Below are 57,213 nucleotides of genomic sequence, written 5' to 3'. Positions count from 1 at the left end.
TTATGTGGCGGCCATCCGCTGCTCCCAGCTCGGCCTCAAAACGGCCCTCATCGAGAAGTACGACACCCTGGGCGGCACTTGCCTCAACGTGGGCTGCATCCCCAGCAAGGCCCTGCTCGACTCCACGGAGCACTTCCACAATGCCGGCCACACCTTCAAGGAGCACGGCATTGAGCTGAGCGACTTGCAGATTAACATGAACCAGCTCATCGACCGTAAAAACGGAGTAGTGAAGGCCAACACTGACGGCATTCAGTTCCTGATGAAGAAGAACAAAATCGACGTCATCAAAGGTGTGGGTTCGTTCGTGGATAAGAATCACATCAAGATTACCCCCACCGCGGGCGGGGAGGAGCAGCAAATCGAGACGAAAAACGTTATCATTGCTACCGGCTCCAAGCCTACGGTGCTACCCTTCATTCAGCAGGATAAGCAGCGTATCATCACTAGCACCGAGGCCCTGAACATCCGGGAAGTGCCCAAGCACATGATTGTGATTGGGGGCGGCGTCATCGGACTGGAAATGGCGTCGGTGTACGCCCGCCTCGGCGCGAAAGTATCGGTGGTGGAGTTCATGGACTCCCTCATCCCGACCATGGACCGTGCCCTCGGCAAAGAGCTGAAGCGCATCCTGGGCAAAATTGGCATCGAGTTCTTCCTGAGCCACAAGGTAACCGGCGCTACCCGCGAGGGCGATGCCGTAACGGTAACCGCTACCAACCCGAAAGGCGAGGAAGTGAAGTTTGAAGGCGACTACTGCCTGGTGGCTGTGGGCCGCGTGCCCTACACCGCGGGCCTGAACCTGGAAGCCGCTGGCGTAGAAATGGAAGAGCGCGGCCGCATTAAGGTTGATGAGCACCTGCAAACCAACGTGCCCGGCATTTATGCCATCGGCGACGTGGTGCGGGGCGCTATGCTGGCCCACAAGGCCGAGGAAGAAGGCGTGTTTGTGGCCGAAACCATTGTCGGCCAGAAGCCGCACATCAACTACCTGCTGATTCCGGGGGTAGTGTACACCTGGCCGGAAGTGGCTGGCGTGGGCTACACCGAAGAGCAGCTGAAGGAGCAGGGTAAGGCCTACAAAACTGGCAACTTCCCCTTCCGCGCCTCGGGCCGCGCCCGCGCCTCCATGGACCTCGACGGCTTCGTAAAAGTGCTGGCCGACAAGGAAACCGACGAAATCCTGGGGGTGCACATGATTGGCCCCCGCATCGCCGACCTCATTGCCGAAGCCGTAACGGCCATGGAGTTCCGCGCCTCGGCCGAGGACGTGGCCCGCATGAGCCACGCCCACCCTACCTACGCCGAAGCCATGAAGGAAGCCTGCCTCGCCGCTACTGAGAACCGCGCCATTCACATGTAATCTTTGCGCTTGCGGTGTTAAAGCCAAAAGCGGCGGAAGCTACCCAGCTTCCGCCGCTTTTTTGTAGCTTCAACCCATGACCAAGCAGGATCATGTCAACTATTGGAAAGAAACAGCTGAGCAGGACTGGTCGTCGGCGCAGGCGTTGCTAATGGCGGGGAATTACCTGAATAGTCTGTTTTTCGCTCATCTAGTTATCGAGAAATTGAGCAAAGCACTTTGGGTACAAGAGAATGTCAGTGACCATCCCCCGCGAATTCATAATATCGCCCGCATTCTGGACGCTACCTCTGTGGTGCTACGTCCTGATGAGGAAGTCTTAGTCACTGAGCTAAACATTTTCCAAATGGAAGGGCGCTATCCTGACTACGCCCGAACCGTATATCAACGTGCTACCAAGGTCTTCGCGACTGAGCTATTGCTCGAAACTGAAAATTTCCGCCAATGTTTACTCAGCAAGCTGCTTTAGAACAAGTTCGTGCCTTCGCCGAGGAACTGCGAAAGATGAACATTCCACTCCGGCAGGTTATTTTGTTTGGCTCCTACGCCCGGAACGAACAGCGAGAAGAATCGGATATTGACGTGGCCCTAATAGCCGATGACTTTACCGGTGCGGCCTTCATTGATGTAAAGCCTTTTGCAAGACTCTTGGCCCGGCGGCCCTACTTCTACATTGAGCCCCATACCTTCGCGCCAGAGCAGTTTACTGACTGGAATCCCTTTGTAAAGGAAATCAAGCAAACTGGAATTCTAGCCGCCTAAGGGCCATGGAGTTCCGCGCCTCGGCTGAGGACGTGGCCCGCATGAGCCACGCCCGCCCTACCTACGCCGAAGCCATGAAGGAAGCCTGCCTCGCCGCTACTGAGAACCGCGCCATTCACATGTAATCTTTGCGCTTTGAAAGCAAAAGAGGCTGCAACTCCCGAGAGTTGCAGCCTCTTTTACATTTATTCGTCTTCATCTACACTAGGTGAAGGCTTACTAGGCCGTTTACCACGACTGCTATTGGGCTTTTTCTTATTGTTCGAGCGCGGGATATTGGTTTTTTTATTCTTATTATTACTTGGCTTTATTTCAGTTGGAGTAATGTCAATGGCTCCTGTTTCATTCGTTTCCTTTTCTGTATTTTGAGACTCATTTAATAGTTTAGGAGAAAATCTATCAAGCATTTTTACATTATTAACATTTTCGTTTATAGGAATATTTCCTGGCAGCGCTCTGCTGTCAAATAATGAAATAGTTGAATTTATTATTCTGTATTTTAGTCTTTCGCCTTCTTCATTAGTAATAGATCCGCTTGAGACTAACGATTCTATTTGCTGAACTACGGCTAGAGATGATAGTAACGCTTTATTATTTTCAACTACTTCTTCTGCTCTTTTATGACGAATTTTGTGCCAAGCTTCTAAGAAAAAGTCTTTTAAATGCTTAATAACTCCGCCTGCTCCTTTTAAGTCAATCCTTACATCTGATCCACTATCTGCCTTTATTATTTTTAGTGTCTCGTTTCCTTCAATTTGATAGGCGCTCCTGATGCTTTCATACAACTCTTCTATTGCGTTTATAGCTTTTGATAAAACGCTAGCTGGGGGTGCTATTTCTTCAAATTGAAGTTCTATGGAAATGAGTGAATCGTTAGTCTCAGTTATTTTTAATTCTGCAGGTATAGTAAGTTCTTTCCACACCTTCGCAGCTGTAATCATTACTCTCCATTTATTAGACAATAAAAAAGTTGGATTACGAGGTTCGCCCGCCTTTTGCGTCAGAGCCGCTTGTGCGTACTTCGGTCCGAAAGATATATCCGCAAGCTGAGTTAATTCAAATGCTTTTAAGATCCGAACTGCATTCTTATTTTCGGAAATAATTGAACTTAATCTGGCGAGTTCATGAGTGACTTCAAGCACAGAGCTAACTTTATCCTCTTGTACTCGCAATGCACCCATAAAAAGCCCTTCTTTCACTTTTAGGCTGAATAAAGAATCTATCCACTCAATAGTTTGGATAGCAGTTAGCGTTTGCATAATTCGGTGAATTTGATGATGTTTTGAGGCAAGTTAGGCAAAGGTTATGTTAATCTGTGCCTAACTTGCAAGAATAAAGTATGCACTTTAAGTTGAAATCCTAGCTTTATTCAGCGGCTACAAGCATAGTGTTTGCCCCTGACTTGATGTGGAGGGCTGCCCAAGCGTCAGTTGGTAATTGGTAATATTGTTACCTCTTTACGTCTTCTGCACCAGCTTAAACCCACCCTTGGTCACTTGGTACTGCTGGCCCTGAATGGTGATGGTTTCGCCTTCCAGCAGCTTGCTTAGGTCCTCAATGTCGCCCTCAATGGTATGCAGGGTGAAGCCGTGCTTGCGGGCCAGGGCGAGGTAGCGCGGGTTGATGTAGTCGCGGACGCCGCACAAGATGATGCGGACGTGGGCGTTAGTGTTTTTGAGGAGTTTGGCGTCGCGGGGGAAGGTGTAATTGTCGGCAATCAAGATGAGGTCCGTGGGGGCAGAGTCGGGGCCGGCGAGCTGCTGGGCGTAGAGTAGGGCTTCGGCGTCGTTTTCGGGCGCGTCGCCGCCTCCGCCCGCCTTCATGGTTTCGATGAGCTTGTTCTTGATAGCTTCGTAGCTGCTGGTGGTTACGTGGAAGAGGCCGCCGGTTTTGCCCACGCGCTTGTCTTTGTCGGGCTGGTCGTTGCCGTCGTTGAAGAACACGAAGGTTTTGGGCTCTTCGAGGGCGCTGAGCTGCAGCCAGGCCAGCAGGTCGTAGGTGTAGGGGAACATGCTGCCGGTGGCATCGGTCACTACCACTTCCTTGCTCCACTCGGGGTGGCGCTGCATCACGCGGGTTACCACGTTAGCATCGGGCGGCAGGGGCCGCTCTTCGGCAGCGGTATCCGAAGCGGCCAGCAGCTCGCCGGCTTTGGTGATGCGCGCTTCGCAGTAGTCGTTTTTGTGCTGCTTGTTCTTCTTTTTCAGGAAGACGCGGTAGAGCCGGGCCGCCGAATCGGGGAGGGCGAAGGTGGTGAAGCCCATGTCTGCTTCGCCCAGCAGTTGCAAGGGCCCGATGGGCAGGCGCACCACGCCTTTGGCGCTAAATGGAAACATCTTGCCCGCCACCGGGAAGCCTGAATTAAACGCCACGCTCTGCCGGATGGCTTCTTCCAGCCCGGCCGTGCATACGGGCCAGGCAGAGGGTAGCACTTTCACGGTTTTAATAGTGCCATCGGCGGCTACCGTTAGGTCAAACTTCACCAGTTGAGCGTCGCGCTGGGAGCAGTGGTAGCGGCGGCGCAGGCTGCGGGCCATCTGGCGGTTGCTGAAGCGGCTGATAGGTAGGTTGCAGGCCACCTTTTTGCCCGGAGACTTTTTAGCGGCTTTAGGGCGCTTCTTCTCCAGGATGCGCAGCTTGCGCGTGAGGCTGTCGAGGTCGGCGCGGGAGGTGGCGGCGGCAGTGGCGTGCCGGGCCACGTACACCACAAACCCGTGGAAAAACGGCTGGCACTCGGCGGGGCTGTTGCAGCCGGTTTGCTCCACCAGCGTCCAGGTCACGGACTCGTCCTGCAGCAGACCCGGCACGCCCGCCGCTAGGTTGCGGATGCGGCTGAAATTGAGCTGGCGCTGGTTGAACGTCGGGTTCAGGCGGAAGGCCGTGTACACCAAATCAACCCGCACAATGTGGCGGTCCTGCAAGTGCAGGGCCTGTAAATCGGCACCCGAGAAGGTGGAAGGCAGCCGCAACGCTTCCAAGTCGGGTAGGAGCTGGTAGCGGGTGGTGCGGTAGGCGTTGAGCTGGTCGTAGAAGGTGGTGAGCTCCGACTCGGGTAGTGGCTTGGTTTGGGCCTTGGCAGCAACAGAGAATAGCAGGAGAATAATACCACTGAGGAATGTTCGGACTGACACTGAAAACATGAAATAGGGTAGCTGGGGCAAAGAAGTGCAAAATACAGCTTTGCCGGGCAGAGCCAACTGGTAGCGGCAAAGCAGGAAAGCAGAACTGCGCTGAGGGTAGTGCACTTAGGGGGGCGCCCGTACGGGCAGTTGACTACGCCTCCGCCTTTTTTGAGGGTAGGAGCATTATTTTCCAGTAGACTGAAAAACGTGGATGGTGTCTTCGCTGACAGGTAGGGGTATTACTTCCGACTGCTCGTAAGCAGAACTGTTGCCCTGATTATGAGGCGTATACAAAAACCTTCGGGCCAAACTCTGCGAATAGCGGGGTAGGGAAATGGCTGGTTTCCACCGGCCCGCTGGCAAGAGGCCAGCCCCGGAAACTCTATTTCGCATCCCCATGGCCAAGCACAAGAAAAAGCACTCCAAGAAAAAGGAAAAGGGTAAGGACAAGAGCAAGGATGCCGTAGCGGACGACGTGCTCGATGCGGCCGCTTTGTCTATTCGTAAGTTTCGGAAGGTGACCAACGAAATTTCTAAGCTCAGCCTGGGTCAGAAACTAGCTGGTAGTGTAGTCCTGCTGGCCGCCGGCCTCATTTACCTGGACCAGCGTAAGGGTAGCGGCAGCGAAAAGCTCCAGCACCCCCCGATGTTCGAGTGGCCCCGACTAGCCGAAGCGCAGGAAACTTCCGCCACGGAAGAAGCAACCACCGAGGAGGCAGCGGCTTCGTCCGTATCGCCCGCGCCGCCCCGGAAAAGCCACAAGAGCTCCAAAGCCGGTAAGTCGCACGGCTCCGGCAGTCGGAAGCCGCTGGCCGCTGATGAGGTAGCGTAGGTTTCTGCTGGTCCACTCAGCGCGGCACATGTGACCAGTATGGCTACCCAACAACCTTCCGAAGCCGATTGCGAATACCATCTGCCGTTGGGCCTTTTCGTTTGTTACTCAGTTTCTTCCACTTTCCAACATGCGTCATGAAAAAGAATAAAACCAAAGACAAGAAAAATAAGGCCGACAAGAAAAAGTCCCTGTTCGGGGGCGCGGCTAAGTCGCTTAAGAAGCTGGGCAAAGGTTCCGGTTTGGGCCGGCTGAGTACTGCTCAAAAAGTACTGGGCGGGGCGGCCTTAGTAGCCGTGGGCCTAGGCTATTTGGGCAAGCGCCGCAGCAGTACGCCGGCTACCCCACCCACTCCCGCGGCAGATGCGGCCGAGCAAAATCTGGCTTCCCTGGACGGAGGTGCTATTTAATCTACTCGCGGACAAGCGGATAAAGAGCTTAGCTAGGTAACAGAAAAGGCCCTGAGCAGCTTGGATGCCGCTTGGGGCCTTTTCTATCTTTAGGGAATGAAGAAGCTGATGCGAGGTGTACTGGCCGGTAGCTGCCTGCTCTGGCCGGTGCTGGCCGTGGCCGGGGAGCGGGAAGAAAAGTACGCCTTCCTGCTCACGGGAGGGGTAGGCGGCGTGGCAATTGGCCTGGGCATGTACGCTTTCTTTATGATTCTGGTAGCCGCCCTTTACCGACGTAAGCAGGTAGTAGCGGGCCTATTTGCGCTCTGCACCATTATCTTTCTGTACCTGGAATACTGGTCGTTTCGGCTGCTGACGTTTTCGGTCAACTTTCTGCAAACCAAGCAGGTGCAGCCCGCCTCCGGCCACTGGCCCGTGGTGCTAAAGTGGGGGCTGGCCGGGGTGCTGGTGCTGGCCGTGGCCATCTTCGTGCTGGCGTGCCGCATGTGGCGGAAGTGGCACCCGCCCCGCGGTGCGGCCCCAGTTACCTACTCTGCGCCTGCTGAACAACCATAGGGGCTGGCCTAGGGGTAGGAACTACCCGAGGGAAAGAGCGGTACCGCCTACAGCTTAAACTTGGTGGTAAACCGCTTGGTCGCGTAGGGCAGCAGGGCCGTGAGGTCCTGCTCAATCCAGGCCTACCACGCGGGTAGCTTGCTGCGGTCGGCGTATACTTCGCTGTTGTATTTATCCGGCAGAAGCTGGACCTCTAACATCAGTTGCCGGTATATGCCTGGCATTGGGCCGCCGGAAGCACGCGGAATAAAGGCTGGCGGCAAGTGCTGTAACGGGCCAACGCCAAACCGGAAGGTAGCCTCGTCGGTTGTCACTGCCCGGCGTTCCGACCCGTCTACTGGCCCTCCCAGGTGTGGCAACACGGCCGATACCCGCTAGCATCCTACCCCAAAAGCTCCGTACTTGCCTTTCATGCTTTCTGAACCTACCTACCTGGCGGCCCGCATGGTAGCCCCCATGGTTGAAACTCACTTTGCCCGCCACCGGGCGGCCGCTACTACCTGGGATATTGCCCAGTTATCGGCGCCCCCGCCTGCGCAGTGGGTGGAGGTTATCATTGATGCAGCCTTCTGGGCCAGCTTACAGCGGGAAGAAGGCCACCCGCCCCGCATTTCCCTGGCTTTGGTGGAGCCCAAACAGGCCGGCCAGCCAGTAGAGTTTGGCAAGCGCCGGCTCACGCCCTACAACCTGCTCAAGCTGGCCCCGGCCGTGGAGCAGCCGGGCATTCATTTGGGCGTGTGGTATGACGACGAGGGCCTGTACGTGTGGGGTACCGCCACCGAAATTCCGCCCTTGTGCTTTGTGCTGGAAGTGGTAGAGCCAGGCTTGCTAGTAATAAAGCACCGCCGTGCCGATGGGTTCGGTAAGTTCGTGAACGTGGCCATTCTGCGCGGCGACCAGCTGCAACTGGTGGATGCCGAAAACGTGGCCGTAGATGACTGCCCGGCCCTGCGCATGTTTCTGCCCGGGGAGGGCCTGCCCTCCGCCACCGGTGCCACCGACAACGTGCTAGTAGAGTTGGCCGCCGCCATGCGGGCCCACGGCCGGGGCGGACTGGTGCTGGTGGTGCCGCCCAACTCAACCCAGTGGCAGGAGTCCATTGTGCAGCCCATGACCTACCCCGTGCTGCCCGCCTACGTGGGTATTGCTGAGGGGCGGCAGCGCGAACAAGCGAAGTGGCAGTGGCGCGAAGAAATTCAGCGAGCCATCCACGTGGTAGGTGGCTTTACGGCCGTAGACGGAGCCACTATCATCACCCGCGACTACCACCTGCTGGCCTTCGGGGCCAAAGTATCCCGGGCCGAGTCCAGCGTGCCCGTCGACAAGATGGTGCTCACGGAACCTGTTGTCGATAGCCCGGCCCGTTACTTGCACCCGGCCCAGAACGGCGGCACCCGCCACCTAGCCGCCGCTCAGTTCGTGCACGACCAGCGCGACTCGTTGGCCCTGGTGGCTTCCCAGGACGGCTTCTTCACTTTGTTCGCCTGGTCGGAAACGCAGCAAATGGTACACGCCCACCGCATCGACGTGCTCCTGCTTTAAGGAAAATATGCCGGAACGTTAGCGCGGCTTAGGTGCGGTTTACGCAGCGAAAAAGCCAAATAGGAACGCCCCGCGGCACCAGTTCCCTATAGAAGGAACTGGTGCCGCGGGGCGTTTTGCGTACCAGGTTGCCCGCACCCAACGGGGCCGGCTACAGCGCGAGGTAAGACCTACTGAGAGGACCTACTCAGCCCCATAGCCGCCGCGGAAGGCGGGCAGATTACGTACCAGTATCTGCATGCCGTGGCGATTATCCGGCCAGACGCACGCGTACGGCGTTCGGACCCTTCTGGCCCATTTCCACCTCAAAGGATACCTTGTCGTTCTCCTTGATCTGGTTGATCAGCCCGTTGGCGTGCACAAAAATGCTTTCCTGGGTTTTCTGATCCTTAATGAAGCCGTAGCCCTTGGAGTCGTTGAAGAATGACACCGTGCCCTGACGGATAGCGTCGGCCGGATCCTCTTCCTCCTGCTTGCGCGCACCCAAGGTGATGTCCTCCACCTTAATTTCTTTTTTCTTCTTGGTTGGATCCGGGGGGGTAGAGGTGATGTTGCCATCCTCATCTACGTAGGCCAGCATCTCGTCCAGGTTGCTGCCGTTCTTGGCATTAGCCTGGCGCTCTTCCTTGCGCTCCGCTTTGTCGTTGCGCTTTTTCAGTCGTTTTTTCTCGTTTTCCTTTTTCCCAAAAGTGGCTTGTGATCTGCCCATGGCGTATGTCGTTTTGTGTGAGGTATCGGTGATGAAAGCGTAAGCGCACTCGGAACTCCTGGCGGGTAACTGGCCCGAAAGAGCCCGGCCAGGCACGTGGTGTGGGCTAGCATATAGTAACTAGCGCCGCGACTAATAAATTTCATTATTACCCAAAATACGTGGGCAACAAGAAGATGGCTAAGCAAGGGCTACGGCTGATAAAAGCCGGGACCTTGCCGCTGCCCCAAGTTGTGGGAGCAGACCGAGGAGAGCCCCTTGCCAGCCGCTAAGCGGCATTAGTAATAGGGGAGTTCAGCCCGCCTGGGCAGGTGGCGGGAGGCAGACCGGAGCCTGTTCTCACAAATATACTTTATCCCAGAAGCATTTCTTTCCTGCGGCTGCCTCAGTCTGGGAAAACTTCGGAATTGAAAGGCAGCCAAGCTGGCGCCGCAACGCCCGAAGCGCTTGGCCGTGAAGTAGCTACCCGCTTAGCTAAGTCCAGGCCTGGCAAAGGGTAAACCAGCCATTGCAGGTAGTTGCTGCCCTCTAACCGGGCTGATCCTCGGTTGGGAAGCCTAGGTCGGCTACTTCCCGCACTTCGCCGGGAGCTAAGCCCTCTAGCCAGAGGTTGCCAACTCGTACGCGCACCAAGCGCAGGGTAGGGAAACCGGCGGCGGCCGTCATTTTGCGCACCTGCCGAAATTTGCCTTCCGTAACTATGATGGACACCCAACTGGTGGGGCCGTGGCGGTCGGAGCGGATGTTGCGGCCGCGGGGCGGTAGCTCAGGGGCGGTTTCCAGGCGCCGCACGCGGGCTGGCAGGGTGTGATACACCAGGCTGCGGTGGGCAATGCCAATGCCGGCTTCAAGCTGGGCCACGGCCTCGTCGGTAATCAGGCCATCCACCTGGGCGTAGTACTCCTTTTCCACGTCTTTGCGGCGGATTCGCTCACTTACCCGGCCATCGGTGGTGAGTAGGAGTAGGCCCTCACTGGGCTCGTCGAGGCGGCCAATGGCCATGGTGCCGGCCGGAAAGTCGTGCAGGGCCCCGAGAAACTTCTTGCGCATTTCCCGCGGAAACTCGCTGGTAAACTGGCTGAGGTAGCCGTAGGGTTTGTAGAGCAGAAAGTGACGGTGGGTAACGGGAGTCATACGCGCGAAAAAGCCGGCCGGAGCTAGGGGAGCCAGGGGCGAAGGTACAACCAGTGGGCAGCCCTAGGTAGTTTTGTACAGGTACCAGCCGTTGCCCAGGGGCTTCATGACGATAATTCGGTCCGGGCTCATGGCGGGAACGTGCTTGGCCTCGGGCTGGTAAAGCAGGCCCACGGTGTTGCTTTTCACGCCCCCGATAATGAACTCCAGGCAGTTGGTGCAGCCCAAGGTGCGCTGAGTTACCCGGCTGATATACAGGGGCCGCAGCAGGGCTAGCACGGCAGCGTCGGCGTTGGCAGCCTGCTCCCTGGCCCCGGTAGTATCGGCCGGCGCGGCGAAGTAGCGGCGGCTCTGGATTAGGCGGAGGGCGCGCTGAAAAGCGGGCCGGTTGCGGGTGAAGTGCTGGCTGATTGTCGCGTCGGAGCCTACCCACAAGCGAATGTTACCTAGCATAAACTCGTGGCTGGCCTCGGGGTGCTTCTGGTTGTATTGCGCAACTTCCGCGGGCCCCATATCAGAGAGCAGCTGAAGCATGGGCGGGCCGAGTTGGGTCATAGACAGGCTACGCACGGCGGCCAGCTTCCAGGGGGTAGCGGCAGTGGTGGAGTCGCGGCGGAAGTGCAGGTAGATGTCGTTGCGACTCACGGAGTCGCGCAGTTCCACTGCTACCACGGCGGTAGCGGGGCCCTGCTGCAGCAGTTCACAACGGCGCTGCAGGGTAGCCGGAATCTGCTGGCCCAGGCTTTGGCGGCGGGCCTGACCGGCAGCCTCGCCACTGAGGTAGCTTTTCATGTCGGGCCAGCCGGTGGGCGCTACAAACTGCCGGGCAATTTGTAGGGGTTCCAGCAGCGGGGCAGCCCCCACCAGTAGCGGAAGCCATCCTAGTACGAAGGCAAGCAAATACTTCATCACCAGACCTCAGCTGCCCGCTTTTCCCACCTGGGCACGGCCGCCGAACCTCTAAGGTACGCAGAAAGCCCGTGAGATTGAGCCTGCTACAAGTGACTTCCGTTGTCATTCCAATGTCATTCCGACCAAAAGGAGGATTCCCGGTTAGTCAGTTGTGGTGGTCCCAGATTTCCTGCCATTGTCGAAGTGACAACAGGAGCTACTCGGCCTCAAGCTGGCAGGCGGCGCACCAGCAGCACCACTACTGCGCCCAGCACCGCCATCAGTCCGAACGACCACCGCAGCCCGGCCACTTCGGCAATAAAGCCTACCACCGGCGGCACCAGCAGAAACCCCACATACCCTACCGTGGACACCGCCGCAATGGCTGAGCCGGAGCTGAGGGCGGCCGTACGCCCGGCTATGCCAAACACCATCGGAATAACGCACGACACGCCCAGCCCCACCAGCGCAAATCCCAGCCCGGCGGTTAGGGGCATCGGCAGCAGGGCGGCCAGTAGCAACCCGCCCAGCATGAGCAGGCCGCTGTAGTGCAGAATAGACTTCACCCCAAACCGGTTGGCCAGTGGGTCGCCGCTGAAGCGCCCGGCCGTCATGGCTACCATGTAGATGGTAAAGCCCAGGGCTGCTGCTTCCTTGGGCACCAACACCGCTTTCTGAAAGTAGATGCCGCTCCAATCGTACATGGTGCCCTCGCAGGCCATAGAGGCAAAAGCAATGAGGCCGAATTTCAGCAGGGTTTTATCGGGCCAGGAGAAGCCAGCGCGGCGGGCTTCCGGGGTTGGCGGCAGCACCAGGCTGTGGCGGTACGTGAACAGGGCCACGCCGGTCAGCACCACGGCCACCGTGGCAAAGTGCAAGGAGGTGGGCACGCGCTGACCAATGAGCAAGGTGCCCAAGGCTGCGGCGGCGAAACCGGCCACGCTCCACACCCCGTGGAAGGTAGCAATGATGGATGTGTCGTAGCGGGCCTGCACGCCCACCGACTGGGCATTCATGGACAGGTTGAGCAGGTTGCGCGAGGAGCCGAAGCAAAACAACAGGCCCACCAGCTGCCAGGTGTGCTCCACTAGTCCCAGCAGGGCCAGGGCCACGTTGTAGAGAATGGCCCCGACTAGCATTATCTGCCGGCTGCTGAAGCGCTGGAGCAGCCCCGCCGTAACGGGCAAGGTGAGCATCAGGCCGGCCGGCAAGGCAAACAGCACCCCGCCCAATTGAGCCTCACTCAGGTGCAGCTGCTGCTGAATCACCGGAATTCGGGAGGCCCAGGTAGAGTACCCGAAGCCCGAAACAAAGAAAAACAGCGCAATGGCCCACCGCGCCTGCCGGGGCGTAACCTTCTCCTCAACTACCTGTGTCATGTGCTGGTGCTACCCCCTGTTGCGTGTCAAAGCTACAACCCACTGGGTACCCGCGGGCGCACTATGGGCTGCAGCTCCGAACTGCTACGGCGGCAAGCGGGGCAAAGGTTAGGTGGAGCTACAGTCAGCGCGGGCCGTTTAGGTTGGCTGTTAGCCTAGTCAAGAAGCACAATGCTGCCTATGATGCCACGCTCTTCGTGCGCCTAAATGTGGCCGCCACCCCGCTCCGGTAGATCATCAGAAACAGCTAAACGGCACTGAAAGAATGACATCTACTGGCCGAACGCGGCGCATCATATTGAATTACCGTGAGGGATATGAAAGCAACGGTAAAAGCAGCGGCAGCTCCTAGCAAGGGAGCTGCCGCTGGGTATTCTTATAAGAAGTGAAATGGAGCTGACTACTTGCTCACGCGCGGCTTGCCTTTGTAATGAATGTCGCTGGAGCCGGAGGCGTGCGAGGAAAGCTCCTCAGTAACGGCCACGTAGGCGTCGGAGGCTCCGCTGGCTTGCACCGTGGCCGTGCGGCTTTGCAGGTTGTAACCCTGGTAGTCGCTGCTGCCGCTTACCTGCACCTGCTGGCGCTCCACGCGGCCGGTCAGGCGTAGGTCGGAGGCCCCGGAGGCAGTGGCCATCAAGGACTTGGCGTTGATGGTCATGGTTACGTCGGAGGCGCCGCTGGCCCGGATGGTAAACTCGTCGGCCGTGAAGGGGGTAGTGCTTTTCAGGTCCGAGGCTCCGCTGACCTCAATGCCCGTGAGGGTGGGGCAGGTGATGTACACGTTTACTTTCTGGTTACTGAGCAGCATGGATAAGCCCTTCTCCCGGTAGATGCTGAGCGTGTTGCCCTGCACCTCCGTTTTGATGCGGTCCAGCAGTTCAGCTGGCGCATCTACCTGTACTTCAGTGGTAGCGCCCTGCTTCAGAAACACGTTAATAGCACCGCTGGCCTTAATGGCCTGAAACCCGCTAACCGCGCGGGTTTGCTGAGCTGAGGCCGGGCTCAGAGTTGCTACGCTGCACAGGGCCCCGAAGGCCAAGGAACGAAGGAGGATAGTCGTTTTCATAAGGAAAGCAGGTAGGAAAAGTGGAAGTACGAACGGGTAGATGAGCAGCAGCCCGCAACCGTTGCCTCTGGGAATGAATTTTTGTAGGTGCTCAGCTTGAGTAAGTTACCGTATATAAAGTGCAATTGCTATATAGCTGCCTACAGTGGAGGTAACATCCGGGCGGCAGGCTGCGTAAGCGCCCCATCTTCCTTGTCAGAATATACTTCTGACTGAACTTCTCCCTCTATGAATAAGTCCTTGCTTTTCCTTTCCGCGGCAACCAGCCTACTGGTGGCATCCTGTAACCGCGACAAACAAGCCGCCGTGGATGCGGCCACTACTCCTTCCGCCGATACCGCCGTGGTTGTCCGCGACGAAGCCATGACCACCGACGCCACGGCCACGGCTGATGGCGACACGGCCGCTTACCGCACCGAGGCCGACCGCCTCGCCGACCGCATCGCCCAGGACCTGCGCCTGACCGATACCGTGGTGGTGACCCGCGTTGAGAAAACCTACTACACCCGCGGCCGCCGCCTCAACGAAGTCAATACCCGCTACACCACCGACACGACCGGCCGGTACGCTGCCCTGCGCCAAGTAAACGACGACACCGACCGGGAGGTGCGTACCTACATTACCGACCCCGCCCAGTACCGCACCTACCAAGAAAACCGCAACAGCTACTACGCCGGCACGCCCTACAGCAACGCCACCATCACGACCACTACGGAGCGGGAGGAAACCCCGGCCCGGCGCCGCGGCCCGTCCATCGTGAAGTACGATAAGAAGGCCAACGGCGAAACAAAAATCGTGTACTCCAACGGCAAAACGGTGAAAATCGATAAAGACGGCGACACCAAAGTAGAGTACCGCAACGGCACCAAAGTAAAGCGCGACGCCGACGACGGCGAGGTGAAAGTAAAGCGCTAGGCTACTACCCCTTAAGTCACAAAAAAGCCCGCTTCCTGAACTGGAAACGGGCTTTTTTGTGACTTACAACTAGCGCCTTACCGTATGATGCCGTACTGACGCAGTTCCTCGTCGATGCGGCGGTTCCAGCGTTCCTGAGCCAGCGGGCTGCCGTGCGTTTCGGCGTCGTACTGCTCTTGGATGTGGTTCATTTCGGTGAAAGACTTCAGGTACTGCAGCTGTAGGATGCTGTTGTAATCTTCTACCGTGAGGCTGTCGGGGGTAGCCTTGCGGCGAAACCGTTCGGCTACCAGCCGCACAATATCAAAGTGACGCTGCTCGTGGTTCAGGTGCTCGGCCGTTTGCTGGCCGGCATCAACCCAGGAAGAGCTGCGGACTACGAAAATTTTCAGAATCATTTCCAGTTCCACTACCCCATTCACTACCCGCGGCCGGCCCTGGTAAGCGAAGCTCGGAAACACGGAAGCTGCGTAGCGGCCTTTGGGCCGGGGCTGGCCTGTAAAGTCAGCCCAGGTCAGGGGCCGGGCTGGGTCATAAAACACCGTATCAGCCTCGGTTTGGCGGGTGTAGTAGCGGAAGGTAGGGTGCACGGCCGTCGCCAGCCGCACATCGTGGGCGGCCGCGCGGGTTAGCCAGGTGTTAAAGTAGGTCAAGCTGCCCAGCAGTGCCTGCCGCAAGGTAGGCTCCACCACGGTCCGGTCAGGGAGTGGGCGCAAGTAGCGGGCCCCACCGCGGTACTCAGTCAGCGTAATTGTGCGGCCCTCCGGGTTCACCCAGTCGAAGGCCAAGTGCAGGCTGATCTGACCCGCGGCCTGGCCAGTACCAGCGGCGGTTTCCTGCACCCGGCACTCACGCACCCGCATGGTTACCCCGTAGCGCGCTGGGCGGGCCGGCAGCGTCCGGGCCACGAACTGGCGCAGAGCCGCTTCGGTGCCTCCCTGCAGCTCCACCGCCCGGGCCGGGCTGGCGGCAGCAGGCGGGGTAGGCGGCAGCAGCCAAGCCACGGCCGGCCGACCAGGACGCTCATCGCACACCTGCTTGATAGTGAATAGGGTAGGAGTAAAGGAAGCAGTGGCCGGGAGTAATACCAGCGGCTTATCAGCGGTAGGTGGCTGAGCACCCAGCAGCAGCAGGAGCCCAAGCAATACTCCCGCCACCCGCTCCTTACCCCACGCGCGCAACAAATTCATATTCAGCAAAGCAGACATTCACCTGCTAGACACGCTTCCCCCCGCCATACGTTCCCAACGGTGAGGGGGTGAAGTTGTGCATGAGTGAAGCAGCATACAGCAGTACGTCATCCTAAGCTGGCAAAGGACCTTACCACACCAGAACGAGTCGTAACAACGCTTGCCGCACTGACGTGATAAGGTCCTTTGCCAGCTCACCATTTCGCAACTTCACAACCTCACCTTTTCGCAACTCCACCTACTTGCCCATGCGCTGGCGGCGGTATTCGGTGGGGCTTTGGCCGGTGTATTTGCGGAAAGTTTTATTGAAGTGGGAAAGGTTGTTGAAGCCGCAAGAGTAACACACCTCCGTCACGGCCAAGTCATCGTCGAGTAGCAGGCGGCAGGCTTGGCCCACGCGGTATTCCTGCAGGAAGTCGGTGAGGGTGTGACGGGTCATCTTCTTAAAGTAACGGCAGAAAGCCGGTACCGAGAGGTGGGCCACGTCGGCCACTTCCTGCACCGAGAGGGTGGCGCGCTGGTAGTGCTGCTCCACAAACTGATATACCCGGCTCAGGCGTTGCTGCTCCTTGCCGCTCAGGCCCTGGCCGCCGGTGCCCGCGTGCAGGGGCAAACAGTCGTTGGCAGGGGCCTGGGCCAGTTCCTGCAGTACTTGCAGCAAGAGCAGCAGGCGCATAAAAGGTGGCGCGTTCAGGAGCTGGCGCAGGGCCGGGCCCACGGCCGTGCGGGTACCGCCCCGAAACGATAAGCCTTCGTGGGAGCGGGCCAGCAGCTGGCGAATAGCCGCCATTTCGGGCTTGTTCCAGAAGTCGGTGCCCAAAAAGTCGCCCCGCAGCTGCACCACAATTTCCTCGAACGGGGTGCCCGCCGGGTGGCCGTAGCTAAAGGTAAGATGGGGCAGATCTGGCCCGATGAGCACCAGCTCCCCGTCTTCGAAGCGGGAAATGTGCTGGCCAATGTGGCGCCGGCCGTGGCCCCGCGGAATGTACACCAGCTCGTACTCGGGGTGGTAGTGCCAAAGTAGCTCAGCTTTGCCTACCTGAGTGTAGTGTAGCAGAGTAAACGAGCTATCTACCGTAGGATGAATGGGTTCGAATTGTAACTTCACAGGGTGGTGGTGCCAGGATGGCGGAGTGGGAACGTGAAGTTAACACTTGCGGTCAATATAGCATCAAAAAAGGCGAACCTGGCAGTAGCCAGTACGGGCTCTTTGTGCCGACCTTGCAAACTCAAATCACGCTGCTTGTTCTATGAAGGCCTTCCACACCTACGTTCTGGCATTTGCAATGCTACTCCTGTTGGTGGTGGGTGCCCACTTCGCGCAGGCCGCTCGGTTGTCGTTGCCGGCCGGACGCGGCTCGGTGGAGCAGCGTACCAGCAACCTGACCAACTACCTCACTCGCGAGCTGCACCTAAGCCGTTTGCAGCGGCAGGCAGTTGAAAAAAGCACCCGCAAGTACTTGCAACAACTTGACCAACTGGCCGTAAAGCCCGGACTGGTAGCGGCAGTAAGTGAGGGACGTTTGCTGGAGGGTAAAACAATGGCCGAACTAGAAAACGAATACGATACAGCGCTGGCCCGGGTGTTTACGCCTGGTCAGTACACGGCATACAGCTGGTTGCGCGAGCACCAGCCCGAAAGCAGCCGCTAGGCTACTTTCGCATCAGACATCCAGCGGCTTTGGGTGGGAATTTTAGCCGCTGGCCGTTTCCCGGGCACCTTTGGCACCCGGAAAACGCAAAAAGAGGTTGAGGCTGTGGGAGCTTCAGCCTCTTTTTTTTGTTTGCACACGTATGAGGGTGCCGGAACGTGGGGCCCGACAGTCAGGCTCCGCTCTTTTTCCCTATACTTAGGGTTCCAAGTTGTCCTTTATGCGCCTATACTTGCTTGGCTGCCTGCTGCTACTCTCCCTGGGGGCGTGGGCGCAGCGGCCCGACACCACTCGCCCGGCCCGTCAGATTAATTTGTCCAACGTAGATGTAGCGCCCGCCGCCGTTGATATTTCCGGCTGGCTGCTGCTCGACAAGGACATCCAGACCGAGCTGGACGGGGCCGTGCAGAATATCTACAACTTCAAGCACGACCGGGCCGAGCGGCAGTTCCGCAGCCTGCGTCGTCGCTACCCCAACCACCCCATGCCCTACTTCCTGCTGGGCCTGACGACGTGGTGGAAGATCATGCCCTCTAATATCACTTCCCAGCAGTACGATAAGGTGTTTCTGGCCTACATGGACACGGCCATTACCAGGGGGGAGGCTCTGTATAAGCGCGACAATAAAAACTACGAGGCCTGCTTTTTCCTCTCGGCTGCCTACGGGTTTTCGGCCCGCCTGAACGCCGAGCGGCACAACTGGCGCAAGGCCACTTTCGCCAGCAAGAATGCCCTGGCCTACCTGGAGAAAAGCCAGGAAGCCAATGGCCTGAGCCCGGAGTTTCTATTCGGGCAGGCTCTGATTAATTACTACGCTCCCTGGATTTCGGATAACTACCCGCTGCTGCGGCCCGTGTTGCTATTCTTCCCGAAGGGCAACAAAAAGCTGGGCCTGGCCCAGCTCCGTAGCGTGGCTGCCAACGGCTTCTATACGGGCACTGAGGCGCGGGTTTTCCTGATGAAAATTCTGCAAAACCAGGAAAACAAGCCCGATGAGGCCCTGGCGCTGGCTCGTACCATGGCCACGGCCTTTCCCGACAATGGCTATTTCCAGCGCTTTTATGCGCTGATGAGCTACCAGGTAGGCGACCTGAACGAGTGTGAACGGGTAAGCCGGGATATTCTGGACAAGATTAACCGGGGCCAGCCTGGCTACGAAGCCATTAGTGGGCGCTACGCTACGTTTTTTCTCGGCAGCCTGATGCAAAATCAGTACAAGGACCTGACGAAAGCCAAGGAGTACTACCAGCGCTGCATTGTGTTTGCCGAAAGCACCAACGATACCAAGCAGGGTTTCTACTTGTACTCCCTACTCAACCTGGGCCGGATTTCTGATAAGCAGAAAGATGTGGCGGCCGCTACACGCTACTACAAGGAGGTGCAGCAGAAAGCGGAGCGCAAGTCGGAAGCCTTCAACGAAGCCCGTGCTTACCTGAAAAAGAAGCGGAAGTAGTCTGGCTAACTTCCCATAATGGGCCGTAGGGAGCTGTTGCCGGCGTGAAACGTAGCCGGGAGTAGGGGCCTTGCATTTGGTCGAGGAAACGGGGGCACTGGCAGAAAGCGGCCTGGGGGTTCATCGGGTAAATGAGGGTTGTGAGCGAAAAGGTAAATCGGGTACCTGGGGTAGCATCGTATCTTCCCTACAGTACCATTACGATTAGCTACGCTTACCCAAATCATGGAAAAGGAGGACGCTCCCCACTTAACTTTTCGCTACAACGTTCGGCATTCGCTGCTCCGGTTCTGGTGGCAGCAACCGGATAACATGGACGACCTGCCGCGCCTGCTCACCCGGCTCCTGAAGGCCGTGCGCCGCTACCAGGCCCAACAGTTGCTGCTCGACCTACGGCCCCTGCCTCCCCTAAACCAGCAGGTGCAGCAGTGGCTGCAAACTAGTTGGCTACCCCGGCTGCGACAGTGTGGGCTGCAACGGCTGGCTTTGCTGCTGCCCACCAATACCTACAATATGATAGTGGTGGAAAGCATCCTCTGGACTTCAACTCAGGAGCACTTACCCTATGAGGTGCAGTACTTTACGGAGCTGCCCGCCGCCCTGGATTGGCTCACCAACTCAGAAGTTGCCACCTCCGACGCCGATTGGCCCTGCTGGAAGCAACAGCCCATGCACCTGCGTGTGCGGCGGCGCAAGTGCCCCTGCCGAGGCCTAGTGCACTCCTGATTTTGCCCTTGCCTCCTCAAGGCCCGGTATCACGCAGGGCAGTGGGTGGCTTGCGGCGGGCGGCTTCGCGAAGTAGCTCCGCCGTGTGCGTTAGTAGCTCTGTTCCGCCCCACTGTCCGTGGCCGGGCACTACCACCCGGGCCTGGGGGTAGCGCCCGGCCACGTTGCGCAGCGTGGCGGGCCACCGGGCCGGCAGCGCATCATCGAGGTTGCCCAGGGAATTAGCTGCCTGCTCCCGGACCAAGCAACCGGCAAACAGCACTTTGTGGCGGGGCAACCAGGCCACCAGGTTGTCGGGGGTGTGGGCGGGGCCCGGAAAAAACAACTCCAAGCGTGTGCGGCCGGCCCGGATTAGGGTGTAGGGTTTCAGGGCGGCGGTGGGAGGTTGGGCCTGAGGGTGCAACTGCCGGAAGCGCCGGGCCGTGAGCGGGGTGCTGTACACCTTGATGCCATTGGCCTGAAGCACAGCCAGTCCGCCGGTTCGGTCGTCGTGGGCGTGCGTGAGTACGGCCAGGCGCACCCGCTGGTGCAGGCTGTCAGCAATCCAGCGCAACAACAGCAGCGTTTGCTCCGGGTCCCAGGCCGTGTCAATCAGCACCGCGCCTTTGCTGGTTTGCACAATCAAGCCGTTGGAGGGCACTGCTGTAGTAGTGCCCGGGTACATGTGGTAGGAAGTATGAACAAACACCTGGGGTGCCACGGCGCGTACTCGGAGGGCGGGTAAGGGGCGCTTGGAGCTAGCTTGCGCGAGGCTGCCAACCAGCAGAAACAGGGTAGCCAGCAGCCAGCGGCAACCGGCTGAAGCGAGAAAAGAGGCTAGAAACATCAAAAACGAACAAAACAAGTTCTGCTAACGCCCGCGCGCCCGGAAAAGGTGCCCGCTGCCGTTTTCTATCAGGGAGTCAGGTCCAGAATCTGCTGGACGTGGTGTTCCAAATGAACCGCGTAGTCCTCAATCAGCCAACCTAGCGTCACAGTGTACCCATCGTCGAGCTGGCACCGAAACTCGTGGGCCGTGGCCGGCACCCGCTCCAACAGTCGAATCAGCTGCCGGTTGTAGCTGGTCCATAGGTGCAGCAGCTCGTCCGTAGGCGCGTTCTGGTAGTCCGCTACCCGTACCCAGGCATCCTGGTCATACGACTGCACCAGCAGGGGCTCGGGGCTAATGAGGGCCAGCACAAAACGGCGGTGGTTGTTGGCGGCCGAGTCAATGAGGTGTCCCAAAATTTCCTTGCGCGACCAGCGGCCCGGCGAGGGCGCCTCGGCTAGCTCCTGCTCTGAGCAGGTGGAAAGATGCTGGCTTGTTACCTCCAAAAGCTCACGCAAACGCTCACAAACTGCTTCCATCATCAGGGCGGAGTAAGGAAAAGAAAACCAAGTGCTTACACTTTCCATGCTTGGGTACTGGCGCAAAGATGGCAGGATAAGATTGGAACTATGGTGAGTATCAGAGACTTTTAATTTCTTTCGCTGCCTCGCCACTTGTTTCGCTCGTCCATGACTGCTCCCGCCGCTACGGTTCCGCTTGCGCCTACTTCCTCACCAATCATTGAAAACTCGGCCGTAGCGGCCCTTTTCAGGCGGCAGCAAGCCCGGGCGGAGGCCTTGCGCCGCGAATCAGTGGAAACCCGTGCGGGACGGCTGCGCAAGCTCAGCGCCTGGATAACGGAAAACCGCGCCGCCATTCAGCAGGCGCTCTACGCCGATTTTCGCAAGCCCGCCGCCGAAACCGACGTCACCGAAATCTGGTCGACGCAAACGGAGCTAAAGCACACGTTGCGCCACTTGCGCCACTGGGCCCAGCCGCGCAAAGTTGGGACGCCGCTGTCATTGGTAGGCACGCGCGGCTGGGTGCAGTACGAGCCCAAAGGCGTGTGCCTGATTATAGCGCCCTGGAACTACCCCTTCTACCTGGCCCTTGACCCGCTCGTATCGGCGCTGGCAGCCGGCAACTGCTGCATCATCAAGCCTTCCGAAATGACGCCAACGGTAGCGGCCTTGCTCGCGCGCATGTGCCAGGAGCTGTTTGACCCGGCCGAGGTGACGGTAGTGCAAGGCGACAAGGAAGTAGCCACCGAACTGCTTGCCCTACCCTTCAACCACATCTTTTTCACGGGCAGTCCGCAGGTAGGAAAAGTGGTGATGCGGGCCGCTGCCGAGCACCTGACCAGCGTGACCCTGGAGCTGGGCGGCAAAAGCCCCGCCGTGGTAGACGACACGGCCGATTTGCGCGATGCCGCCGAGAAAATCGTGTGGGGCAAGGGCATCAACGCCGGCCAAACCTGCGTAGCCCCCGACTACCTGCTGGTGCACGAAGCCGTCCGCGACCAGCTGATTGAGGAGATTCGGGCGGTAGTGCAGCGCTTCTACAACCCCTCCGGCGAGGGCATAGAGGCCTCCAAGTCGTTTGCCCGCATCGTAAACGACCACCATTTTGCCCGGGTAGCGGGGCTGCTGGCCGAGGCGCAGGCCCAAGGTGCCACCGTGGCGCTGGGTGGGCAAACGGATGCTTCGCAACGCTTTATGGAGCCCACCGTGCTGGTAGATGTGCCAACAGGCAGTCGGGTCATGCAGGAAGAAATTTTCGGACCGCTGCTGCCGGTGCGCACCTTCCGCACCCTCATGGAAGCCGTAGACGAGGTGAACTCCCGCCCGCACCCGCTGGCTTTGTACGTGTTTACCCAAAATGCTGAGCATCAGCGCTACCTGCTCCAGAACATTCCCGCCGGCGGCGCTTGCGTTAATGAAACGATTCTGCACCTGGGCCACCCCGAGCTACCCTTTGGCGGGCTGGGCAACAGCGGCCTGGGCCGGGCCCACGGCCTGGCTGGCTTCCAGGCCTTTAGCAACGAGAAGTCGGTGCTGAAGCAGCGCGTAGGCCGTACGGGCCTCAAACCCATCTACCCGCCTTATACTCCCCAAGTCAAAAAGCTAGTGAATTGGCTAGTAAAGTGGCTCTGAGGTGAAATGGTGAGGCAGTGTCATGGCGAGCGGCGCGAAGCCATCCTTCCTCTCCTCGTGACCACCCTTCCAGATATGACAAGCCCTTGACGTCTGTGCTGACGTCAGGGGCTTGTTACATTATACATTATCAGGTTTCGAGCAAAGGAGAGGAAGGATAGCTGCGCTTCGCCCGCCACGACGGTACATCACTTCACCCATGCACTTAATTACCCAGTCTCCACTTCGCCTTTCGTATGCAAGCCGAGTATTTCTGGGGAAAAATACCGAACTTTTAGGGCCCCGGATTCTCTTAGTTGCGCCGGAGCAGCCTGCTCGATTTGCCTTCTTATGCAGTTCACCGATGCCCAGTGCGCTACCCTGTGCGCGCTTGCTGATACATTTATTCCTAGCCTGCCGGCGCCCCAACCTTCTGCTGATGCGGCGTATTGGGAGCGGAGCGGTTCAGCAGGAGTTGATTTAAGCAAAATTGCGCTGGTGCTGGAGGCCCAGCCTGCCAGCGCCCGGCAAGAATTTATGCATCTGCTGCAATTGCTGAACACGCCCACGCTGGGCCTAACGTGGTTCGGGCCCCTGCGGCCGTTTGCCCGGCTGGCCCCGGAGCAGCGCGAGAAACTGCTGCAGAGCTGGGCGGCCAGCAACGTGCCCCAGTTGCGCAAAGGCTTTCACGCCCTGCGGAAACTGTTCGTATTTCTGTTTTACGGGGGCTCCACGGCTGAGCAGGGCAACTTCGTGTGGGAGCACATCGGCTACCCCGGCCCCCAGGTGCCGGACCCCGCAGTAGCGCCCGAAAAGCCCATCCAACTCCTGCACCCCACCCACAACGAGGTGCACTACGACTGTGAGGTGCTGGTGATAGGGAGCGGGGCCGGCGGCGGGGTAGTAGCCGGCGAGCTGGCCGCCGCTGGGCATGAGGTGCTGGTTCTGGAAAAAGGACCCTACTTCCACGGGCCCGACTTTACCCAGCGCGAGGTGGACATGCTCGGGGCCTTGTATGATGCCCGCGGCGCCTTGAGCACCCAGGATGGCGGGCTGGCCCTGCTGGCCGGCTCCTGCCTCGGTGGCGGTACCACCGTAAACTGGGCCGGCGCCTTCCGCACCCCCGATTATGTGCTGGAGGAGTGGGCCCGGGAGCACCACGTGCCCCACTTCACCAGCCCCGATTTTGCCCGGAGCCTGGATGCCGTAAGCGCAGCCCTGAGCGTCAATACTGATTATGTTCGCCATAACGGCCAGAATCAGGCGCTTTGGAATGGTTCCCAGGTCCTGGGCCACGACATGAAGCTGATTCCGCGTAATGAGAAGGGGCTGAGCGAATCGGAAGCGCACTTCTGCGGCCTGGGCTACAGTGGTTTCGGCGACCGGCACGGCATCAAACAAGGCACCCTGAACACCTATCTACAAACGGCCTTTGAACACGGAGCCCGCCTGCTGTGCAACACCTGCGTGTCGAGGGTAACGATAACGCAGGGGCGGGCCAGCGGCGCGGAAGCCACACACACTACCCCCGAGGGCCGCACGATACGGGTAACGGTACGCGCTAAACGGGTGGTAGTGGCCGGGGGCTCCGTTCAGACGCCGGCCTTGCTCTTGCGTAGCGGCCTGCGCCACCCCCATCTGGGCCAGCACTTGCATTTGCATCCTACGGTAGCCGTTTCCGGCTTGTACGCCCAGGCTATGGCGCCCTGGCACGGCCCCATGATGTCGGTGGTGAATGACAGCTTCACGCGCCTGGGGGGTAGCAACTTCGGGGTGAAGCTGGAAACTCCGCCGGCCCATCCGGGCCTGATGGCCATGGTGTTGCCCTGGTGCTCGGGGCGCCAGCACAAGGCCCTGATGCAGCAGGCGGCCCACCTGGGCTCCTTCATCGTGCTGACCCGCGACCGGGACGGGGGCCGGGTGACCATCGACAAGCACGGCATGCCCCTAATCGACTACACTCTCAGCGAGTACGACCGAAACCACCTGCTGCAAGGCGTGCGGGCCGCCGCCGAGGTGCACGTAGCGGCCGGAGCCCACACGGTGCTGCTACCCCACGGCACCTTACCTACCCTGCACGCCGACAACGGCCGCTTGCGCAACCCCGAGGTGCTGGCCGGCTTGCCCTACCTGAGCTGGAAGTCCAACCAGTTTGGCCTGTACAGCGCCCACCAAATGAGCACCTGCCGCATGGGTGGGCAAGCTGCTACCCACCCCACCAGCCCCAGCGGGGAGCTCCATGACGTGCCGCACTTGTTTGTAGCCGATGCCTCCGCCTTTCCGGCCTGCAGCGGCGTAAACCCCATGCTCACGATTATGGCCTTGGCGCATCACACGGCCCAGCATCTAAAGGAAAGCCTGCGGGCCGAAGTAGTCCGGCGGCCGGCAGTGGCAGCAGCAGGAGTAGGCTGAACATAGCCGTCGGCACATTTTTCGCGTAGGGAAAGCACACGCCTTTCTCCCCGCGCTTATGTCCGCCTCCCGCTTCACCCTGTCCCTTGTGCTGGCCGCTAGCCTGCTCGCCAGTTGCGCCCGCCGTCACAACGCTACCATTCCCACCGCCAAATCGGCGCCGGTAGCAGCTCCCGCGCCGGTAGTGGCCTCCTCCGCCGCCCGCGACCTGACCGACGTACTCACCGAAGAACTGAACCTCACCGGGGAACAGCGCCGCAAGGTGCGGGCCGTGTTCACGAACACCGCTGAGCAAGCCAACGCCGCCCAGCAGCGCCTCAGCAGCAACCGCCCAGCCCTCATGACCGAGCTCAAGCGCATCAACGCCGCCTCCGACCAAGAGCTGCAAACCATCCTCACCGTCACGCAATACAAGCAGCTCAAAGCCAAGCAGCGCCAAGTGCAAGCCCAAATGCAGGCCCGCAAAGCGCAGTAGCAGTGAGATGGTGAATGAGTGAGTTGCCCCGGTGAGCGGTACGATGCCGTTCATTCTGGCCAACGTACTACCCTTCTAGGTACAACAAGCCCTTATAGGTACAACAAGCCCTTACCTCCGCCCTGGAAGTAGGGGTTTGGCTTGTTAGAAGGCCTGTCACAAAAGAGAAGAACGATGGCCTCGCGCTGCTCGCCAAGACAACGTATTCATTCACTACCTCACCATTCCACTTCAGCGGTGCCTCAACCTTACGCGGTCCGGTGCGTTTGCCACTGACATCTACTCCTTAACCCTGCTTTCATGGTCCGTCGCCAGCCCTATACTCTTCATTTCAGCCCGAAGCACAGCCTTAACGCTTCTGGTAAGCACGTCCGCGACGGGCTTTCGTCGGCTTTGTGTACCGGCGACAACCTGTGGCTGAGCTGCGACGAACGGACCTCCATTGAGCGCCTGCGTCGAACCGGGCCCCAGGAGTTTGGCGAGCATTGCTCCTATGAGCTGTCGGAACTACTTGATTTGCCTTCGGATAAAACGGAAGAGATTGATATTGAAGGGCTAGCGGAAGGCGATTATTACCTCTGGATTGTGGGCTCTCACAGCCTGGCGCGCAAAAAAGCCGATGCCGAAGGCGAGGACCACGCCAAGGAAATAGCCCGTCTTACGCAAGTGAAGTCGGAGGCAAACCGCTACCTGTTGGCCCGGGTGCCCATGTTGCTCAACCCCACCACCGGTAACTACGAGCTCTTCCGCGAGGCTCCGCACCCCACCGACCCTACCCAAACGCTTCGGGCCGCCCAACTCCGCTCCTCCGATGACTCCAACGACCTGCGCGACCTGCTCGCCAAAGACGCCCACCTCAAGCCCTTCCTCGATATTCCCGGCAAAGACAACGGCTTTGACATTGAGGGGCTGGCGGCGGCGCCTGATGGGCGACTGTTTGTGGGGTTGCGCGGGCCGGTGTTGCGCGGCTGGGCCATGGTGCTGGAGGTGCTACCCCGCGAGGACAAGCACGGCCGCCTGCGCCTGAGTGAGCTGCCGGGTGCCACGGAGCTGTACTACAAAAAGCATTTCCTGGCCCTGGGTGGCATGGGCGTGCGGGAGCTCCGCCAGTGCGGCCCCGACCTACTGCTACTGGCCGGCCCGACCATGGACTTGGATGGCACCATTGCCGTGTACCGCTGGCCCGAAGCGCTGCGCTGCCCCCAGGATAGCCTCGTGGGGCCCGATAAGTTGGAGCGCCTGTTCGATGTGCCCCACGGCTTCGGTCCAACCGCCGGCCAGGACAAGGCCGAAGGTATGGCGCTGCTAGACTCAGAACACGTGCTCATTGTGTTCGACAGTCCCGCTGATGCCCGCAAACCGGCCGCCCACCACGTGCTAGCCGACCGGGTAAAGGTGCAGGCCCAGGCTACCTAAAGCAGCAGCCCTAACTAGCGCCGCCCGGGTGCTTTCTACCTTGCGCCTGCTAACTCGCTATTTCTTCTCATGGCTTCTTCCCTGGTTCAAACGCCCGAAACTACCCACCGCATTCAGTTTCAGGACTGTGACATGCTGGGCCACCTGAATAACGCCCGCTACCTTGACTATTTCCTGAACGCCCGCGAGGAGCACACCATGCAGCACTACGCCCTGAACCTGGGGCAAATAACCCGCGAGCTGGGCGCCGGGTGGGTGATTACCAAGCACTACTTGGCTTACCTGCGGCCCGCCAACCACGCCGAGCTAGTGCGAATTCGGACCCAGCTAATCCACTACGACAACTCCAACTTAGTGGTGGAAATGCAGATGCTCAGCGAGGACAGCCAGCGCCTGAAGGCCGTTCTGTGGTCAGAAATGGCGTTTGTGAAAGTGCCTGGCGGTACCCGTACCGAACACCCCGACAACCTCATGGACATGCTCGAAGAGCTGGACGTAGAAGATGCTAGCTACGACCCCGATGGCTTTGACGAGCGAGTGCGGCGGCTGCGCAAGCAGCTCAAGCGGGAACGAAACGAGCACGACTAAGCCGTAAGGCCAAAATAATGCGCCAACTCTCCCTGCGTTGGCCCGTTACATCAAAACCCGCCTTACGTCGCGTAGGGCGGGTTTTTCAATCGTATAAACCTGTGCATTACCATGAGTATTTTTGGAAGCAACGACCTGAAAGGCAAGAAAATAGCCATTGTCGCCACCGATGGCTTTGAGCAGTCGGAGCTGGAAAAGCCCAAGAAGTTTTTGGAAGGCGAAGGCGCCGAAACGCACGTCATTTCCTTGAAAAGCGGCTCTATTAGAGGCTGGGACGAGAAAGATTGGGGCGATAAGGTAGAGGTAGACAAGGTGATTGGCGACGTGAAGGTGGCCGAGTATGATGCCTTGGTACTGCCCGGCGGCCAGATGAACCCCGACGTGCTCCGCACGGAGCCCGAAGTAATTAGCTTTATCGGTGAGTTTGTGCGCTCAGGCAAGCCCGTGGCCGCCATCTGCCACGGCCCCTGGACCCTGATTGAGGCCGACGTGGTGCGCGGCAAGCAGCTCACTAGCTGGCCCAGCCTGAAAACCGACATCAAGAATGCTGGCGGCCGCTGGGTTGATGAAACGGTAGTTGTGGATGGTAACATTATCACTAGCCGCAACCCCCAGGACATTCCCAACTTCAACGACAAGATCAAGGAAGCACTCGTCGGAAAGAACTAGGGCTAACACATTGCCTTATCGAAACAGCCTCGCTACTCCTGGTAGCGAGGCTGTTTGGCTTGTAAGCAACTCCATATTTTCCAGATCAGAAGCTGGTTGCACCTTGTATAAAGCCAGCCCGCCCATCTGTTCACCAGCAACTGCGTTACTCCCTACCCCCAATTCACTGCACTAACTGCAACAAATCGGTGGCGTACTGGTGATAGATAAAGTAGAAACCTACATCGAAAAAAAGCAGAAAGCCGCCCTGCAGCCACAACGCGCGGCCAAAGCCTGCCAGGCGCTCGGGACGAGAGGTGTGGGCGCTAGCAGCGCGGGCGCGCAACCAGCTGCCTATGCAGAGGTAGGCTACATCCAGGCCGGCATTAAAGAGCAGAATTTTCTCGAAATTGAACTGGGCGCTCAGGCTAGCGGCAGGGGATAAGCCTGCTACCTGCTGCGGGTGCGCCTGCAAAATTCCCCACACAGCTAGCAGGGCATTTACCACGTTCCAGGCCACATTCATCAGGTGGAAGTGGTGGGCTTCGGAGCGGGCATCCGTGCGGGAAACATGGTAGCCACTCACCACCAAGTTCAGCAGGGCCCACGTGCCAAGCACGGCCATGCCGCGCTCAGCCAGCAGCTCACGGGCTTGGTTAATGGCGGGCAGCGCTGCAGTAGCCGCAAATAGTATCATGGCAGAAAGGGAGACTCTGATGAGTACTAGCAACAAAAAAGGAAGCCCCGAGGAGCTTCCTTTTTTAGGAACAAGAAGACGCCGGGCTAGTTGGAGATGCCAATGCCTACGTACACCTGAAACGCACCGTTCTTGATGTTGTCAATGGCCTGGGTACCAGCGCGGGTTGGGTCTTTGATAATATCGTTGAAGCCTGCTACGTAGCGGCCGCCCACGCGGGCCGGACCTACCCGAGCTTCCAGGCCCGCGGCTAGCCCATAGTCGAGGCTGCTGTAGCTATAGCCGTAGATAGGGTTGCCGCTAGCGTCGTTTTCATCGGCAATTTTCCGCTCCTGGCCGCCTTCACGCACTTTAGTGAGCAGGGAAACCTGGGGGCCTACGTGTACACTAACGTTGTCAAGGAAGTTGTACACCAGCAGCACCGGTACCTGCACGTAATCAAGGCGCGTGAAGTATGTGCCGGTGTTGTTGCGAGCGGCGGAGCTACCCTCGAACCCCTGACGGGTATAAAGGATTTCCGGCTGCACCGAGAACTTATCGTTGAAACCAAACTGGGCGTATGCCCCGGCGTGGAAGTTCTTATAAGTGCCGACGTCGCCGTAGTTCTTTTTTTCGTCGCCGCGTACGTGGGCCGAATTCAAGCCTACTTTAATGCCGAAACCGTTGTTGCGCGAGTCGCTGCCCGTACCGGGGGCGTAATCGGTGGAGGAGCGCAGGCCGCTTACCCGGGGAGCTTCAGTCGGAGTTTGGGCCATAGCCGAGGCGCTCAGGGCGCAGCCGGCGGCAAGGAGTGCAAGTTTTTTCATGGGGTGGAGAGAGATGTAGCCGAAGAAAGCGCTGCCGGCCGTAGCCAAAGCAACATCAGTAAGCCGCTATACTTACGGCGGCTCAGAAGGTTACAGCACCAACGTAGGGAAAGCGGAAATTTTGTACGCTGCCAGGAAGGATTATCTTTTGCAAAAACCTACCTTTGACCCTTTACGGCCGCCGCCAATAGGTTTTGCCGGGGTGTTAGCTCAGTTGGTTCAGAGCACTACCTCGACAAGGTAGGGGTCACTGGTTCGAGCCCAGTACGCCCCACGTCAAAGCCACCCGAATCCGAAGATAACCGCCTTTACGGGCGGTTATTTTTGTGTGAGGCCAGCCATACGTGCCTGTTTGTGCGGCGGCTCGCGTAGGTTCGCAGCATATGATTTCTATTGCCTGGGCCCCGCTCTACGCTCACCCGCTGCCGGCCAACCACCGCTTCCCAATGCTCAAGTACGAGCTCCTCCCGGAGCAGCTGCTCCGGGAAGGCATTGTGGCGGAAAGTGCCTTTTTCTCACCTTCCTCTCCGCCTGCCGAAGATGTGCTGCGGGTGCATGACTCCGAGTACTACCACCGGCTTCGGGCTGGGGAACTTACGCGGCAAGAGGAGCGCGCCACTGGCTTTCCTTGGAGCCCGGCGCTGATTGCCCGAGAAACGTGCATTCTGGGCGGTACGCTGGAATGCGCCCGGCGGGCTTTGCAATATGGAGTAGCACTAAATATTGCCGGCGGCACCCACCATGCCTTCCGAGACCGGGGTGAAGGATTTTGCCTGCTCAACGACCAGGCCGCGGCGGCAGCCTACCTGCTGGCCCACCCAGAACTGGGGGTAGGGCGGGTGCTCATCGTGGACTTGGATGTGCATCAGGGCAACGGCACGGCCCGCATCTTCCAGCAGGAAACGCGCGTGTTCACCTTCAGCATGCACGGGGCCCGCAATTACCCCCACCGTAAAGAGCAATCGGACCTGGACCTAGCCCTACCCGATGGCACCGACGATGCCGCCTACCTCCGCCAGCTGCATACTACCTTGCCTCGCCTCCTAGATCAGCACCAACCCGATTTTGTGTTCTACCTCAGTGGCGTTGATGTGCTGGCTACCGACAAGCTCGGCCACTTGGCCCTAACCCGCGACGGGTGCCGCCGCCGCGACGAATACGTGCTGGGCTTGTGCCATGCCCACAGCCTGCCAGTTGTGGTGTGCATGGGTGGCGGCTACTCCCCCCGCATCGCCGACATCGTAGACGCCCACGCCAACACCTTCCGGGTAGCAGCCAACCTATGGGGGTAGTGGTGGGTGAGTTTGCCCTTCTAGCGGCCTGTTGTCATCCTGCGCTGGCGAAGGACCTTGTCACGCGTGAACATGTCGTTGTACCGATTGTCGTGCTGACATGATAAGGTTCTTCGCCAGCGCAGGATGACAGATGGGTTTACTTACTCACGGAATCATTGAATCACCGCTTCACCACCATCACCTGCCAGCGGAAAGCCCAGCGCCAGCGCAGGTGGTAGTGTGTGATGCCGGCTTGGGCAAGTAGCTGCTGCCAGTCGGGGCGGGTGAAGGCGCGGGCCACGGACAGGGGCGCATCGTGGCGCACGAGGCGGGAGCCACCGAGCAGCCGCGTGAGCCAGCGGATACTGTAGTAGGCTAGTGGGTGGCGGTGCAGGTCGTTAATGACGACGGCCAGGCTGGCCTGCTGCTGCCACCGCTGCAGCAGCTGGGTGAGCTGCTCATCGGGGAAGTGGTGGCAGAAGAGGCTGGCCGTTACGATATCAAAGGGCTGCTGCTGAAATTCGGGGGAGAAAATATCGGCCTGCTGATACCGGATTTTGGGGTACTGGGTGCTGCGGGCGGCGGCGTAGTCCAGCATAAACGGGTTGGCATCCACGCCAGTCAGCTCCACGGCCACGCCCTGTTGGCGGGCCCAGCGCGCAATCTGGCGTAGGGTGTCGCCGCCGCCGCTGCCTACGTCGGCCAGGCGCAAGGGGCGGCCTGGGGGGAAGTGGGGGCGCAGCCGGGCCAGGGCATTCAGCACCGGGGCGTAACCGCCTAGCCACGTGTTAATAGTTTCCAGCTCGTCCAGATTTTGCCGAAGCTCCTCGGTGGCCAGGCTCAGGTCGTCCATCAGCTCTTCTTCCGTGGCACGGACGCGGAAATCAGGCATAGGTAGCAGTAAGACAAGAAAAACAAGGTGAGGCCAGGCCGCGCGTGCGCTAGGCCGGCAAAATAGCCGCGTTTTTCAGCTGCTCAGCGTTGTGCTGAATTTCTAGCGGGGGCTCCGCGCCCCAGGCGACGGTCAGGAGCATGGCTTCCAGCGTTAGGCCAGGGCCAAAGGCAAAACTTAGCACCGGGGCGCCAGTGTCGGCGGGCGTGAGGGTGCGCAGCAACTCCCGCATCACGAACAGCACCGTCGCGGAGGACATGTTGCCGTAGTCGCGCAGTACTTGGTAAGCAAAGCGGTTGTCGTGGGTAGTCAGCCCCAGGGCCTGCTCAATCGACTCCAGAATTTTGCGGCCGCCTGGGTGAATGGCAAAAGCTCGAATGTCGGCTAGCTGTACCGGCAAATCAGCCAGCAAGCCCGCCGTAAGCCGCCCAATACCCTGCTTAATCATGCGGGGCACGTAGGATGACAAGGTCATTTCGAAGCCAAAGTCGTTGATGTGCCAGGCCATGTCGGCGTGCCCGTCGGGCTCCAGTCCGCAGTGAAAGGCCGTGAGAGCCAAGCTAGGACCTACCACCCGGGGCCGGGCCTGTACCAATACCGCCGCCGACCCATCCCCGAACAAGGCATTAGAAACCAAGTGGTCTTCCTCGGTGCTTTTCTGGAAATGGAGGGTGCAAAGCTCGGTGCACACCACCAGCACCCGCGCCTCCTCATTGGCCCGGCAAAAGGCATCGGCCAGCTTCAGGGCATTCACGGCGGCGTAGCAGCCCATAAAGTTTACGCAGGTACGTTGCACGTGGGAGGGTAGTTGCAGGGCCGCCACCAGCTCAATGTCCAGGCCTGGCGCGTACATGCCGGTGCAACTCACGGTAATTAGGTGGGTAATGCTACCCATAGCTACCTCCGGCACCTGGCTCAAGCAGTCCTGAGCGGCTTGCACGGACAGCGGCAAGGCCTGCCGCCGGTACTCGGCCATGCGCTGGCCCACCGAGGGAAAGGGCTCAAGATCAGGGGTATTGGCGAAAAACTCGTAACTGCCATTGGTGCGGCCGTAGTCGGGAAGCACGGTGTAGCGCTGCCCGATGCCCGAGACGCGGTACAGAGCCCGCAGTTTGCGCGTACCGGCTTCATCGAGCTGCAGTGCGCCCGCCATGAAGTCAGCAATTTGAAGTTGAGGGATGCGGTGGGGCGGATTGGCCGTGCCAATGGCACACAGGTAGCTACTCATCAGTGCAGTTTACGCAAAATACCCCCTGGGTGCTGTTCGTTATTTTGGGGTTGATTCAGAAACGTGTACGCGCAAGTCCGCTTGGCTGGATGTAGCAGGGGCGTACTGCCGGTTAAAACTCCCGGCCATGGGTGCGGCGCATGAGGGCTCGCACCGCCCCGGGCCAGAGCCGCAGCCCCGCCACGGCGGCCTCGCTCAGCAACGGCTGCCCGAATAACTGCTGCACCGCTCGCCCCACCCGCAGGCGCGGCCCGAAGTGCTGGTGCCAGTCGTGGTGGTAGGCTGCCTCCAGGGCCGGGCGCGTAAGCTGCCCCCGCAGAAACGCGTCGGTGCGAGTGGCGGCTAGCTGGGCCCCGTGAATAGCCATGGCCATGCCGTTGCCGCACAGGGGCGTGATAAGCCCGGCGGCGTCGCCGAGCAGCAGCACGTGGTTTTCCACGCAGGTTTTGGGGGCAAAGGAAATTTCGTTGATGACTTCCGGCTGCGGGTACAGAAACTCCGCGTGCGCCAGAATGTGCTGCAGGTGGGGGTTGCGGGCCAGCACTTCGGCCTCCATTTGCGGAATGCTGCCGTGCGCTTTCAAGTTGCGGCGGGTAGTAAGGTAGCAGAAGCAGTACCGGTCCTGCTCCACAGCCGAAATGCCCGCGTAGCCATCAGCAAAATTGTGCAGGGCAATTAGGTGACGAGGCATGGAGGGGTAGCGCAGGTGATACTTCACTCCCAAATAAGGCGAGCGTTGGCTGAAAAATGGCCGCTGCAGCTGCCGGTCAAGGCTGCTGCGCTTGCCATAGGCCCCCAGCACCACCCGAGCCGTAAGCACCTGCCCGTCCGCTAGCGTTACGGTATGCTCGCGAGCGGCTTCATCATATTCAACGCTCATGGCGGTAGTCTGCTGGAGCACGGTAACGCCGGCCGCCACGGCTGTCTCGCACAGAAAAGCATCCAGCTGGTAGCGGCTAATGCCGAAGCCGCCCAAATCAAGCGGCACCGAGAGCAAGCGGCCGGCCGGGGAGCTGAGCTGAAAGTGGGTAAGCTGAGCGGGAGCCAGCGCCAGGAGGTTAAGGCCGAGGCGGCGCAGGTAGGGTAGCACCTCGTTGGAAATGTACTCGCCGCACACCCGGTGGAACGGGTAGCGCTGGCGCTCCACCAGCGTCACGGCGTGCCCGCGCTGGCGCAAGTCAAGGGCCGCACAGAGTCCGCCCAAACCGCCCCCAATAATGACAACGTCCAACTTATTTCATCGGGTAAAAGGGTGAGAGCGAAGATAAAGACGCTTCATTTATCGAAGATGAGTTATATTCTGGCATGAGAAGATAAAACCTCTGTTACTTTTGCTAACCTAAACTCGTGTCCGTCGTTAATACCCATTCCGTTCGGCACTTTCCCTCGCTCCCACTACCCTATATGATGCAACCCTTACGCTGTTTAGTTTTATTCGTTCTACTGATAGGCGGGCTCCGCAGTAGTACGCTATCTGCTGTGGCCCAGCCGATCACGCCACGCCCGGCTGCCCCCGCCCGCCCCGCTAGCGAAGACAAAGCCCTGTTGGTGTACCCCAACCCCAGCACTGGCATCGTGCACGTTGCCATCAATGGCTTTGAAGGCCGCAAGGTGGAGTTGCGCGTACTCAATGTTATTGGAACGCTCATGTACCGGGAAGTGCTCAGCGAACTGAACGACCGGGAAACCCGGACCCTCGATTTAAGCAAGTTTGCCAACGGACTTTACTACGTGCGGCTGGAATCAGACAACGCCAGCGAAATGCGCAAGCTCGTCATTCGCTAACGCTAGCCTTTCCCACACTGGTTATCACAAACGCCAAGCGCAGCCTCGTGAAGGAGGCTGCGCTTGGCGTTTGTGGCTTACGCAACTAGGCAGATAAACCATGGAGCAAAAAAACGCCCCTGCACAAAGCAGGGGCGTAAGGTATAGCAAGGCTCGGACCGCAGAATTAGCGGCCGTTTTGCGCGCGCACCGGCACAGGCTTCAGCGTAGCTTTCAGTTTGTTTACCGTGTCGAGAGCGAGCAAGGCAGTCGCTAGCGCAATCCCGAAGAAAATCAGCAACATCATACAACAAGAAATTAAGGGAAAAAGAAAAACTCAGCCTCGGGCAAAAAGACAGCTAGTGGCCTGCGGCTGAGTTGATACAAGTATAACCTAAAAGTGTGCCAGGTAGTTGCAGCATAATTATGTCTTTTTCACGAGGTGGTTTACCACAAACTGAGCATCGGCCCCGACCCCACCCATGAGCGCCGAGCGCCGGCTGTGCAGCCACGGCAGGCCCAGAAAAGCCAGCCCCGGTACTGGGCTCAGGCCCCGCTCGTGTTGGGGCTCCCCCGCGGGGCTGAGCGCCCCCGGCACCTGAAGCCAGTTGTAGTCGGGCCGGAAGCCGGTGGCCCAAATAACTGCCTCCAGGGCCGGCGTAGTAGCTGTCTTTCCTTGCAGAGCACCCTCGGGGGTAGCACCTAAGGCCCGGCCCATAAACCGCACGTTCGGAAACCGCCGCAGCCGCTTCAGGTCGGCGCTGACCACTGGCTCGGGCTGACTGCGCATCAGGCGGCCAACCGGGGAGTTGCGGCTGGCCTGTAGCATGCGGGTACTCAGCAGAAGCGCCCACATGGCCGTGTTGTTGGGCATGGCCGGCGTACCTTCATCAAAGGCTACCCACACCGGCCGACCAGTAGCGGCCAGGTCGGCGGCTATTTGCAGGGCCGAGTTGCCGCTACCCACCACGCCCACTGGGCCCGTACCCGCCAGGTGGCTGGGCCGCTGATAGGCGCTGCTGTGCAGCTGCACCACTGAGGCAGGAAGCGCATGGCTGAACTCCGGAACCTTGGGGGCAGAGTAAGGCCCGGTACATACTATGACGTGTTTAGCCTCGAAGCGGCGGCCAGTGGCAGTTACTACCTCATACCCCCCAGGAATGGGCCGCACAACCTGCACCCGCTGCTGCGTTTCAATGGGCAGCTGGAAGTGGCGGGCGTACTGTTGCAAATAGGCCGCGGCTTCAGCCTTACTGGGGTAGCGGCGGGCCTCACCGGGCCACGCTAGTCCCGGCAGGTTGCTGGCCCAAGCGGGCGAAAACAAGCATAGTGAGTCGTAGCGCGTGGCCCACACCTCTCCCACGGCCGCCCGCTCATCCAGGACGATGAACGGCACGCCGGCTTGGCGGAGGTAGTAGGCGGCCGCTAGCCCGGCCTGCCCGGCCCCAATAACAAGCGTATGCAACGCAGCACTAGAGCCCACTGGTTCAGAGGAAGAAATCATACCGCATAATACAACAGCCGGGGCGGATGAGCCGAGGCCGCGCCGCTCCGGCCGCGGCCGCTAATCGGCGGGAAATTCCTGCTGAAGCTGGCGAATAACCTCGTCGGTAATCTGGCGCACCTGCTGCACCCCGTGCGCTAGGCTCTGCCAGTCGGCGGTGGCGGGGGCATGGGCGGCGGCCTCCAAATCACGCAGGATGGTGCGCAACGACTGAATCTGCAGGCCATCAACGGAGCTTTTCAGGTGGTGAGCTGCTGCCCCGAGCTTGGTTAGGCTCTGCTCCTGCAAGTGGTACTCCAGTTCCTCTACTACCGGCGGGGTAGTACTGATGAACAGATTGGCCAGGCGCCGGATAAAAGTTTCATCGTTGTTGGTGAACTGGCGCAGGCTGCTCATGTCATAGAGCTTGCCGGGGGGTAGGGCAGGGGTAGGCTCTTCCACTACTTCGGCGGCGGGAGGTGGGGTGGCAGCATCATCTAAGTCAAGCAAGTTGGCAATGGTATGAAACAGGGCTTCCTGCTTGAAGGGTTTGGAAAGATAAGCGTCGAGGCCAGCCTTTTGGTAGCGCTCCGCCTCCCCATGCATGGCGTGGGCCGTGAGGGCTACCACGGGGGTAGCAGCCCGGACCGGGTCGGGGTGTTCCCGCAGCAGGTGGGTAGTCGCCACGCCGTCCATGCCGGGCATCTGAATGTCCATCAGCACTACGTCGTACTGGTGCTGCCGGAACAAGGCCAGCGCCTCCGAGCCGGAAGAGGCCGTGTCTACGTGCAGGCCCCAGCCCCGGAGCATAACCTGCACCAGCAATTGGTTAACGCGGTTGTCTTCGGTGAGCAGCACCCGGCGGCCGCGCAGGCGCTGGTAATCCGGCGCCGGGGCGGCACTGCTGGCAGTTGGAGGGGTAGCGGCCCCGAAGCCCAGCGTAAACCGGAACGTGCTGCCATGGTGCAAGCGGCTTTCGGCGGTCAGCTCGCCTCCCAGTAGCTCAACTAAGCCCCGCGAAATACTCAGGCCCAGCCCCGAACCTCCGTACTCGCGGGCTGTGCTGGCCTCCGCCTGCGTGAAGGGCTCAAACAGCTGCTGCAACTGGTCTTCCGAAATACCAATGCCCGTATCCAGCACCGAAAACTGGTATTCCGGCTCGGCCGTGGGCGTACTGACGCGGCGGCAGGTAAGCAGCACATGGCCCTTGTCGGTGAATTTGATGGCGTTGCTAAGCAGGTTCAGCAGAATTTGCCGCAGCCGGTACGGGTCGCCTTGTACCCAGGCGGGGGTAGTGCCCGGGGCCAGTTGCAGGCGCAAGCTGATGCCTTTCTCGGCTGCCTTGGGCATGAGGGCCTGGCAGCTGGCCTTCAACACTTCCTGCAAGTCGAAGGGCATTGATTCGAGCCGAACCCGACCGGCGCCGAGCTGGGCCATGTCGAGGATGTCGTTGATGATAACCAGCAGGTTCTCGGCCGAGTGCCTGATGTGGTGCAAGTACTGCCGCTGCTCGTCAGTAAGGTCGGTTTTGGACAGCAGCTCCGCCAGCCCCATGATGCCGTTCATGGGCGTGCGGATTTCGTGGCTCATGTTGGTTAGGAAGGTTTGGCGCGACTGGGCGTTCTGCTCGGCCGCTTCCTTGGCTTGCTGCAAGGCCTGACCCGTGCGCTTCAGCTCGGTAATATCATTGTCAACCCCAAGTACCTGCACGGTGCCGTCGGCCAGAATAAACGGCCGCTTGACGGAATTAAACCAGTGCACCTCGCCCTGGGCATCAGTAAACGTGTCCTCGTGGGCTACCTCCTGGCGCGACTGAATAACTAGCTCATCCTGTGCTTGGTAGCGAACCAGGTCCGGGAATTGCTCCTGCAGCCAGGCGGCCGGCGTTTGCAGCAGGGCATCGTTGCTGAGGCCGTAGAGGTGGGCCGTCGATTGGTTGGCCAGAATGTAGTTGCCATTGCCGTCTTTCAGGTAGATAAGGTTGGGTACCGTGTCAATTACTTGCCGGAACAGCCGGTTTTGTTCGGCTAGTCGCCGGTTGGCGGAGCGCCGCTGCTCGTCGGCGATTTTCCAGCGGGTAATGTCCTCCGCCGACCCCACAATCTTATGAACCCGGCCGCGTTCATCCCGCTCAAACGGCGTACTGCTAATGCGCAACCAGCGGATGGAGCCGTTGCGGTGCGAAAGAAAAAACTCCAGGTGCAGAATAACCCCATCCGCAACCCGGGTTACTTCCTCGAAATGCTGCTGCACCCGGCGGGCTTCGGCAATGGGCATTAGGCTAGCCATCAGGCTAGGGCTCATGTTCAGCAAGTCTTCCTGCGAGTAGCCCAGCATCGTTTCCACGAAGCGGTTGCAGTACACATTCGACCTCATTCTTACATCATAGATGTAAATGAGGTTGGGAGTAGTGTTGGTGACGCGCTCCACAAACAGGCGGCTTTGGCGCAGCTCTTCCTCTATGATACGGCGTTTCGTCACGTCGGCGGCTGAGCCTACTGCTTGCCACACGGTACCATCGGGGTGGCGGGTAAAGCAGGTGCTCTTCAGGCTAAGCCACCGCCACTCTCCGTTGCGGTGCTTAAACCGATATTCTGAGTGAGCTACCTGCCCTTCTTCGAGCCGCAGCATTTCTTCCTGCTTCCGCTCTAAGTCCGGCAAATCTTCTGGGTGCACCAGTAGGGTAGCCAGCTGGGGGCCCATCTCCCGGATTTCAGCTTCCGTGTAGCCCAGCATTTGCTCGGTTTGGCGGTTGCTGTAGAGTACGGCCCGGGTGTCCATATCAAACAGGAACACGATGTTAGGTACCGTGTCGTTGATGCGAGCCGTGAATAGCTGGTTGCGCACCAGCTCCGCCTCGGCCCGCCGCCGGGCGGTAATGGTGGTCAGGTACACGTTGGCTTCCTGCTCCTGCAGCAGCGGGGCAATGGTCCAGAGGTAAAATTCGTCGCCCAAGCGTTTTTCTACCGTGCGTAGCTGCCCGCTGCTCAGGGCCAGGGCAATTTCTTGGCGCAGCAGCCGCACAATCTCCGCTCCTGCCGGCTGGTAGAGGGCCGTTAGGGCGGGGTTGGCGGCGGGGTTGGCATACTGGGCCACGGCCTCCCGGTTAAACCGAATAATGGGCTGGGGACTCTGCTCAGCTAGGCGGGAAAGCTCCTGCACCCGCTCCTGAGCCTGCTGGCGCACTGTCACGTCCTCGTAGCTCCAGATATGGAGCATGGTCACGCCGTTCTGCACCACAGGCAGGTAATCTTGCTGCACAATAATGCCGTTGCGCAGCCGAAAAATCTCGCCGCTCACCCGCTCCTGACCCGCCTGCAACTGCTGGTTACGGGTGCGCACGGCTTGCTCATCTTGCAGCTGGGCCCGGCTTTCCTGGTACAGCAGGGAGGAGTGCTTACCTAGGTAGTGCCGAGGCGGGTGGGGTAGACTAAATAAGTCGCAGAGGCGCTGGTTAAGCAGCGTAATGCCATGGTCCTGGTCCTCGGCCAGAATAGCCGTGCTCATGGTTTCCAACAGGGCCGTAGCCTGCTCCGCTGCTGCCAGCGACCGAGCCTTGAGCTCGGCTACTTGGCGGCGGGCCTCACTTGTTTCGTGTTGGGCCTGCTGCCAGGCTTTTTGGGTTACACGCAGCTGGCGCGCCAAATGACGGATACCAATAGAACTCATAGAATGGCAGTTGACAGCCGAGGTCAGCGAATACGGATCTCGTTGTTCTGAACCATACGATAAATGGTGGACTTCCCGATTTGCAGTTTGGCCGCTACCTGCAGAATATTTCCGTTGTGTACATCGAGGTAGCGCTGCACAATGGCTGCCATCTGCGTCCGCAACGACTCATTGGGCATGATGTCGGGGGCGGCCGTATCCGCGGCGCCGTGGCGCAAGGGCAAATCCTGGGGCTGAATCTCGTCGTCTTCGGCCAGCACGGCGGCTAGCTCTACCACCGCTTTCAGCTCGCGCACGTTGCCGGGAAAGGTATAGTGCAAGAGCTTCTGCTGCGCTGCCCCAGACAGCGAGCAGGTGGCCATGTTATTCTGGGAGCAGAAATCCTTCAGGAAAGCATCGGCCAGCAGCAAAATATCGTCGCCCCGCTCCCGCAGCGGCGACAACACAATGGGCAAGCCCAGCAGCCGGTAGTACAAGTCCTCGCGGAAACGGCCTTCTTTTACTTCTTGGCCCAAGTCGCGGTGGGTAGCTACCATCAGGCGGGCGTCGAACGGTACACGGGTGTTGCCGCCCACGCGCGATACTTCCCGTTCCTGCAGCACCCGCAGCAGCTTGGCTTGCAGGCCCAGGTCCATTTCAGAAATTTCGTCCAGGAACAAGGTGCCCTTGTGAGCCTCCTCAAACCGTCCGATTCGGCGGCTGATAGCGCCGGTAAACGAGCCTTTCTCGTGCCCGAACAGCTCGCTCTCCAGTAAATCGCGCGGAATGGCGGCCACATTTACGGCCACAAAGGCTCCGTCGCGGCGGTCAGAGCGGAAGTGAATGGCCTTGGCTACCAGTTCTTTGCCGGTGCCCGTTTCCCCGCTAATGGAAACCGTAATGTTCGTGCGGGCCGCTTTATCAATGAGGGTGTAGAGCTGCTTAATCTGGGGGCTCTCGCCCAGAATGGCGCGTTGTGGGTCGTACTTCTGCCCAATTTGCTCCTTGAGGCGGGTGTTTTCCTGGCGCAGCTCTAGCTGCTTGCGGATGTTGCCCACGGTATTCCAGAGGCGGTCGGCAGTTTCCTCATCCTTCACCAGGTAGTCGAAGGCTCCCTGACGCAGCAACCCAATGGCCGTGCGCACGTCCTCCTGGCCGGAAATAGCAATAACTGCCACATCGGGCAGGCGCTCCTTGATCTGGCGGAGCACCTGGTCGCCCTGCCCATCGGGTAGGGAGTAGTCGAGGGTGATAATATCGGGCTTGTCGCTTAGGTTATCCAAGCAAGCCTGCGCGGTAGTAAACCGACGGATAACATAATCCGGGTTCTGAGCCAGCTTGTACTCAAGTAGCTCACCGTACCATGCATTGTCCTCGACAATAAAGATGGAAACAGGTAAAGATACGCTCATGGGAAAGGAGGAAGGAATAGCATGGGAACTGCGATACCCTGGTATACTCCCTTTTCGAGAAAGCAGACACATTGGGATTGTTCAATTCCGGCAGCAGGGTTCTCAATAGCTCAGAACAGGCAAAATCGCGCAATGCTGCGAGTATAAGCGGGAGAAACGGGGATACCAAACTTTCTCGATTTTAGAAAAGGAATCCCGGAATGAAACAATATAGCATTTTTCATTTGATAGTAACTTGTTGATAATCAATTTTTTGATGCTTTAATATGAGTTTGGCTATGGAATTGGTATAGGATCAGTGGTTCCTTAATCCTAGTGATTATCAATTCATTGCCCCTCTATGAAGCCCTTCTACTCACACCTTGCTCGTACGTTGTTGCTGGCAACAGCGCTACTCCTTGGCACCGGGGCACGCGCCACGTGGGCTGCTAGCGCCCCCATCTACTCTAACACCGGAAACGACGGGGCCCGCGTAACGCGTACCTGCACCACTTTTCTGGGCCTGACCACGTGCTTCGGCGAAATTACCAACCCCGAATTAGCTACGGATAACGACTTCAACTCGGCGGCAGTTATGAACGTTCCCGCCTCGGCGCTGGCGGGCTCGGTGCGGCTACGCATGAACTTAGCAACTACGGCGCCCGCTAATTACCGGGCCGGCGTACTGGTAGAGCGTAGCGGTACCATCTTGAACCTCTTGTCGTTAAATACGGCCAACCTGATTGTTGTCCGGACCTATCTGCGCAACGGCACTACCTCTACCCTGCAGGAGGAAAGAGCGGTGGATGCTTCCGTTGCTTCCACGCTGCTGGGTAGTAACACGGGCAAGATTCGGCTGGAGTTTCTGGCCAGCAAATCCTTCAACCAAATTGAGGTAGAAGCGGCTTCGGCCCTAAGCCTGGGCTACGATTTGAAGGTGTATTATGCTTACGCCATCGACGCTAACGTAATTACTTCGGCAAAAGGCTACGCTTCCCGTTTTGAGAATGCCGGGACGACTAACTACAGCACGGGTGTTGTTAAGAATGGCATCACGGTCTGTGTGAACTCTAATGTTACCAATCCGCTCAACGCCGTTGACAAGAGCCTAACCAACTTCGCCACTATGAAGTCGGTGGCTGACCTGAGCTGCCCTTCTACCTTGCAAACGCAACTGGAAGGCACTGCGCCAGCCGGCTACCAGGCCGGATTTGTGCTAGGCAGCGGAAGCCTGCTTGATGCTACCGTGCTCGATGGCCTGCGCGTTACCACGTACTTAGGCGGCGTGCCACAGGAGTCGGCGACCGGTGCTAACCTGCTGAACCTGGAAGTACTGGGTAACCAGCAGTACAACGTCAGCTTCCCAACTACCAAGCCCTACGACCGGGTAGAGATTCAGCAAACCAAGCTGTTGAGCGTGCTGGACGATTTGCGGGTGTTCTACGGTTTCGGCCTGGAGCCCCGTGTGTTCCGCGACTTGCAGCCCCGTATATCGGAGTTTGTGGAGCCGGCCGGCAACTATCAGGTGAACGGCAGCGTGGTATGCGTGAACTGCTCGGTGCAAAACCCACAAAACGCCGCCGACCGTGACAAGACCACTAACTATGCTACCGTACGTACGGCGTTGAGCGTAGGCGGCACTACCCGCCTCAAGCTCCGCCTCGATGGGCCGGGCCTCGCCGGCAACGTAGCGGGAGCCGTGCTGGGCCTGGGCACCGGGCTGCTTGATGCCAACTTGCTTTCTAACATCCGAATCAACACGTACACGGGTAGCCACAGCGCCACCGGAAGCGGTACTACCGGCGCCGAGCTGGTAGAAAGCGCCGTGGGTAGTTCTTTGCTGAGCGTAGAAGTGCTGGCCGATGGTCGTCAGGAAGTTTCCTTCCGCACCACCCGCGACTTTGACTGGGTTGAAATTGAGCTGACCAATGGCGTGGCGCTGCTCGACAATACGCAGGTATACTACGGTTTTGCGGAGGACCGGCCCATGGGCTTCCCCTCCAGCATCACGGCGCCGGCACCCTTGCCCGTGCAGCTCGTGGGTTTCAGTGCCCGGGCTACTGGTAGCACCGTGAACTTAGTATGGCAAACGGCCAGCGAGCTGAACAGCAAGCTGTTTTTAGTGGAGCGCTCCTTACGGGCTACTGCTGACTTCGAGCCCATTGGCCAGGTAGAGGCGGCTGGCACTTCCACCACAACCCGGCAGTATACCCTGCGCGACGCGGAGGCCGGCGCCCAGCAGGTTCCCATGCTGTACTACCGCCTGCGCCAAGTGGACCTGGACGGAAAAGAAACCTACTCGGCCGTTGTGCCCGTGAGCCTCAAAACCGCCAGCCTTGCTTTTGCCGTGTACCCAAACCCAGCTTCCGCCGCCGATAACATTCAGGCCACCGTACCCGCCTTGCCGGAAGGAAACTACCAGTTGTTTATCTACAACATGCAAGGTGGCCTGGTAAGCCAGCAAAAAGTGACGGGGCAGCTCCTGGAGATTTCGGCGCTACACCTACGCGCTGGCCTCTACCAGTTGGTGCTCGGCGACGCCACCGGCCAGCGTTTGGCCACCCAACGCCTAGTAATACGAGGGCAATAACCCTTCCTCTTTTTTATCCCTACTCTATCCTTTTCGCTTTATCATTATCGGACTGGGAGCCCCGCTGTTGCAGGTCAGCGGGGCTCTGTTCGTTTTAGGGTCGGTGGTAGCAGAACATGCAGGCAATCAAGAGTATATCCATAGTATAACAATTGTATTAAAACAAGAAATTAATAATATTTGGGTAACATTGGGGTAGCTCTGGCTCACCAACTTTGCTAGCCGGGAGCCTACTTCGCTTCTGCTTTCCATCCCACCAACCAAACCCTGTTTACATGTACCGTACTTTTTCCCGCGTTTTAGGCCTAGCCTTACTGACCAGCTGCGTTGTGTCCTGCTCCAAAAACGAAGTAGCTCCCTCGGTTACTCCGGACGCAGTAAGCCAGAGCGCCGACGCCACTCGCGACAATCACCTGGCAATGGGCAACCCCAGCGGGGCCACGGCTAACTCGGCTAACTACTGGAACTACTTGCTGTCGAAGTCGCAGTTCGCTATGTCGTATCACCGCGACCGGGGTACGCCAAACTGGGTAAGCTGGCACCTGAGCAGCGCGTGGCTGGGCTCTACCCCGCGCCAAGACAACTTCGCCCCCGACAACACGCTGCCTACGGGCTGGTACCGCCCCACCAGCACCAGCTACACCGGCTCGGGCTTCGACCGGGGACACAACTGCCCTAGCGCCGACCGCACCGGCTCGGTGGCCGACAACACGGCTACCTTCCTGATGAGCAACATGATTCCGCAGGCCCCGAACAACAACCAGCGCACCTGGGCTAACCTGGAAAACTACTGCCGCACCCTCGTGAATGCTGGCAACGAACTGTACATCATCTGCGGCAGCTACGGCAAAGGTGGCACCGGCACCAACGGCTACGCGACTACCCTCGATGCCGGCCGTGTAACGGTTCCTGCTCAGGTATGGAAGGTAATTGTGGTGCTGCCCGAAGGAAGCAGCGACGCTGCCCGCGTAACCACCGGCACCCGCGTTATTGCCATCAACACCCCCAACGACAACGGCCTGCTGACCACCTGGGGTTCTTACCGCACCACTGTTGACGCCATTGAAGCCGCCACGGGCTACGACATCCTCTCGGCCGTATCGGCTTCTGTGCAGAGCGTAGTAGAAGCTCGCGTAGACAACGGCCCGACGAGCTGATAGAAACCCGTCATTAGCTGAAACCAACTGCCTAGCCCCACCGGAGCTAGGCAATTGGTTTTTAGCGCGCTACCTGTCAAATAGCTCTTCGCCGACAAGTCAAATCCGTTCATCGTCTAAAGACTGACGTCTGTCTTTACGATTCGGTTATTAATCTAAATTGAGCAAGGATTTTAGACGGCTCCCTCTACCTTTACCGTGAGTGAAGTAAAGAGGCGGCTGAGGGGAAGATAGTAGAAAAGCCGCGCTGCAACGCGGCTTTTCGCATTATGAGGCGGCACCTAAGTGAGCGTTGCAAGTGAGTAGCACATTAATGCTCGTAGCAGTCCAGAACTGAAAAACTGAACCAGTACTCAGCAGTTGAACAACCGTCTCTCACTAGGTAGAGGGGTAGGCCTGGTAAGCAAGTAGTACGTGCGTGAGCGTTGCATGGCGCTGAAACTAAGCGTGACTCTACCCGCCGGAAAAATCACATGCCAGCGGCCCGGAAACCATGTGGTTCCGGGCCGCTGGCATGCATGGAAAACTCTAGGAATTCGGGCCGCTTAATGCTCGCCGCCTGCTACGCCAACGTGTCCTTCGGCCGGCGTGCTGTTCATGTAAGAGCGAAACGACATGGCCGCTTCCGAGGCCAACGACGACGTTTGGGCCGTCAGTCGGCGTTCGTTGTGCGTCTTTTCGTTGTTTTTATCGGCCCGGAGCTCAGTCCGGTATTCATCAAACGTAATAATCTGGGAAGGCTGCTTTGGGTCTGGTACTACCCGGAAGGAACCCACGCTGTACTCATACCCGTTGTCGTTGGCCCGGAAAACGAAGTCGAATAATACGGTAACCTCCTGGTCTTTCCCCTTATTATCAACTCGCTTCACCTTGCTGGTACCGGTTACTCGCACGGTGCCGGCACCCTCTTCCGCCTTCATTCCAGATTTAGGGCCGTACGCAAATTTGTTCTGCGTCCAGTCCAGAGCCCGATGGTACAGAGCCGTTTTACCGGCCCCGTCGGCAGGCACCCGCTCGCTGTATTCAATGGGGGCCGGAGCATCGGTCTGGGCCTGTACTTCCGGCGCTAGTGCCAGCATCCCACCCATCAACAAAACTAGTAGCACTTTTTTCATATGGAACGGAGAAGAAAATGAGAAAATCAAAGGAAAAAGCCTGTGGTACAAAGATAACAGCAACCTGGTGGCTGATATAAAAACTGTGCCATTATAATTTTGTTAAGATAGCTACTGAAAATAACTATTATATGTACAAACAGCATTTTACGCAGAGCGTTGTGGAAATAAAGGATGTTTTGCCTAAAGGATGCCTCTGTACACTATAAGGATAGCCTAAGTTCCTTGAGTTGAATATTTCCAATAACGAGACCTGTTATCTCAGTATGAATAGCTGCTGTTTACAGGCCCGCAAAAGTCAGCTAAGTATAGCGTATGGGCATTAATAGGCTATTTGTGCTATGCGGAATGTGCTGAATAACAAGAGGATGTATGGCGTGCTTATAAAGAGTTGCTAGTACACAAGAGAAAATCCGCGTAACATTTTGGTAACATAAAGTTAACTTAGGTTGTCTTGCTGGGGTAGGAAGGAGTAGTACTTTTGCGACGTGCTTCACCTCAATCAACATTCATTGAAGAAGCGCGGGACTTTTCACGAAAGCGTCCTGCGAGATGACCGGAAGGCTGTTCTCCTCGTTAATTCTTTCGTTTCTATTGGTTTTGCTGCTCTTACCGCCTCGGTTTTCGAAGCGGTTTTTTTGTGTCCAGTCGGTTTGGCTGGCCCAGGCAAAATTGGCGCCCACCCACGCATACTGGTAAATTCCATGAACGACACCACCCTCACCCAGCAGATGGTAGCCGCCGCTCCTACCGCCACCTACAACGCGAACCTGAGCACGGATCCTAAGCGGATGGCCATTATCAAAGCACGGGACGCCATGTTCCGAGGCGCGCGGAAGTACGCGGAATCGGAAGGCTTCGCAGCCATCCACAACACGTCTCACATTGTGGGCGTAACCGGGGCCTGCGAAAACACCGACACCCTGTTCACCACTTTCCTAATCAACCGCGAAAACGTAATCTAGCTTTCTCTTTCAGCAAGCGCCCGGTCCTTTGCCGGGCGTTTTGCTTTTAATAGTTGGTAGTTAATGGGCAATTGTTGATTGTCATCCTGAGTGTAGCGAAGGATCTGATGATAGTCGAAGGACGTAACAATGGACTGTTCTAACGTGCGGAGGTCCTTTGCAAGCGCAGGCTGACGCAACAACCAACGATTGTCAACTAACAGTCAACAACCAATAATAAACCCGAAACAACCCGTTATCCACCCAACGGCGGCGACGGGGCGAGGTGGCACAAGGCAGCGGGGTGATAGAAAATCAGGGGGGATTCTGACGTATGTTGGTCCGCGAATTGGCCGCCCCGCGTTTTTGGGGTTCTACAGAGGTAGTGGTTTGGCTGCTTCGGGCCTCGGCTGGAGGTAGCGTACTCATCTGATGTTGCGGGTGGCGCCTGGTTTTGGCCGGGCGAAGCCGGTAACATCGTAACGTTTTTAATCTATGCAACTCGGTAAACTCACGCTCCAGAACCCGGTATGCCTCGCGGCCGCGTCCTGGCAGCTAGACGGCCCGGACTACGAGCGACTGGGAGCTATTTTTACCCGCACCGTCACGATGGAGCCCAAGCCCGGGCTCTACGAGGAAGGCATTTGGCAGGTAGCCGACCAAACCCTGCTCAACGCCACCCACATGCGCACCGAAAGCGCCGAAATTCTGGTGCAGGAACACCTGCCCACCCTCCGCCGCTACGGCGTGCCGGTGTTCGTGAGCATCACGGCCCCTGGCATTCCTGGTTTTCGCAAGATTGCGCGCTTTCTGGCCCGCGAAGCTAGTGAGCTGATAGCCGGGGTAGAAGTGTATATGGCTCAGCCCGACACCGGGAAGGGCGAGGAGCTCAATGCCAAATTTGTGCGCGAAGCTACCCAGGCCGTGCGCAATGAGCTTGGTCCCGAAGCGGCCGTTATTGTGAAGCTGCCGCCCTGGCCGGAGCACATTCGGGGTTTGGCTCTGGGTGCCCAGGAAGGCGGCGCTACCGCCCTGGCCGCTACCAATCTGCTCAAAGCCCTGCACCTGCCCGACGATGCCACGGCCGCGCCCGTGGCCGGCGGCCTTTCGGGGGAGGCGCTCCGCCCCGTAGCCCTGCGCTGCGTGTGGGAACTGGCCCACGACAAGCGGATAACGCTACCTATCTTCGGCACGGGCGGCGTGTTCACGGCCAGCCACGTCACGGACTACCTGCGCTGCGGGGCCAGTGCCGTGCAAATTGCCAGCGGTGAGTGGCTGGAAGCCGGCCTATCGGCCCGGCTAGCCGCCGAGTGCGCCCATCTTCAACCCGAAACTGTTTCATCGGTATGGAAAAGCTAACCCAACGAGTTCAGCGCGCCAATTCCTTGCTTTGCGTGGGCCTTGACCCGATAGGGGAGGACGCTCAGGTAGCGCGCCGCTTGGCCGAGCTCATTGACCAAACCAGCGAGTACGCCGCCGCTTTCAAGCCCAATCTGGCCTTTTTCCTAAGTCGGGAAGACGGGGTGAAGTTGCTGCGCGAAACCGTGCAGCGTATTCCAGAAAGCATTCCGGTAATTCTGGATGGCAAGTTCGGCGACATTGCCAACACCGCCGACCACTACGCCCGCTTCGCTTACGATGTGGTAGAAGCCGATGGCGTAACCGTAAACCCCTACATGGGCGACGACGCCATTGTGCCTTTTGCCCGGCCTGGCAAGCTGGTGTTCGTGCTGGCCAAAACCTCCAATAAACCGGTTCATTCCCTGCAAGACGTGGCTCTTACCCGCGGTGGCACCCTCTCCGACTGCGCCGCCCGCGTAACCCGCAAGCTCGACGAAGTACACGGCGGCATCGGACTGGTAGTAGGCGCTACTAACGCTGAAGCCGTGGCCCGCATCCGCAGCCTCACGCCGGAGCAGTGGTTCCTGGTACCCGGCGTCGGTGCCCAGGGCGGTGACCTGCAAGCCACGTTGAAAGCGGGCCTACGGCCTGATGGTTCGGGGCTCCTGATTAATACGTCGCGCGCCCTGTGGCAAGCGACTGATGCCGCCGCCGCCGCACGGGAGCTAGTAGAGCAGATCAACCGGTTCCGGCCGGTAGCGGTGTAACGCTAAGCGTCAGAATGAAAACGAAGAACGTCATGCAGAGCGCAGCGAAGCATCTCGCTTGAATCGTTGGATTATCAAAGTAAAGTCAACGCGCGAGATGCTTCGCTGCGCTCTGCATGACGTCGTTTTAACGTCTTCTCTTCTCGTACCTTATATAATAGAGTACTACCCTTGACTTCCACCCAACCCACCCTCCCCTCCGAAATCCTGGAGCAGCAACTGTTGCAGGAAGATGCCCTGCTGCGCGGCCATTTCCGCCTTTCCTCCGGCCTGCATTCTGACACCTACGTGCAATGCGCCCGTTTCCTGCGCCGCCCCGACCTGGCAGCTCCAGCCGCGGCAGAACTGGCTCGGCAGATTCAGCAGGCCGGCTTGCAGCCCGATGTGGTGGTAGGCCCGGCTATGGGCGGGGTGGTGATTGGCTACGAGCTGGCCCGGCAATTAGGAGTGCCGGGCATCTTCACAGAGCGCGATGACTCGGGGCAGATGACGTTGCGTCGGGGGTTTACCGTGGAGCCTGGCCAAAAAATTGTCATTGCCGAAGACGTAGTGACTACCGGCAAGAGCACCAAGGAAGTAGCGCGGGTGCTGGAAGAATTGGGGGCAAAAGTTTTGGCAGTGGCGAGTTTAATTGACCGCACGAGTGGGAAAGCTGACCTTTCTTTTCCGAACTTTGCCTTGCTGCCAGTTTCGGCGGCCACCTACGCACCCGATGATTGTCCGCTTTGCCGGGCAGGTATTCCGGTGGTGAAACCCGGCAGTCGGCCGGAAAAAGCGTTTTCTTAAACCTACCGTAGCGGCAATCGGCCCGCGGCAAGGCATTTTCGGCGTACCCTGCGCGGGTATGCTTCCTCACGTGGGCACCTTCGCCCAGGCGTGGGAAACCCGAAAAATAGATAACCACCCCCCTTTTGGACGCTACCCAAAGAACCATACAGCTTCTGCTCAAGCCCGGCCAACACGATGGCGAGGGCCAGCGCGTAGCCGAAGCTGCCCACCGCCACCTCGGCCTAACCACCGGCCGGGTGCAAAGCACCGCCCTCTACACGGTGCGCTACCCCCTGGCGGGCGAGCAACTGCGCGACTTCGCCACCCATTGCCTCCAGGACCCCGTCCTGCACGATGTGGCCCTCGACGAGTTCCGCCACGGCGCCGAATACAAAAGCTACATCTTAGTGGCCAAGCTGCCCGGTGTGACGGACGACGAAGGCATATCGGCCCAGAACGCCCTCGGCGACTTCCTGAACCAGCCGCTGGACACCCATACCCAGCACATCTTCAGCAAACGGCTCTACTTTCTGGAGCACGAGCTGCCGGAGAGTAGCCTGCGCCGCTTGGCCGAAGACCTGCTCGGCAACAAAATGATCAACCGCTTCGAGGTCGGCCCCATCGCCCAGATTCGCGACTACACGCCGCGGCCGGGTGGTGGGGCCGAATCTATTACGGACACCGTGCCGCTGGTTGGCCTCTCGGATGAGGAGCTGGTTAAGCTGTCGAAAGACAACCTCTACGCCCTGAACCTGGAGGAAATGCGCGCCGTGCGTGACCATTACACCAGCATGGCTGAGGAGCGCCAAGCCGCGGGCCTAGCCCAAGACCCCACCGACTGCGAGCTGGAAATCATTGCCCAAACCTGGTCGGAGCACTGCAAGCATAAAGAGTTTTCGGCCCTCATTAAGTACCGGGACGCGGATACGGGTGAGGAGTTCGAAGTCGATTCCCTATTCAAGACCTACATCAAAAACGCTACCTCCGAGGTAGACCGTCAGCTCCGCGCCAACGGCAACGACTGGCTGATTAAGGTGTTCAGTGACAATGCGGGCGCCGTGCGCATCAACCCGGAGTCGTTGTTTGTGTGGAAGGTCGAAACCCACAACTCACCCTCGGCCATTGATCCTTACGGCGGCGCTATTACTGGCATTCTGGGCAACAACCGCGACCCGTTGGCTACTGGCATTGGCGGCGCGAAGCTGCTGTTCAACACCAACGTGCTCTGCTTCGGCAACCCCGAGTTCAACGGCACTTTGCTGAGCAACCAGCTGCACCCGCGCCGCATTTTCGAAGGTGTGCGCAAGGGCATCGAGGATGGCGGCAACAAGTCGGGGGTACCGACGGTGAACGGGGCCATTGTGTTCGATGACCGGTACGCCGGTAAGCCCCTGGTGTACTGCGGCACCGGCGCCGTGATGCCCATGCAGCTGGCCGGCCTCGACTCGTGGGAAAAGAAGATTGACGCCCAGGACCGCATCATCATGGCCGGCGGCCGGGTAGGCAAGGACGGTATCCACGGCGCGACCTTCTCCAGCATCGAGCTGGACGAAACCTCGCCCGCTACGGCTGTGCAAATCGGCTCACCCATTACCCAGAAGCTGGCCATGGACTTTCTGATTCTGGCTACCCGCCGCGGCCTCATCAAGTGCAGCACCGACAATGGTGCGGGCGGCTTGTCCTCCAGCATTGGCGAATTGGCTACCATCAGCGGCGGCGCCGTGGTGGAGTTGGAGAAAGTGCCTCTGAAGTACCCTGGCCTACGCCCGTGGGAAATCTTTGTATCGGAGTCGCAGGAGCGGTTCTCGCTGGCAGTGGAGCCAAGCAAGATGGCCGAGCTGATGGCTCTAGGCCAGGAAACGGAAGTGGAGCTGACCGATATCGGCTACTTCACCTCCGATGGCAGCCTGGATGTGCGCTTCGACGGGGAGTCGGTGGCGCGCATTGATATGGAGTTCCTACACAATGGCGTGCCGCGCAAAGTGCTGGAAGCCGAGTGGCAGAAGCCTACCGCCCAGGAGCCCGCGCTACCCGCTGCGCTCGACTATACCGACGTGCTAAACCGCCTGCTGGGCAGCCTCAACATCTGCTCCCGCGAATCAGTCATTCGGCAGTACGACCACGAGGTGAAAGGCCGCACCATTATCAAGCCACTCATGGGCGCAACCGGGCAGGCTCCGCAGGATGCGGCCGTGGTCCGTTTCAACTTCGAAAGTTGGGAAGGGGTAGCCGTGAGTAATGGTATCCTGCCCCGCTTTGGAGACATTGACGCCTATGATATGTCGGCTGGCGCGTTTGACGAAGCCGTGCGCCAGATTGTGGCGGTAGGAGGGAAGCTGCCTAACCTGAGTTACGGCGACGGCAACTTCTGGTCGGTGAACGACAACTTCTGCGTACCCGACTCGGTGTACGACCCCGCTACCAACCCCGACGGCAAGCACAAGCTAGCCAAGCTGGTGCGCATGTGTCAGGCCCTACGCGACGCCACGGCGGCCTACTGCATCCCGCTCACCTCGGGCAAGGATTCGATGAAGAACGACTTCAAGGCCGACGGCGTGAAGATTTCCGTTCCGCCCACGGTCCTGTACTCCATGACTGCCAAAATCGAGGACGTGCGCCGCACCATCACCTCCGACTTCAAGCAAGCCGACGACGTAGTGTACCTGCTGGGCGAAACCTACGACGAGCTAGGCGGCTCGGAATTCTACCAGCTCTTCGGGGAGCTTGGCGCCAACGTGCCCAAGGTGCGGTTCGAGGAAGCCAAAGCCCTCTACACGCTGATGGGTCAGGCCAACGACAACGGCCTCATCCAGTCCTGCCACGACCTGTCGGATGGAGGCTTGGCGGTTGCGTTAGCAGAAGCCACGTTTGGTCACGGCTTCGGGGCTGATGTGGAGTTGCCAGATGGCCTGCCGGTGCACGTGCAGTTGTTCTCGGAGTCGCACTCCCGCTTCGTGGGCACGGTGGCGCCGGAGGATGTGGTAGCCTTCGAGCAGCACTTCGGAGCCCGCGCTACCCGCCTCGGCGTGGTGACGCAAGACAGCCAGCTCACGGTGCGCCACGGCGGCCAGACGGTCATTTCGGCCAGCACGGCGGCCCTGCGCCACGAGTGGACCAACGGCCCAGTTAATCGACTTATCGGCTTCGGCCAGCACGAAGCGGCGCAATCCTAATGGAAGAACAACCCAAACTGCCGGACCTGAATACGCCCCCGCGGCCCCAACTCGACCACGGCGGCCCCGTCACGGATGCGAACGGTAACCTCCTCGTGCTCGGCTTCAAAAGCGTGGACGCCGGCCACGAAACGACCCAGCCTTTAGGTCATTCATCGGCCCAAACTGCGCCTCAGCAACCCGTGCGCGCCCTCATCCTGACAGGTTTCGGCATCAACTGCGAAGAAGAATTTGCGGCTGCGTACAAGCTAGCTGGCGCCGAGCCAACCATCGTGCACCTGAACCAGGTACTGCACGGCCACGTCAGCATCCACGACTACGACATTCTGAACTTTCCCGGCGGCTTCAGCTTCGGCGACGACCTAGGCTCCGGGGTGGTGCTAGCCAACAAGCTGCGCTACCGCAAAAATGCCGAGGGCCGTACCCTGCTCGATGATATCAAGAAGTTCATTGCTAACGGCAAGTTTGTAATGGGCATCTGCAACGGTTTCCAGGTACTGGTAAAGCTCGGCCTACTGCCCAACCTCAGCGGCAACGTGACGCCCGAAGTAACCCTGACGCACAATGCCTCAGGCCGCTACGAAGACCGGTGGGTACGGCTAAAAGTCAACCCCGAGTCGAACTCGCCCTTCCTTAAAGGCATCGACACCCTGGAGGTGCCCGTGCGCCACGGGGAAGGCCGCCTCATTATCAAGGGCGAAGAAACCCTAGCCGAAATCGAAGCCCAGGCCTTAAACTGTCTGGCTTACACTGATTTCGATGGCTCGCCCACCGACGTGTACCCGCACAACCCCAACGGCGCCGACCTGAACTGCGCCGGCCTAACCGACACCACCGGCCAGGTATTCGGACTGATGCCCCACCCCGAGGCGTTCCTTTCGCTCTACAATCATCCCGACTGGGCTAGAAGAAAACGGTTGAATCCGAGCATTTCGGAAGAAGGGGATGGGTTGCGGCTGTTCCGCAACATTGTAGAGCATATCCGTGGACCCCACCCCCCGGCCCCCTCCCCGGTGGGGAGGGGGAGCCAGACGGCACCGGCGGAAACTAGCATTGCTGGAAGTGTATTCACAACCACCCCTCAGAAATGGGAGGCATTAAAGGAGTACGCTCGGGATATGCGGAAACAGCCTACCCCTGCAGAAGAGCGGTTGTGGGAAGAGCTGCGAGGGCAGAAACTAGACGTAAAGTTTCGGCGGCAACATGCTATTGACGCCTACATCGTTGATTTTGTCACGATACCGGACAAGCTGATTGTGGAGGTAGACGGCGACGTGCACGCAGAAGTCGGGCAAGCGGAGTACGATGCTGGTCGGACTCATGCCTTGCAGGAGTTAGGTTACCAGTTGCTTCGCTTCACGAACGATGAAGTCCTGACCCAGACGGAGAAAGTACTGGCTACCATTCAGCGCCACCTTGACCAGACCAATCAGACCGAACGCCTGCGCAGTAATTCATAACAGACACCAAATCCTAAACCAGCCCACTGTCGCTTGGCACCCCCTCCCCACCGGGGAGGGGGCCGGGGGGTGGGGTCACACCATATGAACACCCTCAACCACTTCGCGACGCCCCAGCTTGAGCTGCTGCACCGCGGTAAAGTTCGCGACTCGTACCGCGCTCCTTCGGGCGAGCGGCTCATCGTGGTAACTGACCGCCTCTCAGCGTTTGACTCGGTGCTGGAAACGCCCGTGGCCCACAAAGGCGCGGTGCTGAACGGACTGGCCGCTTTCTGGTTCGACAAAACCCAGCACATCATCCCGAACCACGTGATTGCGCTGCTCGACCCGAATGTGACCTTGGCCAAGGAAGCTGAGCCGATTCGGGTGGAGATGATTGTGCGCAACTACCTCACGGGCTCTATGTGGCGCGGTTATCAGCAGGGCCAGCGCACCTTCTCGGGGGTAACCGTGCCGGACGGCATGACCAAGCACCAGCAATTTCCCGAGCCCCTCGTAACGCCGACGACCAAAGAGGAGTCGGACCGCGAGATTACGCCGGAGAACCTGGTGTCGGAAGGCTGGGTGTCGGCGGAGCTGTACGAACAGATGCGGGTGAAGTCGCTGGAGCTGTTCAACTTCGCCTCGCAGTGGATGGCGGAGCGCGGCATCATCCTGGTAGATACCAAGTATGAATTTGGCCTGCTGAATGGGGAACTGATCCTGATTGATGAAATCCACACGCCCGATTCCTCGCGGTTCTGGAGCGCCGAGGATTACGCCCAAAATCCCGAGGCCGTGGAGCAGATGGATAAGGAATACGTGCGCCAGTGGCTGATTGCCAACAAGCAGGATGGCCAGTACCCCCGCGCCCTCACTCCCGAAGTTTCCCAGGAAGCCAGCCGCCGCTACCTCGACATCTACGAGCGTATCACGGGTAGTCCACTGCCCACCGGCAACGAAACCACCAGCGGCGGTGACGTCCGGACCCGCCTCGTGGGTAACCTCGTGCGCGCTGGCATCATGAAAGACGCCTAAACTCATCGGTAATAATGCCCTCGGCTACCTTCAACCTCATGGTAATGCGCCCCGATAACGCTGCTCAAGCTCCACCTGTACGAACAGCTCCGCCGCGACATTCAAGAAACTAAAGCCCAGCTGCGCGCCACCTACGCAGAGCTGCGGGTGCTGTAAGCTAGGCTTACTACCTGTCACGTTCAGCTACCTCATTTCGCCTCTTAATTCAGATTCTGTGCCCGTTGCCATTCGCCAGTTGCTTCCTGCTGATAGCCTTGCCTACCGTCGTTTGCGGTTGGCGTGCTTAGCGGAGTACCCGGCCAGCTTTGGCTCCTCCGTGGAGGAAGAAGAGCAGCTGGGGCCGCTGTACTTCGAAAAGCACATCGAAGCGCAGGAGCCCGGGGCGTTTGTTATGGGCGCTTTCAATGAAACGGAGCTGGTAGGGATGTGCGCATTTTTGCAGGCTAGCCGCCGCAAGGTTCGGCACCAGGGCGACATCCGTCAGGTGTGCGTGAGTCCGGCTTACAAAAGACAAGGCCTCGGCCGGGCCCTGCTGCTACGCACTCTGCAAGCTGCCTTTGCGCTGCCAGACCTGGAGCAGATTTACCTGGGCGTGATAGTGGGCAACGCGGCTGCTAATCAGCTGTATGAAAGTCTGGGATTTGAGCAATACGGCCTGCAAAAAAGATACCTCCGCGTTAACGACCACTACTTCGACCACCGGCTGATGGTACTAAACAGGGCCTCTTTCACGGCTAGCCCTACCTCCCGCTGACGTAACGTTACCAGCCATAAGCAACAGCACACTGACCTCATCGCCCGCATGGAAATTGCCGCCCAAAAACACCTTGTGGAAAGCTACATCGAAGCGTACAACCGTTTCGATGTAGACGGCATGGTGCGCCATCTGCACGAGGACGTGGTGTTCCGAAATATTGCTGGCGGTGAAGTGAACGTGACGACGACTGGCAAGGAAGCCTTCCGCCAGCAGGCCACGCAAGCCCTGCAGTACTTCTCTCAGCGGGCGCAACGCGCTACCAATTGGCAAGTAGCTGACAACCGCGTGGAGGTAGCGCTAGATTACTCCGCCGTAGCAGCCATCGACTTTCCCAACGGCCTCAACGCCGGCGACGCGCTGCGGCTGCAGGGCAAGTCGGTTTTTCAGTTTGCGAATGGCCAGATCATTTCCATCGACGACATCAGCTAAGATGATTCTTGTATGAGTAACTGGAAGGATACAGTACGAACGGATGAGTTTGACGATTTAGTGGCTGAAGTCTCCCTAAATCTTCTGCAAGCAACAGAACCAGTCCGGTTGTGCTTTGGGGTAGATACTACTTTAGAGGAGGCAAAAGCTGCTGAAGTGGTTGTAAACGAATTGCTGCAGAAGCTACCGAGTCTAGAAGGCACAATTGCTAATGCTGCGTTCAAATACTACCAGCTACTTGTCAAGGCATTAAGTGAATATGGTGAGTCGTATAGCCTTCCAGTAGCAGACGATGCTGCCGCTCTACGCCAATTCTACCAACTAATGGCAAT

51 protein-coding genes and 1 tRNA gene (2 of these 52 running past the window's edge) are annotated in these 57,213 nt (G+C 58.9%); 32 read left to right on the top strand and 20 right to left on the bottom strand.

The annotated features are described in order from the left end of the window. From lpdA to MWH26_RS16385, 3 genes are all read left to right on the top strand, one after another. Positions 1-1,363, top strand: partial view of a dihydrolipoyl dehydrogenase gene (gene lpdA, locus MWH26_RS16395; RefSeq protein WP_247975120.1) — the 3' portion only. Its footprint begins 44 nt before the window's first position; only the last 1,363 of its 1,407 coding nucleotides appear in the window; the start codon falls outside the window, past its left edge; the stop codon is at positions 1,361-1,363. A gap of 76 nt (positions 1,364-1,439) precedes the next feature. Continuing rightward, positions 1,440-1,832: a HEPN domain-containing protein gene (locus MWH26_RS16390; RefSeq protein WP_247975119.1), complete on the top strand. Its 393-nt coding sequence runs from the start codon at positions 1,440-1,442 to the stop codon at positions 1,830-1,832. Next, a complete protein-coding gene (locus MWH26_RS16385) occupies positions 1,808-2,125 on the top strand; it encodes a nucleotidyltransferase domain-containing protein (protein WP_262920684.1) in 318 nt (105 codons plus the stop codon). Before MWH26_RS16390 ends, MWH26_RS16385 begins: the two co-directional genes overlap by 25 nt. 185 nt (positions 2,126-2,310) lie before the next feature. On the opposite strand, the gene MWH26_RS16380 is transcribed toward MWH26_RS16385, so the two are convergent. Continuing rightward, positions 2,311-3,384 (bottom strand): hypothetical protein, encoded by a 1,074-nt coding sequence (locus MWH26_RS16380; RefSeq protein WP_247975118.1) that lies wholly within the window; start codon positions 3,382-3,384, stop codon positions 2,311-2,313. A gap of 198 nt (positions 3,385-3,582) precedes the next feature. Further along, positions 3,583-5,256: a vWA domain-containing protein gene (locus MWH26_RS16375; RefSeq protein ID WP_247975117.1), complete on the bottom strand. Its 1,674-nt coding sequence runs from the start codon at positions 5,254-5,256 to the stop codon at positions 3,583-3,585. Between the two features lie 388 nt (positions 5,257-5,644). On the opposite strand from MWH26_RS16375, the gene MWH26_RS16370 reads away from it, so the two are divergent. From MWH26_RS16370 to MWH26_RS16355, 4 genes are all read left to right on the top strand, one after another. Continuing rightward, complete coding sequence (locus MWH26_RS16370) at positions 5,645-6,079, top strand: hypothetical protein (RefSeq protein WP_247975116.1); 435 nt, start codon at positions 5,645-5,647, stop codon at positions 6,077-6,079. Between the two features lie 137 nt (positions 6,080-6,216). Beyond that, positions 6,217-6,489, top strand: coding sequence for a hypothetical protein (locus MWH26_RS16365; protein ID WP_244697872.1), 273 nt, complete (start codon positions 6,217-6,219; stop codon positions 6,487-6,489). A 96-nt stretch (positions 6,490-6,585) separates the two neighbouring features. Then, complete coding sequence (locus MWH26_RS16360) at positions 6,586-7,044, top strand: hypothetical protein (RefSeq protein WP_247975115.1); 459 nt, start codon at positions 6,586-6,588, stop codon at positions 7,042-7,044. A gap of 411 nt (positions 7,045-7,455) precedes the next feature. Continuing rightward, positions 7,456-8,586 carry a putative sensor domain DACNV-containing protein gene (locus MWH26_RS16355; protein WP_244697868.1) on the top strand — a complete coding sequence of 377 codons (1,131 nt, stop codon included), beginning with the start codon at positions 7,456-7,458 and terminating at the stop codon, positions 8,584-8,586. 250 nt (positions 8,587-8,836) lie between these two features. Here MWH26_RS16355 and MWH26_RS16350 read toward each other — a convergent pair whose 3' ends face one another. The 5 genes from MWH26_RS16350 to MWH26_RS16330 all read right to left on the bottom strand — a co-directional run bounded on the left by MWH26_RS16350 (position 8,837) and on the right by MWH26_RS16330 (position 13,765). Beyond that, positions 8,837-9,295, bottom strand: coding sequence for a cold-shock protein (locus MWH26_RS16350; protein WP_244697859.1), 459 nt, complete (start codon positions 9,293-9,295; stop codon positions 8,837-8,839). Between the two features lie 528 nt (positions 9,296-9,823). Then, a complete protein-coding gene (locus MWH26_RS16345) occupies positions 9,824-10,429 on the bottom strand; it encodes a pseudouridine synthase (protein ID WP_247975114.1) in 606 nt (201 codons plus the stop codon). 63 nt (positions 10,430-10,492) lie between these two features. Beyond that, on the bottom strand, positions 10,493-11,338 hold the full coding sequence (locus tag MWH26_RS16340) for a hypothetical protein (protein WP_247975113.1): 846 nt from the start codon (positions 11,336-11,338) through the stop codon (positions 10,493-10,495). A 209-nt stretch (positions 11,339-11,547) separates the two neighbouring features. Beyond that, on the bottom strand, positions 11,548-12,699 hold the full coding sequence (locus MWH26_RS16335; RefSeq protein ID WP_247975112.1) for an MFS transporter: 1,152 nt from the start codon (positions 12,697-12,699) through the stop codon (positions 11,548-11,550). A 400-nt stretch (positions 12,700-13,099) separates the two neighbouring features. Further along, positions 13,100-13,765, bottom strand: a complete 666-nt coding sequence (locus tag MWH26_RS16330) for a head GIN domain-containing protein (RefSeq protein ID WP_247975111.1) — start codon at positions 13,763-13,765, stop codon at positions 13,100-13,102. A 228-nt stretch (positions 13,766-13,993) separates the two neighbouring features. Here MWH26_RS16330 and MWH26_RS16325 point away from each other — a divergent pair, with 228 nt between their 5' ends. Beyond that, positions 13,994-14,680 (top strand): T-complex 10 C-terminal domain-containing protein, encoded by a 687-nt coding sequence (locus tag MWH26_RS16325; protein WP_247975110.1) that lies wholly within the window; start codon positions 13,994-13,996, stop codon positions 14,678-14,680. A 77-nt stretch (positions 14,681-14,757) separates the two neighbouring features. On the opposite strand, the gene MWH26_RS16320 is transcribed toward MWH26_RS16325, so the two are convergent. Further along, positions 14,758-15,870 (bottom strand): lytic polysaccharide monooxygenase, encoded by a 1,113-nt coding sequence (locus MWH26_RS16320; RefSeq protein ID WP_247975109.1) that lies wholly within the window; start codon positions 15,868-15,870, stop codon positions 14,758-14,760. A gap of 238 nt (positions 15,871-16,108) precedes the next feature. Beyond that, positions 16,109-16,978 carry a helix-turn-helix domain-containing protein gene (locus MWH26_RS16315; protein ID WP_247975108.1) on the bottom strand — a complete coding sequence of 290 codons (870 nt, stop codon included), beginning with the start codon at positions 16,976-16,978 and terminating at the stop codon, positions 16,109-16,111. A 178-nt stretch (positions 16,979-17,156) separates the two neighbouring features. Here MWH26_RS16315 and MWH26_RS16310 point away from each other — a divergent pair, with 178 nt between their 5' ends. From MWH26_RS16310 to MWH26_RS16300, 3 genes are all read left to right on the top strand, one after another. Further along, positions 17,157-17,522 carry a hypothetical protein gene (locus tag MWH26_RS16310; RefSeq protein WP_247975107.1) on the top strand — a complete coding sequence of 122 codons (366 nt, stop codon included), beginning with the start codon at positions 17,157-17,159 and terminating at the stop codon, positions 17,520-17,522. Positions 17,523-17,742: 220 nt separating this feature from the next. After that, entirely contained in the window at positions 17,743-18,975 is a 1,233-nt protein-coding gene (locus MWH26_RS16305; protein ID WP_247975106.1) for a tetratricopeptide repeat protein, read from the top strand. A gap of 225 nt (positions 18,976-19,200) precedes the next feature. Further along, positions 19,201-19,701, top strand: a complete 501-nt coding sequence (locus MWH26_RS16300) for a hypothetical protein (protein WP_244697838.1) — start codon at positions 19,201-19,203, stop codon at positions 19,699-19,701. Between the two features lie 16 nt (positions 19,702-19,717). Here MWH26_RS16300 and bla read toward each other — a convergent pair whose 3' ends face one another. Both bla and MWH26_RS16290 read right to left on the bottom strand, forming a co-directional pair. Beyond that, a complete protein-coding gene (gene bla / locus MWH26_RS16295) occupies positions 19,718-20,527 on the bottom strand; it encodes a subclass B1 metallo-beta-lactamase (RefSeq protein ID WP_247975105.1) in 810 nt (269 codons plus the stop codon). Between the two features lie 68 nt (positions 20,528-20,595). Continuing rightward, positions 20,596-21,114 carry a DinB family protein gene (locus tag MWH26_RS16290; protein WP_244697830.1) on the bottom strand — a complete coding sequence of 173 codons (519 nt, stop codon included), beginning with the start codon at positions 21,112-21,114 and terminating at the stop codon, positions 20,596-20,598. Between the two features lie 84 nt (positions 21,115-21,198). Here MWH26_RS16290 and MWH26_RS16285 point away from each other — a divergent pair, with 84 nt between their 5' ends. The 6 genes from MWH26_RS16285 (at position 21,199) to MWH26_RS16260 (ending at position 28,201) form a co-directional block, all read left to right on the top strand. Then, the gene (locus tag MWH26_RS16285) at positions 21,199-22,662 is read left to right on the top strand and encodes an aldehyde dehydrogenase family protein (RefSeq protein ID WP_247975104.1); all 1,464 of its coding nucleotides are present in this window, start codon (positions 21,199-21,201) and stop codon (positions 22,660-22,662) included. A 330-nt stretch (positions 22,663-22,992) separates the two neighbouring features. Further along, on the top strand, positions 22,993-25,053 hold the full coding sequence (locus tag MWH26_RS16280; protein ID WP_247975103.1) for an FAD-dependent oxidoreductase: 2,061 nt from the start codon (positions 22,993-22,995) through the stop codon (positions 25,051-25,053). A 58-nt stretch (positions 25,054-25,111) separates the two neighbouring features. Continuing rightward, positions 25,112-25,528 carry a hypothetical protein gene (locus MWH26_RS16275; protein ID WP_247975102.1) on the top strand — a complete coding sequence of 139 codons (417 nt, stop codon included), beginning with the start codon at positions 25,112-25,114 and terminating at the stop codon, positions 25,526-25,528. A 300-nt stretch (positions 25,529-25,828) separates the two neighbouring features. Then, on the top strand, positions 25,829-26,944 hold the full coding sequence (locus MWH26_RS16270; protein ID WP_247975101.1) for a DUF3616 domain-containing protein: 1,116 nt from the start codon (positions 25,829-25,831) through the stop codon (positions 26,942-26,944). Positions 26,945-27,013: 69 nt separating this feature from the next. Beyond that, entirely contained in the window at positions 27,014-27,532 is a 519-nt protein-coding gene (locus MWH26_RS16265; protein WP_247975100.1) for an acyl-CoA thioesterase, read from the top strand. 111 nt (positions 27,533-27,643) lie between these two features. After that, entirely contained in the window at positions 27,644-28,201 is a 558-nt protein-coding gene (locus tag MWH26_RS16260) for a type 1 glutamine amidotransferase domain-containing protein (RefSeq protein ID WP_247975099.1), read from the top strand. A gap of 163 nt (positions 28,202-28,364) precedes the next feature. On the opposite strand, the gene MWH26_RS16255 is transcribed toward MWH26_RS16260, so the two are convergent. Both MWH26_RS16255 and MWH26_RS16250 read right to left on the bottom strand, forming a co-directional pair. Continuing rightward, on the bottom strand, positions 28,365-28,877 hold the full coding sequence (locus tag MWH26_RS16255; protein ID WP_247975098.1) for a DUF6992 family protein: 513 nt from the start codon (positions 28,875-28,877) through the stop codon (positions 28,365-28,367). An 86-nt stretch (positions 28,878-28,963) separates the two neighbouring features. Beyond that, complete coding sequence (locus tag MWH26_RS16250; RefSeq protein ID WP_247975097.1) at positions 28,964-29,683, bottom strand: porin family protein; 720 nt, start codon at positions 29,681-29,683, stop codon at positions 28,964-28,966. A gap of 199 nt (positions 29,684-29,882) precedes the next feature. Between MWH26_RS16250 and MWH26_RS16245 the strand changes: the two genes are divergently transcribed. Together MWH26_RS16245 and MWH26_RS16240 are read left to right on the top strand one after the other, a co-directional pair. Further along, positions 29,883-29,957: transfer RNA gene (locus MWH26_RS16245), tRNA-Val, on the top strand. 109 nt (positions 29,958-30,066) lie between these two features. Beyond that, positions 30,067-30,975, top strand: coding sequence for a histone deacetylase family protein (locus MWH26_RS16240; RefSeq protein ID WP_247975096.1), 909 nt, complete (start codon positions 30,067-30,069; stop codon positions 30,973-30,975). Positions 30,976-31,138: 163 nt separating this feature from the next. On the opposite strand, the gene MWH26_RS16235 is transcribed toward MWH26_RS16240, so the two are convergent. The 3 genes from MWH26_RS16235 to MWH26_RS16225 all read right to left on the bottom strand — a co-directional run bounded on the left by MWH26_RS16235 (position 31,139) and on the right by MWH26_RS16225 (position 34,308). Beyond that, complete coding sequence (locus MWH26_RS16235; protein WP_247975095.1) at positions 31,139-31,849, bottom strand: methyltransferase domain-containing protein; 711 nt, start codon at positions 31,847-31,849, stop codon at positions 31,139-31,141. Positions 31,850-31,898: 49 nt separating this feature from the next. After that, complete coding sequence (locus MWH26_RS16230; protein WP_247975094.1) at positions 31,899-33,077, bottom strand: type III polyketide synthase; 1,179 nt, start codon at positions 33,075-33,077, stop codon at positions 31,899-31,901. A gap of 112 nt (positions 33,078-33,189) precedes the next feature. Further along, positions 33,190-34,308 (bottom strand): NAD(P)/FAD-dependent oxidoreductase, encoded by a 1,119-nt coding sequence (locus MWH26_RS16225; protein ID WP_247975093.1) that lies wholly within the window; start codon positions 34,306-34,308, stop codon positions 33,190-33,192. A gap of 248 nt (positions 34,309-34,556) precedes the next feature. On the opposite strand from MWH26_RS16225, the gene MWH26_RS16220 reads away from it, so the two are divergent. Beyond that, a complete protein-coding gene (locus MWH26_RS16220) occupies positions 34,557-34,862 on the top strand; it encodes a T9SS type A sorting domain-containing protein (protein WP_247975092.1) in 306 nt (101 codons plus the stop codon). Positions 34,863-35,265: 403 nt separating this feature from the next. Here the strand turns inward: MWH26_RS16220 and MWH26_RS16215 are convergent, their stop codons facing one another. The 3 genes from MWH26_RS16215 to MWH26_RS16205 are packed head-to-tail and all read right to left on the bottom strand — an operon-like array spanning position 35,266 to position 41,384. Further along, positions 35,266-36,345, bottom strand: coding sequence for a flavin-containing monooxygenase (locus MWH26_RS16215; protein WP_247975091.1), 1,080 nt, complete (start codon positions 36,343-36,345; stop codon positions 35,266-35,268). Between the two features lie 60 nt (positions 36,346-36,405). Continuing rightward, a complete protein-coding gene (locus MWH26_RS16210) occupies positions 36,406-39,993 on the bottom strand; it encodes a PAS domain S-box protein (protein WP_247975090.1) in 3,588 nt (1,195 codons plus the stop codon). 23 nt (positions 39,994-40,016) lie between these two features. Beyond that, the gene (locus MWH26_RS16205) at positions 40,017-41,384 is read right to left on the bottom strand and encodes a sigma-54-dependent transcriptional regulator (protein WP_244697802.1); all 1,368 of its coding nucleotides are present in this window, start codon (positions 41,382-41,384) and stop codon (positions 40,017-40,019) included. Between the two features lie 340 nt (positions 41,385-41,724). On the opposite strand from MWH26_RS16205, the gene MWH26_RS16200 reads away from it, so the two are divergent. Both MWH26_RS16200 and MWH26_RS16195 read left to right on the top strand, forming a co-directional pair. Next, on the top strand, positions 41,725-43,953 hold the full coding sequence (locus MWH26_RS16200) for a T9SS type A sorting domain-containing protein (RefSeq protein WP_247975089.1): 2,229 nt from the start codon (positions 41,725-41,727) through the stop codon (positions 43,951-43,953). Positions 43,954-44,282: 329 nt separating this feature from the next. Next, the gene (locus MWH26_RS16195) at positions 44,283-45,110 is read left to right on the top strand and encodes a DNA/RNA non-specific endonuclease (protein ID WP_247975088.1); all 828 of its coding nucleotides are present in this window, start codon (positions 44,283-44,285) and stop codon (positions 45,108-45,110) included. Positions 45,111-45,655: 545 nt separating this feature from the next. Here the strand turns inward: MWH26_RS16195 and MWH26_RS16190 are convergent. Continuing rightward, positions 45,656-46,225, bottom strand: a complete 570-nt coding sequence (locus MWH26_RS16190; RefSeq protein WP_247975087.1) for a DUF4468 domain-containing protein — start codon at positions 46,223-46,225, stop codon at positions 45,656-45,658. Positions 46,226-46,929: 704 nt separating this feature from the next. Between MWH26_RS16190 and MWH26_RS16185 the strand changes: the two genes are divergently transcribed. From MWH26_RS16185 to MWH26_RS16140, 10 genes are all read left to right on the top strand, one after another. After that, complete coding sequence (locus MWH26_RS16185) at positions 46,930-47,190, top strand: hypothetical protein (RefSeq protein ID WP_247975086.1); 261 nt, start codon at positions 46,930-46,932, stop codon at positions 47,188-47,190. Between the two features lie 474 nt (positions 47,191-47,664). Further along, positions 47,665-48,528 (top strand): dihydroorotate dehydrogenase, encoded by an 864-nt coding sequence (locus tag MWH26_RS16180; protein WP_247975085.1) that lies wholly within the window; start codon positions 47,665-47,667, stop codon positions 48,526-48,528. Next, positions 48,516-49,277: an orotidine-5'-phosphate decarboxylase gene (pyrF, locus tag MWH26_RS16175; protein WP_247975084.1), complete on the top strand. Its 762-nt coding sequence runs from the start codon at positions 48,516-48,518 to the stop codon at positions 49,275-49,277. The genes MWH26_RS16180 and pyrF overlap by 13 nt, the downstream gene beginning before the upstream one ends. 171 nt (positions 49,278-49,448) lie before the next feature. Beyond that, positions 49,449-50,063 (top strand): orotate phosphoribosyltransferase, encoded by a 615-nt coding sequence (pyrE, locus tag MWH26_RS16170; protein ID WP_247975083.1) that lies wholly within the window; start codon positions 49,449-49,451, stop codon positions 50,061-50,063. Positions 50,064-50,188: 125 nt separating this feature from the next. Further along, positions 50,189-53,218 (top strand): phosphoribosylformylglycinamidine synthase subunit PurL, encoded by a 3,030-nt coding sequence (locus MWH26_RS16165; protein WP_247975082.1) that lies wholly within the window; start codon positions 50,189-50,191, stop codon positions 53,216-53,218. Continuing rightward, complete coding sequence (locus MWH26_RS16160; RefSeq protein WP_247975081.1) at positions 53,218-54,678, top strand: phosphoribosylformylglycinamidine synthase subunit PurQ; 1,461 nt, start codon at positions 53,218-53,220, stop codon at positions 54,676-54,678. The genes MWH26_RS16165 and MWH26_RS16160 overlap by 1 nt, the downstream gene beginning before the upstream one ends. 84 nt (positions 54,679-54,762) lie before the next feature. Beyond that, complete coding sequence (locus MWH26_RS16155; protein WP_247975080.1) at positions 54,763-55,695, top strand: phosphoribosylaminoimidazolesuccinocarboxamide synthase; 933 nt, start codon at positions 54,763-54,765, stop codon at positions 55,693-55,695. A 214-nt stretch (positions 55,696-55,909) separates the two neighbouring features. Beyond that, positions 55,910-56,449: a GNAT family N-acetyltransferase gene (locus MWH26_RS16150; RefSeq protein ID WP_247975079.1), complete on the top strand. Its 540-nt coding sequence runs from the start codon at positions 55,910-55,912 to the stop codon at positions 56,447-56,449. 48 nt (positions 56,450-56,497) lie between these two features. Further along, the gene (locus MWH26_RS16145; RefSeq protein WP_247975078.1) at positions 56,498-56,881 is read left to right on the top strand and encodes a nuclear transport factor 2 family protein; all 384 of its coding nucleotides are present in this window, start codon (positions 56,498-56,500) and stop codon (positions 56,879-56,881) included. Between the two features lie 12 nt (positions 56,882-56,893). Continuing rightward, a protein-coding gene (locus MWH26_RS16140; protein WP_244697767.1) for a DUF6985 domain-containing protein crosses the window boundary here: on the top strand, positions 56,894-57,213 show its 5' portion. 145 nt of this gene lie beyond the right edge of the window; 320 of the gene's 465 nt are visible here — the first part of the coding sequence; it begins with the start codon at positions 56,894-56,896; its stop codon lies off the right edge, out of view.

Source organism: Hymenobacter sublimis, assembly GCF_023101345.1.
Lineage (GTDB): Bacteria > Bacteroidota > Bacteroidia > Cytophagales > Hymenobacteraceae > Hymenobacter > Hymenobacter sublimis.
The sequence above is the reverse complement of the archived record's forward strand: the minus strand, read 5'-3'. Positions and strand labels throughout refer to the sequence as shown.

Excerpts from the sequence above, each read along its gene's own strand:
- MWH26_RS16390 (WP_247975119.1), top strand. The coding sequence starts at position 1,440 with ATGACCAAGCAGGATCATGTCAACTATTGGAAAGAAACAGCTGAGCAG.
- MWH26_RS16385 (WP_262920684.1), top strand. The coding sequence starts at position 1,808 with ATGTTTACTCAGCAAGCTGCTTTAGAACAAGTTCGTGCCTTCGCCGAG.
- MWH26_RS16380 (WP_247975118.1), bottom strand. The coding sequence starts at position 3,384 with ATGCAAACGCTAACTGCTATCCAAACTATTGAGTGGATAGATTCTTTA.
- MWH26_RS16370 (WP_247975116.1), top strand. The coding sequence starts at position 5,645 with ATGGCCAAGCACAAGAAAAAGCACTCCAAGAAAAAGGAAAAGGGTAAG.
- MWH26_RS16365 (WP_244697872.1), top strand. The coding sequence starts at position 6,217 with ATGAAAAAGAATAAAACCAAAGACAAGAAAAATAAGGCCGACAAGAAA.
- MWH26_RS16360 (WP_247975115.1), top strand. The coding sequence starts at position 6,586 with ATGAAGAAGCTGATGCGAGGTGTACTGGCCGGTAGCTGCCTGCTCTGG.
- MWH26_RS16355 (WP_244697868.1), top strand. The coding sequence starts at position 7,456 with ATGCTTTCTGAACCTACCTACCTGGCGGCCCGCATGGTAGCCCCCATG.
- MWH26_RS16350 (WP_244697859.1), bottom strand. The coding sequence starts at position 9,295 with ATGGGCAGATCACAAGCCACTTTTGGGAAAAAGGAAAACGAGAAAAAA.
- MWH26_RS16345 (WP_247975114.1), bottom strand. The coding sequence starts at position 10,429 with ATGACTCCCGTTACCCACCGTCACTTTCTGCTCTACAAACCCTACGGC.
- MWH26_RS16340 (WP_247975113.1), bottom strand. The coding sequence starts at position 11,338 with ATGAAGTATTTGCTTGCCTTCGTACTAGGATGGCTTCCGCTACTGGTG.
- MWH26_RS16335 (WP_247975112.1), bottom strand. The coding sequence starts at position 12,699 with ATGACACAGGTAGTTGAGGAGAAGGTTACGCCCCGGCAGGCGCGGTGG.
- MWH26_RS16330 (WP_247975111.1), bottom strand. The coding sequence starts at position 13,765 with ATGAAAACGACTATCCTCCTTCGTTCCTTGGCCTTCGGGGCCCTGTGC.
- MWH26_RS16325 (WP_247975110.1), top strand. The coding sequence starts at position 13,994 with ATGAATAAGTCCTTGCTTTTCCTTTCCGCGGCAACCAGCCTACTGGTG.
- MWH26_RS16320 (WP_247975109.1), bottom strand. The coding sequence starts at position 15,870 with ATGAATTTGTTGCGCGCGTGGGGTAAGGAGCGGGTGGCGGGAGTATTG.
- MWH26_RS16310 (WP_247975107.1), top strand. The coding sequence starts at position 17,157 with ATGCTACTCCTGTTGGTGGTGGGTGCCCACTTCGCGCAGGCCGCTCGG.
- MWH26_RS16305 (WP_247975106.1), top strand. The coding sequence starts at position 17,743 with ATGCGCCTATACTTGCTTGGCTGCCTGCTGCTACTCTCCCTGGGGGCG.
- MWH26_RS16300 (WP_244697838.1), top strand. The coding sequence starts at position 19,201 with ATGGAAAAGGAGGACGCTCCCCACTTAACTTTTCGCTACAACGTTCGG.
- bla (WP_247975105.1), bottom strand. The coding sequence starts at position 20,527 with ATGTTTCTAGCCTCTTTTCTCGCTTCAGCCGGTTGCCGCTGGCTGCTG.
- MWH26_RS16285 (WP_247975104.1), top strand. The coding sequence starts at position 21,199 with ATGACTGCTCCCGCCGCTACGGTTCCGCTTGCGCCTACTTCCTCACCA.
- MWH26_RS16280 (WP_247975103.1), top strand. The coding sequence starts at position 22,993 with ATGCAGTTCACCGATGCCCAGTGCGCTACCCTGTGCGCGCTTGCTGAT.
- MWH26_RS16275 (WP_247975102.1), top strand. The coding sequence starts at position 25,112 with ATGTCCGCCTCCCGCTTCACCCTGTCCCTTGTGCTGGCCGCTAGCCTG.
- MWH26_RS16270 (WP_247975101.1), top strand. The coding sequence starts at position 25,829 with ATGGTCCGTCGCCAGCCCTATACTCTTCATTTCAGCCCGAAGCACAGC.
- MWH26_RS16265 (WP_247975100.1), top strand. The coding sequence starts at position 27,014 with ATGGCTTCTTCCCTGGTTCAAACGCCCGAAACTACCCACCGCATTCAG.
- MWH26_RS16260 (WP_247975099.1), top strand. The coding sequence starts at position 27,644 with ATGAGTATTTTTGGAAGCAACGACCTGAAAGGCAAGAAAATAGCCATT.
- MWH26_RS16255 (WP_247975098.1), bottom strand. The coding sequence starts at position 28,877 with ATGATACTATTTGCGGCTACTGCAGCGCTGCCCGCCATTAACCAAGCC.
- MWH26_RS16250 (WP_247975097.1), bottom strand. The coding sequence starts at position 29,683 with ATGAAAAAACTTGCACTCCTTGCCGCCGGCTGCGCCCTGAGCGCCTCG.
- MWH26_RS16240 (WP_247975096.1), top strand. The coding sequence starts at position 30,067 with ATGATTTCTATTGCCTGGGCCCCGCTCTACGCTCACCCGCTGCCGGCC.
- MWH26_RS16235 (WP_247975095.1), bottom strand. The coding sequence starts at position 31,849 with ATGCCTGATTTCCGCGTCCGTGCCACGGAAGAAGAGCTGATGGACGAC.
- MWH26_RS16230 (WP_247975094.1), bottom strand. The coding sequence starts at position 33,077 with ATGAGTAGCTACCTGTGTGCCATTGGCACGGCCAATCCGCCCCACCGC.
- MWH26_RS16215 (WP_247975091.1), bottom strand. The coding sequence starts at position 36,345 with ATGATTTCTTCCTCTGAACCAGTGGGCTCTAGTGCTGCGTTGCATACG.
- MWH26_RS16210 (WP_247975090.1), bottom strand. The coding sequence starts at position 39,993 with ATGAGTTCTATTGGTATCCGTCATTTGGCGCGCCAGCTGCGTGTAACC.
- MWH26_RS16205 (WP_244697802.1), bottom strand. The coding sequence starts at position 41,384 with ATGAGCGTATCTTTACCTGTTTCCATCTTTATTGTCGAGGACAATGCA.
- MWH26_RS16200 (WP_247975089.1), top strand. The coding sequence starts at position 41,725 with ATGAAGCCCTTCTACTCACACCTTGCTCGTACGTTGTTGCTGGCAACA.
- MWH26_RS16190 (WP_247975087.1), bottom strand. The coding sequence starts at position 46,225 with ATGAAAAAAGTGCTACTAGTTTTGTTGATGGGTGGGATGCTGGCACTA.
- MWH26_RS16185 (WP_247975086.1), top strand. The coding sequence starts at position 46,930 with ATGAACGACACCACCCTCACCCAGCAGATGGTAGCCGCCGCTCCTACC.
- MWH26_RS16180 (WP_247975085.1), top strand. The coding sequence starts at position 47,665 with ATGCAACTCGGTAAACTCACGCTCCAGAACCCGGTATGCCTCGCGGCC.
- pyrF (WP_247975084.1), top strand. The coding sequence starts at position 48,516 with ATGGAAAAGCTAACCCAACGAGTTCAGCGCGCCAATTCCTTGCTTTGC.
- MWH26_RS16160 (WP_247975081.1), top strand. The coding sequence starts at position 53,218 with ATGGAAGAACAACCCAAACTGCCGGACCTGAATACGCCCCCGCGGCCC.
- MWH26_RS16155 (WP_247975080.1), top strand. The coding sequence starts at position 54,763 with ATGAACACCCTCAACCACTTCGCGACGCCCCAGCTTGAGCTGCTGCAC.
- MWH26_RS16145 (WP_247975078.1), top strand. The coding sequence starts at position 56,498 with ATGGAAATTGCCGCCCAAAAACACCTTGTGGAAAGCTACATCGAAGCG.